The organism is Rhizobium sp. ARZ01 (assembly GCF_014851675.1).
In the GTDB taxonomy this organism is placed as follows: domain Bacteria; phylum Pseudomonadota; class Alphaproteobacteria; order Rhizobiales; family Rhizobiaceae; genus Mycoplana.
The window spans coordinates 745,395-802,888 of record NZ_JACVAE010000001.1 but is presented as its reverse complement, the minus strand read 5'-3'; the positions used below and the strand labels follow the sequence as shown (position 1 = coordinate 802,888).

At 62.4% G+C, this 57,494-nt stretch carries 51 protein-coding genes (1 of these 51 only partly in view); 27 read left to right on the top strand and 24 right to left on the bottom strand.

Features of this window, described 5'->3' with window-relative positions; all coding sequences use genetic code 11:
- The 4 genes from IB238_RS03760 to IB238_RS24880 form a co-directional block, all read right to left on the bottom strand.
- On the bottom strand, positions 1-463 hold the 5' portion of the coding sequence (locus tag IB238_RS03760) for a calcium-binding protein (protein WP_192243694.1). The gene continues 1,250 nt to the left of window position 1, outside the view; the window shows 463 of its 1,713 coding nt (coding positions 1-463); it begins with the start codon at positions 461-463; its stop codon lies beyond the left edge, outside the window.
- Positions 464-1,046: 583 nt separating this feature from the next.
- Positions 1,047-3,053 carry a cadherin-like domain-containing protein gene (locus IB238_RS24885; RefSeq protein WP_192243692.1) on the bottom strand — a complete coding sequence of 669 codons (2,007 nt, stop codon included), beginning with the start codon at positions 3,051-3,053 and terminating at the stop codon, positions 1,047-1,049.
- Positions 3,054-3,205: 152 nt separating this feature from the next.
- Entirely contained in the window at positions 3,206-3,982 is a 777-nt protein-coding gene (locus tag IB238_RS03745; protein ID WP_192243690.1) for an outer membrane beta-barrel protein, read from the bottom strand.
- Between the two features lie 353 nt (positions 3,983-4,335).
- Positions 4,336-5,601 (bottom strand): cadherin-like domain-containing protein, encoded by a 1,266-nt coding sequence (locus IB238_RS24880; protein ID WP_192243688.1) that lies wholly within the window; start codon positions 5,599-5,601, stop codon positions 4,336-4,338.
- Between the two features lie 664 nt (positions 5,602-6,265).
- Between IB238_RS24880 and IB238_RS03735 the strand changes: the two genes are divergently transcribed.
- Entirely contained in the window at positions 6,266-7,504 is a 1,239-nt protein-coding gene (locus IB238_RS03735; RefSeq protein WP_192243686.1) for an MFS transporter, read from the top strand.
- A gap of 48 nt (positions 7,505-7,552) precedes the next feature.
- Here the strand turns inward: IB238_RS03735 and IB238_RS03730 are convergent, their stop codons facing one another.
- Positions 7,553-7,975: a DUF1801 domain-containing protein gene (locus tag IB238_RS03730; RefSeq protein ID WP_192243684.1), complete on the bottom strand. Its 423-nt coding sequence runs from the start codon at positions 7,973-7,975 to the stop codon at positions 7,553-7,555.
- Positions 7,976-8,228: 253 nt separating this feature from the next.
- On the opposite strand from IB238_RS03730, the gene IB238_RS03725 reads away from it, so the two are divergent.
- The 4 genes from IB238_RS03725 to IB238_RS03710 all read left to right on the top strand — a co-directional run bounded on the left by IB238_RS03725 (position 8,229) and on the right by IB238_RS03710 (position 12,451).
- Positions 8,229-9,626, top strand: coding sequence for a multicopper oxidase family protein (locus IB238_RS03725; RefSeq protein ID WP_192243682.1), 1,398 nt, complete (start codon positions 8,229-8,231; stop codon positions 9,624-9,626).
- Between the two features lie 89 nt (positions 9,627-9,715).
- Positions 9,716-10,861: a ribonuclease D gene (rnd, locus tag IB238_RS03720; protein ID WP_192247328.1), complete on the top strand. Its 1,146-nt coding sequence runs from the start codon at positions 9,716-9,718 to the stop codon at positions 10,859-10,861.
- Between the two features lie 320 nt (positions 10,862-11,181).
- Entirely contained in the window at positions 11,182-11,685 is a 504-nt protein-coding gene (locus IB238_RS03715; RefSeq protein WP_192243680.1) for a protein-tyrosine phosphatase family protein, read from the top strand.
- Positions 11,686-11,761: 76 nt separating this feature from the next.
- Positions 11,762-12,451 carry a DUF1326 domain-containing protein gene (locus IB238_RS03710; RefSeq protein WP_192243678.1) on the top strand — a complete coding sequence of 230 codons (690 nt, stop codon included), beginning with the start codon at positions 11,762-11,764 and terminating at the stop codon, positions 12,449-12,451.
- A gap of 17 nt (positions 12,452-12,468) precedes the next feature.
- Here the strand turns inward: IB238_RS03710 and IB238_RS03705 are convergent, their stop codons facing one another.
- The gene (locus tag IB238_RS03705) at positions 12,469-13,272 is read right to left on the bottom strand and encodes a class I SAM-dependent methyltransferase (protein WP_192243676.1); all 804 of its coding nucleotides are present in this window, start codon (positions 13,270-13,272) and stop codon (positions 12,469-12,471) included.
- 204 nt (positions 13,273-13,476) lie between these two features.
- The gene (locus IB238_RS03700; RefSeq protein WP_192247326.1) at positions 13,477-13,845 is read right to left on the bottom strand and encodes a VOC family protein; all 369 of its coding nucleotides are present in this window, start codon (positions 13,843-13,845) and stop codon (positions 13,477-13,479) included.
- 237 nt (positions 13,846-14,082) lie between these two features.
- Between IB238_RS03700 and IB238_RS03695 the strand changes: the two genes are divergently transcribed.
- Positions 14,083-15,441 carry an esterase-like activity of phytase family protein gene (locus IB238_RS03695; protein WP_192243674.1) on the top strand — a complete coding sequence of 453 codons (1,359 nt, stop codon included), beginning with the start codon at positions 14,083-14,085 and terminating at the stop codon, positions 15,439-15,441.
- Positions 15,442-15,567: 126 nt separating this feature from the next.
- The gene (locus IB238_RS03690) at positions 15,568-16,140 is read left to right on the top strand and encodes an NADPH-dependent FMN reductase (RefSeq protein WP_192243672.1); all 573 of its coding nucleotides are present in this window, start codon (positions 15,568-15,570) and stop codon (positions 16,138-16,140) included.
- Positions 16,141-16,170: 30 nt separating this feature from the next.
- Here the strand turns inward: IB238_RS03690 and ppx are convergent, their stop codons facing one another.
- The 5 genes from ppx to IB238_RS03665 form a co-directional block, all read right to left on the bottom strand.
- Positions 16,171-17,691, bottom strand: coding sequence for an exopolyphosphatase (gene ppx / locus IB238_RS03685; RefSeq protein WP_192243670.1), 1,521 nt, complete (start codon positions 17,689-17,691; stop codon positions 16,171-16,173).
- Between the two features lie 12 nt (positions 17,692-17,703).
- Positions 17,704-19,905, bottom strand: coding sequence for an RNA degradosome polyphosphate kinase (locus tag IB238_RS03680; protein ID WP_192243668.1), 2,202 nt, complete (start codon positions 19,903-19,905; stop codon positions 17,704-17,706).
- A 66-nt stretch (positions 19,906-19,971) separates the two neighbouring features.
- Complete coding sequence (gene hdaA, locus IB238_RS03675) at positions 19,972-20,673, bottom strand: DnaA regulatory inactivator HdaA (protein ID WP_192247324.1); 702 nt, start codon at positions 20,671-20,673, stop codon at positions 19,972-19,974.
- Between the two features lie 11 nt (positions 20,674-20,684).
- The gene (locus tag IB238_RS03670) at positions 20,685-21,848 is read right to left on the bottom strand and encodes an AI-2E family transporter (protein ID WP_348648193.1); all 1,164 of its coding nucleotides are present in this window, start codon (positions 21,846-21,848) and stop codon (positions 20,685-20,687) included.
- Positions 21,845-22,387, bottom strand: coding sequence for a CDP-alcohol phosphatidyltransferase family protein (locus IB238_RS03665; protein WP_192243665.1), 543 nt, complete (start codon positions 22,385-22,387; stop codon positions 21,845-21,847). Before IB238_RS03665 ends, IB238_RS03670 begins: the two co-directional genes overlap by 4 nt.
- A 200-nt stretch (positions 22,388-22,587) precedes the next feature.
- On the opposite strand from IB238_RS03665, the gene purM reads away from it, so the two are divergent.
- Together purM and purN are read left to right on the top strand one after the other, a co-directional pair.
- A complete protein-coding gene (purM, locus tag IB238_RS03660) occupies positions 22,588-23,661 on the top strand; it encodes a phosphoribosylformylglycinamidine cyclo-ligase (protein ID WP_192243663.1) in 1,074 nt (357 codons plus the stop codon).
- Positions 23,658-24,329, top strand: a complete 672-nt coding sequence (gene purN, locus IB238_RS03655) for a phosphoribosylglycinamide formyltransferase (protein ID WP_192243661.1) — start codon at positions 23,658-23,660, stop codon at positions 24,327-24,329. The genes purM and purN overlap by 4 nt, the downstream gene beginning before the upstream one ends.
- Positions 24,330-25,267: 938 nt before the next feature.
- Here the strand turns inward: purN and IB238_RS03650 are convergent.
- Both IB238_RS03650 and IB238_RS03645 read right to left on the bottom strand, forming a co-directional pair.
- Positions 25,268-25,852: an NUDIX domain-containing protein gene (locus IB238_RS03650; protein WP_192243659.1), complete on the bottom strand. Its 585-nt coding sequence runs from the start codon at positions 25,850-25,852 to the stop codon at positions 25,268-25,270.
- On the bottom strand, positions 25,849-27,987 hold the full coding sequence (locus tag IB238_RS03645; RefSeq protein ID WP_192247322.1) for a molybdopterin oxidoreductase family protein: 2,139 nt from the start codon (positions 27,985-27,987) through the stop codon (positions 25,849-25,851). The genes IB238_RS03650 and IB238_RS03645 overlap by 4 nt, the downstream gene beginning before the upstream one ends.
- Before the next feature lie 69 nt (positions 27,988-28,056).
- Here IB238_RS03645 and IB238_RS03640 point away from each other — a divergent pair, with 69 nt between their 5' ends.
- The 4 genes from IB238_RS03640 (at position 28,057) to IB238_RS03625 (ending at position 30,995) form a co-directional block, all read left to right on the top strand.
- Positions 28,057-28,920, top strand: coding sequence for a 23S rRNA (adenine(2030)-N(6))-methyltransferase RlmJ (locus IB238_RS03640; RefSeq protein WP_192243657.1), 864 nt, complete (start codon positions 28,057-28,059; stop codon positions 28,918-28,920).
- A gap of 119 nt (positions 28,921-29,039) precedes the next feature.
- On the top strand, positions 29,040-29,507 hold the full coding sequence (locus IB238_RS03635) for a hypothetical protein (protein WP_192243655.1): 468 nt from the start codon (positions 29,040-29,042) through the stop codon (positions 29,505-29,507).
- A 51-nt stretch (positions 29,508-29,558) separates the two neighbouring features.
- Positions 29,559-30,275, top strand: a complete 717-nt coding sequence (locus tag IB238_RS03630) for a ribonuclease (protein ID WP_192247320.1) — start codon at positions 29,559-29,561, stop codon at positions 30,273-30,275.
- 129 nt (positions 30,276-30,404) lie between these two features.
- Positions 30,405-30,995 (top strand): glutathione S-transferase, encoded by a 591-nt coding sequence (locus tag IB238_RS03625; RefSeq protein WP_281414428.1) that lies wholly within the window; start codon positions 30,405-30,407, stop codon positions 30,993-30,995.
- Positions 30,996-31,231: 236 nt separating this feature from the next.
- Here the strand turns inward: IB238_RS03625 and IB238_RS03620 are convergent, their stop codons facing one another.
- Positions 31,232-31,870: an outer membrane protein gene (locus tag IB238_RS03620; RefSeq protein ID WP_192243651.1), complete on the bottom strand. Its 639-nt coding sequence runs from the start codon at positions 31,868-31,870 to the stop codon at positions 31,232-31,234.
- A 362-nt stretch (positions 31,871-32,232) separates the two neighbouring features.
- On the opposite strand from IB238_RS03620, the gene IB238_RS03615 reads away from it, so the two are divergent.
- Together IB238_RS03615 and uvrC are read left to right on the top strand one after the other, a co-directional pair.
- Positions 32,233-32,997: an SDR family oxidoreductase gene (locus IB238_RS03615; protein WP_192243650.1), complete on the top strand. Its 765-nt coding sequence runs from the start codon at positions 32,233-32,235 to the stop codon at positions 32,995-32,997.
- Positions 32,994-35,042 (top strand): excinuclease ABC subunit UvrC, encoded by a 2,049-nt coding sequence (uvrC, locus tag IB238_RS03610; protein WP_192243648.1) that lies wholly within the window; start codon positions 32,994-32,996, stop codon positions 35,040-35,042. The genes IB238_RS03615 and uvrC overlap by 4 nt, the downstream gene beginning before the upstream one ends.
- Before the next feature lie 42 nt (positions 35,043-35,084).
- Here uvrC and IB238_RS03605 read toward each other — a convergent pair whose 3' ends face one another.
- On the bottom strand, positions 35,085-38,198 hold the full coding sequence (locus tag IB238_RS03605) for a cadherin-like domain-containing protein (protein WP_192243646.1): 3,114 nt from the start codon (positions 38,196-38,198) through the stop codon (positions 35,085-35,087).
- Between the two features lie 346 nt (positions 38,199-38,544).
- Here IB238_RS03605 and pgsA point away from each other — a divergent pair, with 346 nt between their 5' ends.
- The 3 genes from pgsA to IB238_RS03590 are packed head-to-tail and all read left to right on the top strand — an operon-like array spanning position 38,545 to position 39,865.
- Complete coding sequence (gene pgsA / locus IB238_RS03600) at positions 38,545-39,129, top strand: CDP-diacylglycerol--glycerol-3-phosphate 3-phosphatidyltransferase (protein WP_192243644.1); 585 nt, start codon at positions 38,545-38,547, stop codon at positions 39,127-39,129.
- A complete protein-coding gene (gene moaD, locus IB238_RS03595) occupies positions 39,129-39,383 on the top strand; it encodes a molybdopterin converting factor subunit 1 (protein WP_192243643.1) in 255 nt (84 codons plus the stop codon). Before pgsA ends, moaD begins: the two co-directional genes overlap by 1 nt.
- Before the next feature lie 5 nt (positions 39,384-39,388).
- A complete protein-coding gene (locus IB238_RS03590; RefSeq protein ID WP_192243641.1) occupies positions 39,389-39,865 on the top strand; it encodes a molybdenum cofactor biosynthesis protein MoaE in 477 nt (158 codons plus the stop codon).
- A 234-nt stretch (positions 39,866-40,099) separates the two neighbouring features.
- Here the strand turns inward: IB238_RS03590 and IB238_RS03585 are convergent, their stop codons facing one another.
- Entirely contained in the window at positions 40,100-40,996 is an 897-nt protein-coding gene (locus tag IB238_RS03585) for a branched-chain amino acid ABC transporter permease (RefSeq protein ID WP_192243639.1), read from the bottom strand.
- A gap of 67 nt (positions 40,997-41,063) precedes the next feature.
- Here IB238_RS03585 and IB238_RS03580 point away from each other — a divergent pair, with 67 nt between their 5' ends.
- Both IB238_RS03580 and IB238_RS03575 read left to right on the top strand, forming a co-directional pair.
- The gene (locus tag IB238_RS03580) at positions 41,064-41,618 is read left to right on the top strand and encodes a CGNR zinc finger domain-containing protein (RefSeq protein ID WP_192243637.1); all 555 of its coding nucleotides are present in this window, start codon (positions 41,064-41,066) and stop codon (positions 41,616-41,618) included.
- Positions 41,615-42,124: a hypothetical protein gene (locus tag IB238_RS03575; RefSeq protein ID WP_192243635.1), complete on the top strand. Its 510-nt coding sequence runs from the start codon at positions 41,615-41,617 to the stop codon at positions 42,122-42,124. Before IB238_RS03580 ends, IB238_RS03575 begins: the two co-directional genes overlap by 4 nt.
- Before the next feature lie 3 nt (positions 42,125-42,127).
- On the opposite strand, the gene IB238_RS03570 is transcribed toward IB238_RS03575, so the two are convergent.
- Positions 42,128-43,546, bottom strand: a complete 1,419-nt coding sequence (locus tag IB238_RS03570; protein WP_348648192.1) for a PLP-dependent aminotransferase family protein — start codon at positions 43,544-43,546, stop codon at positions 42,128-42,130.
- Between the two features lie 69 nt (positions 43,547-43,615).
- Between IB238_RS03570 and IB238_RS03565 the strand changes: the two genes are divergently transcribed.
- Complete coding sequence (locus IB238_RS03565) at positions 43,616-44,353, top strand: pyridoxamine 5'-phosphate oxidase family protein (RefSeq protein ID WP_192243632.1); 738 nt, start codon at positions 43,616-43,618, stop codon at positions 44,351-44,353.
- Positions 44,354-44,792: 439 nt separating this feature from the next.
- Here the strand turns inward: IB238_RS03565 and ndk are convergent, their stop codons facing one another.
- Positions 44,793-45,215 carry a nucleoside-diphosphate kinase gene (ndk, locus tag IB238_RS03560; protein ID WP_192243630.1) on the bottom strand — a complete coding sequence of 141 codons (423 nt, stop codon included), beginning with the start codon at positions 45,213-45,215 and terminating at the stop codon, positions 44,793-44,795.
- A 103-nt stretch (positions 45,216-45,318) separates the two neighbouring features.
- Entirely contained in the window at positions 45,319-46,008 is a 690-nt protein-coding gene (locus IB238_RS03555; RefSeq protein ID WP_192243629.1) for a glutathione S-transferase family protein, read from the bottom strand.
- Between the two features lie 142 nt (positions 46,009-46,150).
- On the opposite strand from IB238_RS03555, the gene IB238_RS03550 reads away from it, so the two are divergent.
- The 5 genes from IB238_RS03550 to IB238_RS03530 all read left to right on the top strand — a co-directional run bounded on the left by IB238_RS03550 (position 46,151) and on the right by IB238_RS03530 (position 51,877).
- Positions 46,151-46,666, top strand: coding sequence for a DinB family protein (locus IB238_RS03550; RefSeq protein WP_192243627.1), 516 nt, complete (start codon positions 46,151-46,153; stop codon positions 46,664-46,666).
- A 138-nt stretch (positions 46,667-46,804) separates the two neighbouring features.
- Complete coding sequence (locus tag IB238_RS03545) at positions 46,805-47,086, top strand: hypothetical protein (protein WP_192243625.1); 282 nt, start codon at positions 46,805-46,807, stop codon at positions 47,084-47,086.
- Between the two features lie 193 nt (positions 47,087-47,279).
- Positions 47,280-48,347: a GGDEF domain-containing protein gene (locus tag IB238_RS03540; protein WP_192243623.1), complete on the top strand. Its 1,068-nt coding sequence runs from the start codon at positions 47,280-47,282 to the stop codon at positions 48,345-48,347.
- A gap of 229 nt (positions 48,348-48,576) precedes the next feature.
- Positions 48,577-50,466 (top strand): ABC-F family ATP-binding cassette domain-containing protein, encoded by a 1,890-nt coding sequence (locus IB238_RS03535; RefSeq protein WP_192243621.1) that lies wholly within the window; start codon positions 48,577-48,579, stop codon positions 50,464-50,466.
- Positions 50,467-50,770: 304 nt separating this feature from the next.
- Entirely contained in the window at positions 50,771-51,877 is a 1,107-nt protein-coding gene (locus tag IB238_RS03530) for a TRAP transporter substrate-binding protein (protein ID WP_192243619.1), read from the top strand.
- 91 nt (positions 51,878-51,968) lie between these two features.
- Here the strand turns inward: IB238_RS03530 and IB238_RS03525 are convergent, their stop codons facing one another.
- The 3 genes from IB238_RS03525 to IB238_RS03515 all read right to left on the bottom strand — a co-directional run bounded on the left by IB238_RS03525 (position 51,969) and on the right by IB238_RS03515 (position 55,364).
- On the bottom strand, positions 51,969-52,748 hold the full coding sequence (locus IB238_RS03525) for an adenylate/guanylate cyclase domain-containing protein (RefSeq protein WP_192243617.1): 780 nt from the start codon (positions 52,746-52,748) through the stop codon (positions 51,969-51,971).
- Between the two features lie 190 nt (positions 52,749-52,938).
- Positions 52,939-54,792: a TRAP transporter large permease subunit gene (locus IB238_RS03520; RefSeq protein WP_192243615.1), complete on the bottom strand. Its 1,854-nt coding sequence runs from the start codon at positions 54,790-54,792 to the stop codon at positions 52,939-52,941.
- Positions 54,789-55,364: a TRAP transporter small permease subunit gene (locus IB238_RS03515; RefSeq protein WP_192243614.1), complete on the bottom strand. Its 576-nt coding sequence runs from the start codon at positions 55,362-55,364 to the stop codon at positions 54,789-54,791. The genes IB238_RS03520 and IB238_RS03515 overlap by 4 nt, the downstream gene beginning before the upstream one ends.
- Positions 55,365-55,612: 248 nt before the next feature.
- Here IB238_RS03515 and IB238_RS03510 point away from each other — a divergent pair, with 248 nt between their 5' ends.
- Positions 55,613-56,539: a Gfo/Idh/MocA family oxidoreductase gene (locus IB238_RS03510; RefSeq protein ID WP_192243612.1), complete on the top strand. Its 927-nt coding sequence runs from the start codon at positions 55,613-55,615 to the stop codon at positions 56,537-56,539.
- A 39-nt stretch (positions 56,540-56,578) separates the two neighbouring features.
- Here the strand turns inward: IB238_RS03510 and IB238_RS03505 are convergent, their stop codons facing one another.
- Entirely contained in the window at positions 56,579-57,274 is a 696-nt protein-coding gene (locus IB238_RS03505; protein WP_192243610.1) for a hypothetical protein, read from the bottom strand.
- Between the last annotated feature and the right edge of the window lie 220 nt (positions 57,275-57,494).

Below are 57,494 nucleotides of genomic sequence, written 5' to 3'. Positions count from 1 at the left end.
TGGAGTCGTTGCCGCCGTAAGGATTAAAGCGATCATGTCCATCGCCCCCCCGCAGGATATTGTCCTGATTGTTCCCATCCAACGTGTTGTTAAGTGAATTGCCGCTGAGATTGGCATTGGCGCCGTCGTACAGTCTACCGATCTCGACATTGGCCGCGAGAACGAAGGTAACGCCGGCTGTCGGACGGTATCTGATCGTATCCGTTCCGGCGTTCGGATCCTCGATGACGGTGTCCACGACGCCATCGGTGCTGTCGACTTCGTATTCGTCATCGCCGGTTCCGCCGACCAGCGTGTCAATCCCGGCCCCGCCATAGAGGAAATCGTTGCCCGCCCGCCCCTCGAGGCGGTCGTTGCCGGCTCCGCCATACACGACGTCCTGGCCGATCGCCCCATAGTAAGTGTCGTCGCCGCCTGCGAGGTCGATGCCATTGGTGATCGTAATTACCCAAACTCCGGACACATCGAAGAAATCGCTTCCGCCCGTACCGGATAACGAATACGTCGAATCGACAGTCCAGACGCCTCCGTCCAGATACTCGACGCTCGTCGACGTCGACAGATCGAGGTAGTCAAGGATGGTGTCGCCGAGGAGCCAGATCGTATCCTCGCCTGCTCCACCACGAAAAGTGTCCCTGCCTGGCTGCCCCTCTATATAGAAATAGTCGCTGCCCTCGCCGCCATCGTAAACGTCATCACCGTCACCACCATAGAGGTCGTCCGACCCGCCATCGCCTATGAGGATGTCGTCGCCGTCCTAGCCATATAGCTCATCGTGGTACGCCCCACCTTTGAGCGTATCGTTACCTGGAGTGCCTTCAATATTCATTGGACCTATCTCTCTATGAAATAATCGGTTTCGTTTAGCGACGCAGGCAGAAAACCCACGACGAGGTTGTTGCTGAAATCAGATACAATTTTAACTTGGCAGAAGTGCCTTGATCTGTGGCGACATGCGGAAACGCGTCCTCACCGGATGCAGTTGCAGCGCCGCGCAGCCTGGATGGGCCAGTTGGCGTGAGGCATCACTCGATGCCAGCCCCCCCCTACAGGATGAAATCGCCCTTGGTCAGGTTGATGATGCCTGCAAGTTCGATCTGGAAGTCGGCGCGGCCGTCGCGGTTGATATCGCCGTAGACGATCGTCCGGTCGTTGGCCGTGCCCTTGACGTCGAAGGTGCGGAAGACCAGTTCGCCGGCCTTGCCGGAAAACTCGCCCTTGCCGCGCCAGACAAAGGCCTGGTCGCTGGCTATCTTCAAGTCGGCGTCGATCTTCGAGACGTCGAGCCGGTCCTCGCCGCGGACGAAGTCGGTGACGATGTCGCGTTTTCCCCCGCCCGACAGTGCACTGAAGCCGCCGTTGTTGACGAAACCGGAATAGCCGGGCGCCGAATCCTTCACCGAGGCGAAAACGAAGGTGTCGCGGCCAGCGCCACCGGTCAGCTGATCGACGCCGGTGCCGCCGATCAGCGTGTCGTTGCCCGCTCCCCCTTTGAGGACGTCGTTGCCGGCCTTGCCGTCGAGCACGTCGTTGCCGCTCGTGCCGGTCAGCCTGTCGTTGCCATAGGTGTCGGAAACAGGCTCCTTGACGTCCTTGACTGTGATCTTGAGCGCCTTCGACGCCTCGTAGCTCGTGCCGATCGAGGGATCATCGAGGCGCACGGTGACGTCGAGCGACGGGTTGGTCTCGAAATCGAGCTTGGCGCCCTTCTTCAGCCACAGCGCGCCGTTCCTGATCTCGAACAGCTTCGCATCCGCGCCGACGAGCGACAGGCGGTTGTCGCCGCCATCGGGATCGACGATCGAGAGGTCAGCCACCTTCCGCGCGCTCGCCGTCGAGGCGTCCTCGGCAATCGACGTCAGCACCTGCTTGGCGCCGAGCTTCGGCGCGTCGTTGACCGGGGTGACGGTGAAATTGAAGGTCTTTGCGACCGGGGCCGAATTGTCCTCGTTGCCGTCCTCGACTGAGACCCTGAACGAGGCCTTGGTTGTTTCCGAGGCGTCGTGAACGAACGTGACCTTGCCGGCGTAAAGCTCGGCGCCGGTAAAGCTCGTCGCCGCCTTGCCGTTGACCAGAACTTGGCCGGCCACCTGGCTGGAGACGGTGAAGCGCACGCCGGCGGGACTGTCGTCGAGGTCGTCAAAATCGAGGTCCGTGGTGGTGAGCACGTAGCTCGACCCTTCTTTCACCGTCGCCTTCAGGTCGCCGGTCAGGACGGGGGCGGTGTTCGTGTCGTGAACGTCAGTCACATGGATGTCGAAACCCTTGTTGAACGTCAGTCCGCCTCGATCTGTCACTGTGACGTTTACACGGACAACCGGTTCCGTCTCGAAATCCAGGGATATGCCACTTTTCAACCGAAGCTGATTTCCGACGATCTCGAAACGAGGGTTATCGACGGTGTAGGTGAAGGTGTCGCCGAAATTCGGGTCGGTTGCCGTCAGTGTGCCGATCGCCGCGCCCGCATTGTTTTCGGCAACGGATGACGCGGAGAGGGAGATGTCGGTCGGAGCCTTCTCCGCCAGGCTCTCGACCCACAGCGCATCTACCTGGACTGCGGCACCGTGCGCTCCGCTTCCGTCCGGTGCCATTGGTCGGGAGATGCGAATTTCGTCGACGTCGGCAAAGTTTGGATGCGACGTAAGGTCGATCTCCAATGAGCTGTTGTTACTCATGTTCCCTTCGAGCGTCACGCTCCCCAGTAGAACGCCACCCTTGTAGGCGTAGACAATCGTCCTCAAATCACCAAAGTTGCCGGTTTCGTATATGCGCAACTTTTGGGCAGAGAAACCTAAGCCGTCCGCCTGGCGGATCGACAGGTAATCAAGCTTCGTCGTTGGCAATGATGTCACCGCCGAGATATAGCCAAGGTCGATTGGGCCGGTTGAGGAGAGGCCGGCAAAGGGGTCGGCATCGCCTTCGTACACTGGTACGGCGAAGCCATCGATATGTCGCGCGGTGACGATGAGGTTGCCCATCGTTGTCGTTGCGAATTGAACGGTGTCGGTGCCGTCGCCGGTACCATTCTCGAACGTAATATGCTCAATGGTCATTCAATTAACCCGAAATATCCAAAATTATTTATGCTTGGCGTCTTCGTCGAGAAGCAGAGGACAAAAGCTTAAGCGGACCTGTCGCCCATTTTTCGGCGGCGCGCTCATGCCCAACCTTGCTTGCCGAACCCTGCGTCATCCCGCGAGTTCGCTTACATCCGCCACTTGAGCCCGACGCGGATCGTGTCGAGCGTCACGTCGTTTTCGAAGCGTGGGAAGCTATCTGGCGGAAAGGCTGCCGCACCTGTGGCCGTGACCGCGCCGAAGTCGTAGTGCAGGTATTCCAGCCCGACCGACCAGTTCGGCTTGAAGCGCCATTCGACGCCGCCGCCGGCCACCCAGCCGCCTTCGGTGCCGCCACCGGAGACGTCCATCTCTACGTTGACCGGCGGGGTCGGGGTGGAGAAGGCGCGCACGTCCACTTTCGCCAGCGCATAGCCGCCGGTGACGTAGAAGAGCACGTCGGAGGCGGCGACGCCGGCGCGCAGGCGCGCGCTCGCCGCCCAGTCGATGTCGAACGTCGCATGCGTGTTGCTGCTGATCGCCGACGTGCCGGTCGCCCCGAAGTTCATCAGCGAGAAGTCGATCACGCCGCCGAGCACCAAGGCGGTGCCGCCGAGATCGAACTGGCGGTCGCAGCCGGCCTCGACGCCGCCCGTCAGCCCGCCGTCATCGGTGGAGATCCTGTCGTAGAAGCCGTCGTTCCAGAACACGTCCATGCCGGCATAGGGGCCCTCGCGATAGGGCGTGTCGGTCGCATCGACATCGGCGCGGCCATAGCCGGCATTGGCACCCAGATAGCAACCGGACCAGGACGCAGCACCGGCAGTCGACGTCTGATCGGCTGCGAATGCGCTAGTGGTTGCGGAGGCTGCAGACAATATCAGCGAGGCGGCCGAAACGACCATGAACGTGTAACGACAGGGCACCGACTTCCCCCCGGAAGCGAAAATTATAAAATAATCAACAACTAATGCGCTCGAATCGCGCTTTTGCCACCAGAGCGCGATATATCGTGTTCGTGCGCAAAAGATCAAGAAACCGGTTAACTTATGAAATAAGTAATCGAAAGCCATTTCTGGTATAGCATTCATGGTTACACGCGCGCACTGGGTGCGAAAACAAAGCTGCAAATCTGCGGCGGTCTGCTGCACAATGTAAACAAACCAGAGCTAAAGTGCTCCGTGCGCGTTAGCTCATTTGTTTTTTGCGCATGCGTCCCCCGGCATCCCCTATCGGGAGACACGATCCATCAGTGACGTTGGCGGGGAACATTATACGCCTACAGGATAAAATCGCCCTTGGTCAGGTTGATGATGCCTGCAAGCTCGATCTGGAAGTCGGCGCGGCCGTCGCGGTTGACGTCGCCGTAGACGATCGTCTTGTCGTTGGCCGTGCCCTTGACGTCGGAGGTGCGGAACAGCAGTTCGCCGGCCTTGCCGGAAAACTCGCCCTTGCCGCGCCAGACAAATGCCTGGTCGCCGGCAAGCTTCAAGTCGGCGTCGATCTTCGATACGTCGAACCGGTCCTCGCCGCGGACGAAATCGGTGACGATGTCGCGTTTTCCTGCACCCGACAGCGGGCTGAAGCCGCCATTGTTGACGAAGCCGGAATAGCCGGGTGCCGTATCCTTCACCGAGGCGAAGACGAAGGTGTCACGACCGGCGCCGCCGGTCAGCACATCGACGCCGGTGCCGCCGATCAACGTGTCGTTGCCGGCGCCGCCCTTGATCACGTCGTTGCCGGCCTTGCCGTCCAGCACGTCATGGCCTGACGTTCCGGTCAGCCTGTTGTTGCCGGTGGTGCCGGAGATTTTGGTGCCGGGCGTGACGGAGAAATTGAAGGTCTTTGCGACCGGGGTTGACTTGTCCTCGTTGCCGTCCTCGACGAAGACCTTGAACGAGGCTTTCGTCGTCTTCGAGCCGTTATGCAGGAAGGTCACCTTGCCGGCGTCAAGCTCGGCGCCGGTAAAGCTCGTCGCCGCCTTGCCGTTGACATAGACCTTGCCGGCTGTCTGGCTGGAGACGGTGAAGCGCACGCCGGCAGCGGTGTCGTCCGGGTCGGTAAAATAGAGGTCCGTAGTGGTCAGCTTGTAGCTCGACCCTTCTTTCACCGTGGCCTTCAGATCGCCGGTCAGGACGGGGGCGGTGTTGCCTTTCTCCCACGTGAAGCTAAGGCGGAAGTACTCTTCCTTCTCGCCGTGGGTGAGGCTACCTTCCTGCGTATCAGGGCCCAAGTTGTAGCTGATAACGATCTTGCCGTCGGCGATAATGGCTGCCCAGTCCGCCTTGCTGATGGTGAAGATTCTCGAATCGGCAACATATTCCTTGGCCGAAGTTATCAGCCCCGTGTCGTATAAGCCTTCGATTTCGATTGAGAAGCCGTCGCTAGAGCTTTCAAAGTCCCCCAGAAATTCCAGCAGAAATGTGACGTCTCCTGATGCACTCGTAGGAACATTCTTAATGGAAGACGTAAAATCTGGAATGACAACACCATTAGAGATTCCCCTTCCGAAACCGATATGCTTATCGATAAAAGTAATACTCATATCTATATTTCCACACTTTGAAATTCAGGGGATGCATTACATCATCCCCACCCCCAGCTATTGGGATCGATTATTTGGACTGAAGGATTCAGCGTCCGAATTCATGGCGCAATTAAAATCATTAATGGCTAATATGCTTAAGCTGAGCCATCGCCGCCAACGGGGCGCTATATCGCGTCGGTGCGGCCTGCAAAAGATCAAATGTCCGTTAAGCTTATGAAATAGCTAACAAGAATGCCACTTTTGGCGCACATTCCGGCGACTTTTGACGCGCCTGGATTGCAAAAAACAAAACTGTCGAGCGGCGCGATTTCGCAGGTGCGCAGCCCGATCCGGTGATCCTTTGCCCGTGCAGAAGGTCAGCTTGGAGGTCTCTCATCAATTTGAAAAACCGTCCAGCCCCACCGTGGATGGAGGTTTCTTGCCACTTGATCGGCCAGCGCTGGAAGCGGCGCTGGCCGCGGAAACACTGCGCCCCGCTACAATATGAAATCGCCCCAATGCGAGGAGATCGTCGACCAGCCGCGGAAACGGACACAGACCGCATTGCGCCAAGAGAATTGCGTCCCATGCTTGCAATAACCCTGTCGCCGGCGTGGTTCTCACGATAGAAGTCGTACCCGAGTGACAGCGCCCCCCGATTCCCTTCCCGCAAAGCGCCAGCATGAGCCATATCCGTCCCCTCGTTCCCCTCCTCATCACTGCCGGCATCCTGATCGGCGGCAACGGCTTGCAGGGGACCTTCATCTCGCTGCGGGCCTCGCAGGAGGGCTTTTCCACCTCGCTGATCGGCCTTGTCGGCGCCGGCTACAACATCGGCTTTGCGATCGGCTGCATCTACGTCTCCCGCGTACTGCGGGCGATCGGGCATATCCGCACCTTCTCGGCCATGGCGGCGATCGCCTCGGCCTCGTCGCTTGCGATGCTGCTCGTTATCGATCCAACCTTCTGGTTCTTCATGAGGCTGCTGGCGGGTCTCTGTTTCGCCTGCCTGTTCGCCACCGTCGAAAGCTGGCTGAACGCCAGCGTCAACAATGCCAACCGGGCGCGCACGCTCTCGATCTACCGCCTCGTCGACCTCGGTTCGGTGACGGCAGCGCAGTATCTGATCCCAGGCGTCGGCATCGGCGGCTTCCAACTGTTCGCCATCATCTCGATGGCGCTGACGCTGTCGCTGGTGCCGATCTCGCTTGCCGACCGCTCCAGCCCGGTGGCACCCGAAGCGATCCGCTTCAACGTCAAGAAGCTCTGGAACATCTCGCCGCTCGCCACGGTCGGCTGCATCGTCGTCGGGTTGACGAACGCCGCCTTTCGTTCGCTCGGACCGATCTACGGCCAGGAGATTGGGCTATCGGTAACGGAGATCGCCAGCTTCATGAGTGCGGGCATCATCGGCGGGGTCGTGCTGCAATATCCGCTCGGGCTCTACTCCGACAAGCTCGACCGGCGCGTGATCATCCTCGTCGCCACGCTGGGTGCGACGCTCGCGGCCCTGTTCCTCGCGATCTTCGCCGGTGGCGACGAATGGCTGAACATGGCCGGCATCTTCGTCTTCGGCGCCTTCGCCATGCCGCTCTACTCGCTCTGCTCGGCCCACGCCAACGACCACGCCGGCGACGGCGAGCACGCGCTGGTTTCGGCCGGGATGTTGTTCTTCTGGTCGATCGGAGCCGTCGTCGGCCCGCTGTTCGCCTCGGTGCTGCTCGACATCTTCGGGCCGGACGCGCTGTTCACCTATACGGCCGTCGTGATGGTGATCTTCATGGGCTACACGGTTGTGCGCATGAGTGCGCGGCCGGGCGTGCCAGCCGAGCAGCGGCATGGCCGCTTCCGTAACCTGCTGCGCACATCCGCGTTCTTCAATAAGCTTGCGGGCGAAGGACGGAACGGCGGGGAGAAGTAGCGCCGCCCTCCGGCTTTGCGTCGGGATGCCGCCGAGCGGCCTATGGGTTTACGTCTCGGCGCTACTCTTTTTCGATTTCGCCCGAGCAGCCGCGTTTGCGTTCTTTTTCAGCTTCGTCCGGTTGTAATCGATCGCGGCGCGGACAAGGGTTTTCAGGGCATCCTCGTCGATCTCGTCGCCCTCGAAGAAATCGATCGCCCGCCGCGCGTTGCCTTCGAGGCCGGCGTTGAAGAGCTTGTCCGGATCCGGCAGGCCCGCCCCGTGGGCAAAGGTGAGCTTCACCTTTCCCTTGTGGGCATCGGCGACGGCAATCATTCCATCACGCGACCAGACCGGACTGCCCATCCACTTCCATTCCTCGATGATCTCCGGATCGGCCTCGAGGATGGCTTTGCGGATGCCGGCGAACGTCTTGCTGCGCCAGTCCGTGAGGCCTGCGATCAACTGGTCGATGCGCTCGGATGGGTTCATGGGGTCTCCAAACCTCAGAAATGGTGGAACACTCGGAAAACATTGGTGAATTGGCGATCTTCACAACAACCGCCCGGCATCATGCACCATCATAGCGCAGCTATCCACCAGATTGCACCCACGGTATCCTCGCGATCCACTTCGTAACCGGCAGCCGGTTTTCCCCAGCGACCACACGTTTGATTTGCCGCATTGATGAGTTTTGCAATCAGGTTTAATCAGTGAGCAAAACTAACTCCTACCGGGACGCCCCATGCCGATCAGCCGCCGCACGCTTCTTAAAGGCTCCACGCTTGCCGCAGCCGCTTACGGAACGGGGCTTGCCCTGCCGCTGGTGCGCCGGGCGCTGGCTGGAGCCCCGGCAGAACTTATTGCCTATGAGGGGAGCGCGCGGCTTTCCGGAGATGCGGCGACGATGCGGACCATGTCCTACAGGCAAGGTGAGGCCGGCGACGGCGTTCCGCCGGTGCTGCGCATGCGCAAGGGTGAGGAATTTGCGGCGCGGTTCATCAACGAGCTCAAGGAACCGACGACGGTGCATTGGCACGGCATGCGGATCGCCAACGCGATGGACGGCGTGCCGGAGCTGACGCAGGGCTACGTCTATCCCGGCGACAGCTTCGACTATCGCTTCACTCCGCCCGACGCCGGCACCTTCTGGTATCACCCCCATTGCAACACGCTGGAGCAGATCGGCCGCGGGCTGACCGGCATGATCGTCGTCGAAAACCCTGAAGATCCCGTGTTCGATGCGGAAATCGTCCTCAACCTGCGCGACTGGCGGCTTGGCGGCGACGGGCAGTTCATCGACCAGTTCAAGCCGCGCGACGCTGCCCGTGGCGGGACCTACGGCACGGTGCGGACGACCAACTGGCTGCAAGCTCCGGTTTACGACGCGCCGGCCGGCGGACTGGTGCGGGTGCGCATCGCGGCAACGGACGTCACCCGCATCTACCGGTTGGCACTGCAAGGCGGGGCGGCGAAGGTGGTCGCGCTCGACGGCAATCCGCTGGAGGCGCCCTTCCCGCTCGACCTTTACGACGTCGGTCCCGGCCAGCGCATTGACCTCGTGCTGCGCATGCCGGATGGCGAAGGCGAGATCGTCACGCTCGGCAATGTGAAGGGCAGCACGCCATGGACGGTTGCTTCGTTCCGGGCGGTCGGATCCAGCTTGAAGCGGGAACTGGGCGACGTGGCGGCGTTGCCGGCCAACCCCGTCGCCGTGGCAGATCTCAAGTCAGCGGAAATCATTCCGATGGAATTCACCGCGACCGCCGAGCACGGGGCAAAGCCCAGCATCTGCGGATCGCTCGGCTACACGTTCTGGGCGATCAACCGCGTCGCCTGGCCCGGCGACGCCTCCGATCCGGTCGCCCCGCTCGCCGAACTGAAGCTGGGCAAGAGCTATATCTTCCGCATGGCCAACCGCACGCCGCACGCCCACCCGATCCACCTGCACGGCATGAGCTTCCGCGCCGTCGCCTCGAACCAGCCGCGGCTGCTCGGGCACCCGACCGATACGATCCTGCTGGAGCCGGACGAAACGGCGGACCTTGCGCTCGTCGCCGACAATCCGGGTGCGTGGGTGTTCCATTGCCATATCATCGAGCACCAGAAGACTGGCATGACCAGCTATGTTCGGGTGACCTGACGGGTTTGCACAGTTTTCGATTGTGGCGGAATGGTGGAGCAGGTAAACCATCCGGTCAAACGAAGCCTCCACCGAGCGAATTGATGCAAATCATCGAAACCACCGCAGCCCTCGCCGATGCCTGCGCGCTGCTTGCCAAATCCGATTATCTGACGATCGACACCGAATTCCTGCGCGAGACGACCTTCTGGCCGGAACTGTGCCTGATCCAACTGGCGGGACCAGAGACGGCAGTCATCGTCGACCCAATGGCGCCTGGCATCGACCTTGCGCCGTTCTTCGCGCTGATGGCGGACTCGAACGTCATCAAGGTCTTCCACGCCGCGCGCCAGGACCTCGAGATCGTCTACAATCTCGGCAAGCTGATCCCGCACCCGATTTTCGACACCCAGGTCGCCGCCATGGTCTGCGGTTTCGGCGACAGCGTCTCCTACGACCAGTTGGTGCAGAAGACGAAGGGCGTGCAGATCGACAAGTCCTCGCGCTTCACCGACTGGAGCCGCCGGCCGCTGACGGACAAGCAGCTCGAATATGCGCTGGCCGACGTCACGCATCTGCGCGACGTCTACCAGTTCCTGAAGGGCAAGCTGGAACAGGAGGGACGCACGCTCTGGCTGGCCGAGGAGATGGCCGTTCTGGAGGCGCCCGGCACCTACGACATTCACCCTGATGACGCCTGGAAGCGGCTGAAGCTGCGCGTGAAGAAACCGATCGAACTGGCTGTTCTGCAAAAGGTTGCCGCATGGCGCGAGCGCGAAGCACGCGGCCGTAACGTGCCGCGCTCGCGGATTCTCAAGGACGACACGATCTACGAGATCGCCCAGCAGCAGCCGGCCGATGCCGAGGCGCTGGGGCGGCTTCGCACGATCCCGAAGGGCTGGGAGCGCTCACAGTCGGGAACGGCACTGGTCGCGGTGATCCAAGAGGCGCTTGCCATCCCGAAAACCGACCTTCCCCGCCTGCCCCGCCAGAACCAGGTTCCCGAGGGCGTGGCTGCCGCCAGCGAAATGCTGAAGGTGCTGCTGAAACTCGTCTCGGAAAAACAGGGCGTCGCCGCCAAGATCATCGCCAACAGCGACGATCTGGAAAAGATCGCCGCCGAGGGCGAAGCCGCCGACGTACCGGCCATGCACGGCTGGCGCCGCGACCTGTTCGGCAACGTCGCGCTCGACCTGATCAGCGGCAAGGTGGGTCTGCGCTTCGTCAACAAGCGGATCGAGGCGGTGGCGCTCTGACCGCCTCTGGTTGAGGGCAATTCTTCAAATCTCCCTGAGAAAGCCGAAGGACCATCGGCTTTCAGACTGCCCGTCAATCGTCGCAGCGGCCCTGCTTCCGTCTCCCCGGACCTGATCCGGGGTCCAGCAGCGACGCGTCTGCGGCGCAATAGAGTCTTTTGCGCTCAAGGACTTGAGCGCGCTGGATGCCGGATCGGGTCCGGCATGACGGCGCAAGGGGGGACAGCATCAGGGCTTGCCCCTCGAATAGGGAATTCACTGGCCATCCGGATAGCGCAAACGCGTCTTGTCATTTTGCCGTCCGTACGAACTTCGCTAGAATGGCGGATATGGACACGCCGGAGAAGTTCACGATTGCCACGGTAGTTCTGCCGAACGGCGGCCGCATCGGCCTGAGCCGCATTCCCGGACGCACCGGCGAATATGCCGCCGACCTGCAGGCGATTGCCGACTGGGGTGCGGACGCCGTCATATCGATGACCGACAGGGTCGAGATGGAGGCAAGGGGGTGTAGCGATCTCGGCGCCCGGCTTGCCGAACGGGAGATCGCCTGGTTTCACCTGCCGATCCGCGACTTTGGCGGTCCGAGCGGTTCGACTGAAGCAAAGTGGCCCCAGTATTCCGCAAAACTCCATGAGATTCTCGATCACGGAGGCGCGGTGCTGGCCCATTGCCACGGTGGCCACGGACGGGCTGGGATGGTGGCGCTGCGGCTTCTCGTCGAGCGCGGCGAGGAACCGGACGTCGCGCTCCGCAAGATCAGGGCGGTACGGCCCGGCGCAGTCCAGACCGAGGGGCAGTACCGCTGGGCTGCGGCTGGCTAGGGTCCGAACCTGTTGAATTCATCCAAACTGTTCGCCAGCACGGGATTGGCGGAACAACTCAGGGAGGATCGGAGGGATGGCGGATCAATGGCTATTCAAGAGTGAGACCTACGACAACTGCAATTGCGCGATGAATTGCGGCTGCCAGTTCAACTTGCCGAGCACCCACGGCTATTGCCAGTCGGCGTTCGTCGGCAACATCGTTGATGGCCACTTCGGCGATACGCCGATCGCCGGGCTGAACTGGGCGGCGCTGTTCAAGTGGCCCGGTGAAATCAAGGATGGGCACGGCCGACGCCAGATCGTTATCGACGAGCGTGCGGACAAGGCTCAACGGATCGCGCTCGAGAAGATCATCTCAGGCGAAGCAGGCGAACCACTCAGCAATCTTTTCTCCGTTTTCGCGACGACGTGCTCTGAGTTTTGCGAGACGCTGTTCCTGCCGATTTATCTAGAAGCGGATCTGGAACTCAGAACCGCCAGAGTGGAGATACCCGGCGTCATGCGCAGCAGCGGCCGGCCATCGATCAACGAGTTTACCGGTCAACCGTTCCACATCGCGATGGCGCGTCCTAGCGGCAGTTTCGAGTTTACCTACGCAGAGATCGGGCTCGGCACGACCACGATCACAGGGGATATGGAGATGGCGTTCGAAGACAGCTGGGCGCATTTTTGTGTTCACCACTTCGATCAGCATGGCCTGGTCCGCCAACGATCAAGGCTCACCGCATGGCTTGATCGCATGAGCCAACTTTCTGGTGATTAGCGGCCCTGCCGGCAGCTTCAGGCAGGCCCGGCTTTCTGCGCCATAACGATCAGGGCAGGCATGTCGAACTCGATCGCCCCTCCGTCGATCACGAATGGCTGCAGGACCGTCTGCGACTCCTTCAGAATCCGGGCAAACTGATCGTCTGTGAGCACGCCGCCGAGCGTCCACACGCAGGCACGCTCCGTCGAGACGAGCGCATCGATCGAGTGAAAGCGAACCCTTCCGTTTCGCCGGGCGACTTTTGCATTTCCAATGCCCGCCTCCCGGCAAATGTCCTGCAACTGCTTGGCATCCCCAAGAACGAACGGCGCCCGGAAGGCGTCGCCGACCTCCCTGCCGAATAAACGATCCAGCAGCTGTGCAAAGGCGCTGTAGCCCGGCGAATTGTCGACGCTGTCGCAGACGGCGACCGCCAACCGGCCGCCCGGTTTCAGTACCCGCATCATCTCACGCAGGGCCTGCGGCCTGTCCTGGAAGAACATGAGGCCGAACTGGCTGACGACGGCGTCGAAGCTGTCGTCAGCCAGCGGCAACGCTTCGGCCGCGCCCTCCAGCCACTCGATGCGCGTATCCTTTTTGCGCGCCACGTCCAGCATCTCGGGGTTCGCGTCCAGTCCGACCACCGACCCGGCCGGGCCAACGATGGAGGCAACCGCGAGCGTCAGCGCGCCCGTGCCACAGGCGACGTCGAGCACATGATTGCCCGCTCGTACCGACGCGTCCGCCGCGACCACAGGCCCCCACTGCGCGAAAAGTGCGGGGACGAAGTGGGCGTCGTATACTTCTGCGGGACCAAGTGGGGATTCAGGCGCGGTCATGATGCTGCCTCCAAGCCAAACGCCGCCGCTGCGACGGCGCGTCCGGCGCTGAAATCGAAGGCGTCTGCCTGCCGTCGTGATGGTATTCGCGGGGGCGGCAAACCGGGACCCCGAGTTTATCAAAGCTGAACGTTCGTCGCAGCGATTTCCCGATCTCATAAAGCAGATGTCACGGACGGCAACTTTCGCTCCGTAGGGGAAAATCTAGTCCGCAAGAACCTGCATCAATTCGATACGATTGCCGAAAGGGTCGTTCACATACTTTCGCACATACCCGTCAAGCGGTTGATCGGAGACGGCGCGAAACCCTGCCGCTTCCAGTGTGGCACAGACGTCTGAAAGGTCGTCGACAACAAATCCGGGATGGGCTTTCTTTGCCGGCCTGAAATCGGGATCAACGCCAAGGTGTACCTTGACGCCATCGGCTTCGAACCAACAGCCTCCTCGTGCCGCCAGATGCGATGGCTTTTCCACTTCATTCAACCCGAGCAAGCCTTGATAGAAGGCACGCGCTGCCTCCTCCTGCCCCGCGGGCATCGCCAGTTGAACATGATCAATCCGCCTGACAGTCATTCTCTCTCCCTCCCTTTTTCGGCACCCCACACTTTTGGAAGATAGCGCTTCCTGCCATCGCAACAATGGACACTTTTGGCGCAGCCTGCCGGCGGCGTTGCGGCACCCTGTGTCCAAACGCTGGATAACGCCCCGCAAGCAGCTTCCGTCACGAAAGCTTCAGCCAACTGTCAAGCAGCGGTCATGCGCAACACCTATCGGGACGATGTTCGATCCTTCCACAACAAGGTGAATTCCATGACGAAATCGCTCCTGGCCGGCGCAGCGCTCGCCTTTCTCCTCTCCGGTACCGCACTTGCCGGCGACACCGAGTTTCCCGCGACGCTGAAGGCGCATGCGATCCTTCCCGCAAACACGATCATCGCTGCACCCGCCGATGCTGCCGACTACCTGAAGACTTCGGGCAAGTTCACGACGGCCGACCGCAAGCGGGCCGTACAACTCGGCACCGTTGCCGGTAAGGACGGCGTGCGCCCGACCGGCCTGTCACTGCCGTTCGACGGTCAGCCGATGCAGGGCTTTTCCGGCATCAAGGCGATGGACGATGGCACGTTCTGGACGCTGTCGGACAACGGCTTCGGCAACAAGCTGAACTCGACCGACGCGATGCTTATGCTCCACAACGTCAAGTTCGACTGGGACAAGGGCACGATGGAACCGGTCAAGACGGTGTTCCTCTCCGATCCGGACCGGAAGGCGCCCTTCCCGATCGTGATGGAAGGTTCCGCAACCCGCTACCTGACCGGCGGCGACTTCGACGTGGAATCGATCCAGCCGGTCGAGGACGGCTTCTGGATCGGCGAGGAATTCGGCCCCTACATCCTGAAGTTCGACCGGGACGGCAAGCTCACAGACGTCGTTGCGACCGTCATCGACGGCAAGCCAGTTCTGTCGCCGGACAACCCGACACTGACCGTGCCGGCAGATCCGTCGAAGAAGATGCCGGTCTTCAACCTGAAGCGTTCGGGCGGCTACGAGGGCATGGCGCTGTCGAAGGACGGATCCAAGCTCTACGGCCTGCTGGAAGGGCCGCTGTGGGTCGACAATGAATCGGTCGAGCAGGCGGACGGTCGTCCGGCGCTCCGCATTGTCGAATTCGACGTCGCCACCAAGGCCTGGACGGGCCGCAGCTGGCTCTACCCGCTGGCCGAGGGCGGCGAGGCGATTGGCGACTTCAACATGCTGGACGAGACGACGGCGCTCGTAATCGAACGCGACAACGGCGTCGGCACGGCGGACAAGGCCTGCGCCGACCCGAAGGATCCGAAGCCGGATTGCTTCGCGGTCGCCTCGAAGGTGAAGCGCATCTACAAGATCGAGATGAGCGACGCAAACGTCGGCAAGGCCGTGCGCAAGATCGGCTACATCGACCTGCTGAAGGTTGCCGATCCCGACAACAGGAAGCGCCAGGGAGGCGGCGACGGCTTCTACGACATGCCGTTCCTGACGATCGAGAACGTCGACCGGGTGGACGACACGCACATCATCGTCGGCAACGACAACAACCTGCCCTTCTCCGCCGGCCGCTTCGTCGACAAGGCCGACGACAACGAGTTCGTTCTGCTTGAGGCGGGTGAATTGCTGAAGGCCAAGTAATCGGGCCGAAATTGAAAGGGGCGGCTGATGCCGCCCCCCCCCCCCGGGCGCAGTGACAAATGATGCCGGCAAGAGCATAGTCGGCTGGGGCTGATCGTGTCGCTGTCGGTGCCGAAAGGATTCCCAATGGCTCGCTATGAGGTCGGCTATCTGGTCGGTAGCCTTTCTTCCCAGTCGATAAATCGCAAACTGGCGCTGGCGCTCACCCGCCTGGCGCCCCCTCAACTGGATATGCGGGAAATCCCCATACGGGATTTGCCGCTCTACTGTTACGACTACGATGCCGACTTCCCGGAATCCGCCAAAAAATTCAAGGAAGCGATTGCCTCGATCGACGCCGTTCTGTTCGTCACGCCGGAATATAACCGCTCCATTCCGGGCGCGTTGAAGAACGCCATCGACTGGGGGAGCAGGCCTTACGGCCAGAACTCCTTCAGCCGCAAGCCATCGGCTGTCATCGGCACGTCGCCCGGTTCGATCGGCACCGCCGTCGGACAGCAACACCTGCGCAGCATTCTGAGCTTCTGCAACTCGCCGCAGATGAACGCCCCGGAAGCCTACATTCAGTTCACGCCCGACCTGATCAAGGACGACGGCGAGGTGACGCGAGCTTCAACGGCCCAGTTCCTGAAAGACTACATGGCCGAGTTTCAGGGCTTCATCCAACGGGTGCTGACCGTATTGCCGAGGCAGCGTTGAAAGCTGAACAGTTGGGGCGGCAACTCCCGGCTATTCGAAGCAGAATGCCAGTTTCAGGCCGGTGAGCTTTGCCAATTGCTGCAGGCGGCCCTCGATGCGTTCGCCGGCAAACTCCGAATACTCGGCAGGGACGACAAATTCGAGATCCAGCTCCGGCTCGCAAGACTTGCGGATCGAAAGTCGCGGGACGATGCCGGGCATGGAGGCTGAGAACAGGTAGACGATGCGCAACAGACCGCCCAAGAGCTTTGCCAGCGACAGCATTCTCGGGGTCGCGATTGCCGCGAGCGGGCCCGATGCACCGTCGTCGTTGAGGCCCTCGAAGCGGTAGTAGTTGGCGAGCGCAATGTAGGCGCGGCCGGGATGGCTGATGCCGGTGAAAGTACCGTGCGAGATGATGTTCATCGCCTGCAGGCCGCGATAGTCGGGATGCGCCCGCCAGCTGATGTCGGCAAGCAGGCAGGCCGCCTGCCGGTAACGCCCCTCTTCCCGTGTCTCCTCGATGCCGAAGAGCGGCATCATGCGACCGGTCCAGTCGGCAAGTTCTCGCGCATGTTCGGGAGAACGAGCACGCAGGATGGCGAGTTCGTCGGCGGCAGCAAGCAGCGGATCGCGGGCTTTCTCGCTCTCCGGCAGCAAGGAATAGAGATAGCCTTCACGCACGCCCTGGGCGGAAAATCGAACTTTCGCCGGCCGCATCAACGCAATCGCCTCCTGCATCGCGACGGCGCCGAAGGGCAGGAGCGTGCGGCGGCTCTTGGAAATCGCGGCATAGGCGGGGTCTTTGGTGTCCTTCGTCGTGACGACGTAGGTGAGGAAATCCATCGCCTCGTCAAAGGAGATCTCGTAGCCCTGCATCATGTGCAGGGGATAGTTGTTTACTTCCATATGCAGTTTGGCGAGCGCTCGCCATGTCCCGCCGACCGCATAGAAGGTTCGCCCCTCGCCCCGCTTCAGAAGCCCGGCGGTCTTGAGATTCCTGCGTGCGACGATCCGCGCCTGCGCGACCGATCCGACGGCTGCCTCCGACAGCCGGATGCCGCCAAGCGGCAGCGTCATGCCCTTGCCGATCGCCTCTCCGGCGACATCGACCAGTTCCAGCGAACCGCCGCCAAGGTCGCCGACGATGCCATCGGGATCGTGGAAGCCGCTGATGATGCCAAGCGCCGAGAAATAGGCTTCCTCATCGCCGGACAGAACACGCACCTTGTGTTCGAGGATCGCCTCGGCCCGCTCGATGAATTCCGGTCCGTTCTCGGCTTCACGTGCGGCCGCAGTCGCCAGCGCATACATGCGCGTCGCGCGGGCTTGGTGAGAGAGAGCCCTGAAGCGGTGAAGGGCGGCCAGAGCCCGTTCGACGCTCGCCTCGTCCATGCGGCCGGTCTTGGCGAGCCCCTTGCCGAGGCCGCACATGACCTTTTCGTTGAAGAGGATCGAGGGCGCGCGGCTCATCCCCTCGTAGATGACGAGCCGAATGGAGTTCGACCCGATATCCACGACCGATACCGGGGCAATTCCCGGCAGGCGCCCCTGCGCTTCCGACTCAACCATGCGGGTCCAATATCACCGTTTGCGCTGGCTCTTCCAGCCGGCGATCGCTTTCGGAGCGCTCGACTTCAAGGCGCCACCCCGGCCGGAAAGGCTCGGGTTCGTCATGAAATAGTGCTGCGCATTGAACGGCTCGGTTCCCTGCGGCACCTGCATGCGCCGCGAAGTCCCGTCCGGCAGGATCTCATAGCTTTGCTGGTTGTCGATCAGATTGCCCAGCATGATCTGCGAAAGTACCTGTTCGTGCACAGTGCGGTTGGTCAGGGGAACCAGCGTCTCGACCCGCCGGTCCAGGTTGCGCGGCATCATGTCCGCCGAGCCTATATAGACAAGCGCATTCTCGGAGGGAAGCCCGTGGCCGTTGCCGAAACAGAAGATGCGGGAATGCTCGAGGAAGCGGCCGACGATCGACTTGACGCGGATGTTGTCCGACAGGCCCGGTACCTGCGGCCGCAGGCAGCAGATGCCGCGCACCACCAGATCGATTTCCACACCTGCCTGGCTGGCGCGATAGAGGGCGTCGATGATCTCAGGATCCACGAGCGAGTTCATCTTCATCCAGATCGCCGCGGGACGGCCACCCTTGGCGTGCTCGATCTCCTGCTCGATGTGATGGAGTATGCGCGGGCGCAGCGTGTGCGGTGAAACGGCAATCTCCATATCGGCTTCGGGCTGGCCGTAACCGGTGATGAAGTTGAAGATGTTCGCCATGTCGTGGGCGATCGAGGTGTTGCAGGTGAAGAAGGAAAGGTCTGTATAGATCTTCGCTGTCACCGGATGGTAATTGCCCGTGCCGAGGTGGCAGTAGCTGCGCAGCTTGCCCTCCTCGCGGCGGACCACCAGAGACATTTTGGAATGCGTCTTCAGCTCGATGAAGCCGAACACGACCTGCACGCCGGCGCGCTCCAGGTCACGCGCCCAGCGGATATTTGCCTCTTCGTCGAAGCGGGCCTTGAGCTCGACCAATGCCGTCACCGACTTTCCGGCTTCGGCGGCGTCGATCAACGCGCGCACGATTGGGCTGTCGTTGGACGTGCGATAGAGCGTCTGCTTTATCGCTACGACTTCAGGATCCCGCGCAGCCTGGAGTAGGAACTGGACCACCACATCAAAAGACTCGTAGGGATGGTGAACCACCATGTCCTTTTCGCGGATCGCAGCGAAGCAGTCGCCGGCATGCTCGCGAACGCGTTCGGGGAAGCGGGCGTTGTAGGGCTCGAAACGCAGGTCGTCGCGCGGTGCCTTGGTGATCTCCGAGAGTGCGTTGAGCGCAAGCAGGCCAGGCAGAACGGCGACGCGATTTTCCGGCACGCCGAGTTCATTCACGACGAACTGGCGGAGAGAGGCCGGCATTTCCGAGTCGGTCTCGATGCGGATCACCGACCCGCGCCGGCGGCGTTTGAGCGCCGTCTCGAAGAACCGGACCAGGTCCTCGGCTTCTTCCTCGACTTCGATATCGCTGTCGCGGATGATGCGGAACGTGCCCGAGCCCTGGACCTCATAGCCGGGAAACAGCCTGTCGATGAACAGGCTGACCGCATCCTCAAGCGTGATGTAGCGGATCACCGCACCGTCATCCGGCAGCCTTATGAAGCGATCGAGCGCCGGCGGCAGACGCAGCAGCCCGGTCATCGGCTCGCGATCGGTCTTGCTGACGAGCTGCAGCCCCATCGAGAAGCCGAGGTTGGGGATGAAGGGGAACGGATGGGCCGGATCGATCGACAGCGGCGTCAGAACCGGAAAGATCGACTGCTCGAATTCCTGGGCGAGCCAGGTGCGGTCCTGGGCCTTGAGCGCCGCCGGCCGAACGATGACGATGTCTTCCTTGGCGAGGTACTGCTGCAATACGGCGAGCGAGGCCTGCTGCTCCATCTGCAGGTTGTCGATTTCCTTGAGGATATCGTCGAGCTGCTCGGCCGACGTCTTGCCGTCGGGGCTGCGCATGGCGATCCCTTGGCGCACCTGCCCCTCGAGGCCGGCGACACGCACCATGAAGAACTCATCGAGATTTGCGGCCGAGATCGACAGGAAGCGGACGCGTTCGAGCAGCGGATGGGCCGTATTGAGGGTTTCCTCGAGCACTCGGCGATTGAACTGCAGCCAGGAGAACTCCCGGTTCACGAAGCGCTCGGGGCTGGTCATCAGCTCCTGAACGGGCGCCAGGCTCTCGCTCGCCGGCTGCTCCGCACTTTCCACAGTCGTCGATACTCCGTCCATATCCATACCGCCCCATTGCTTTTTGTTTCAGGCTCGTAGAGCAGTTTGACGACGGTTCTGTGACAGTCAATCCCCGAAGCCGGCGCCGTCTCCCTCCGCCATGTTTCCAAGCACTTCCTGGGCAAGGGCACGGGTGATGCGGCTGCCGCGCCCAAGCGCAAGGCGATCGAGGCGCTCGACGAGCGTCTGGGCCGCGTCCAGCGAGCGCTCCATCCGGGCGACCATGTAGGCGACGAGGCGGTCGTCGACGAAAAGCTGGCGATCGGCAAAAAGCTTGACGATGACCTGCGACAGCAACTCGTCGTCCGGCTCGCCGATCTCGACCACCGTCGCCGCCTTCAGCCGCGAGCGCAGGTCGGGCAGCTCGACCGGCCAGGACATCGGCCACAGCCGCGTCGTGATCAGCAGCGTGTGGCCGTGCTGGCGGACATTGTTGATGACGTGGAACAGGCTGCGATCGTCGAAGCCGCGGCGATCGGCATCCTCGAACAGCACGGGGCCGGCCGCCGCCGCTTCTTCCGCGCCGCCACCTTCGATCGGACGAATCTCTGACGCGCCGGACTTCTCCTGCCAGATCGCGGCGAGGTGGGACTTCCCCGAACCGACAGGCCCGGCGAGGATAACCACCGGTGACGGCCAGTTCGGCCAGGCGTCCACCACCGTTACCGCAGCGCTGAGCGGGTCGGAGATCAACAGATCCTCCCGCCCCGACGCGGGAACGTGCTGGAACGCAAGCGGCAATTGCTCGATGGCCTTCGGCGACTTCATACGATACCCGGTCACGGCTTCGTCTTCGAAGCCGTCTCTTTCTTCTTGGTGGCAGGCGGATTGCCCTGACCGTGATAGAGGTCGCTGTCAAGGTAGCGCTGCAGGCCGAAGCGGACAAGCACGCCGACGGCGGCGGCGGCCGGGACGGCGACGAGCAGCCCGACGAAACCGAACAGCGCGCCGAAGGCAAACAGCGCGAACATCAGCCAGACCGGGTGCAGGCCCACCTGCTTGCCGACCAGCTTCGGCTGCAGGATGTTGCCCTCGATGAATTGCCCCGCGAAAAAGATGGAGATGACGGCGCCGATCCACAGATACTCCGGCCAGAACTGCACGATGGCGACGCCAACCGACAGCACCAGTCCGACCATGGAGCCGACGTAGGGGACGAAGCTGATCATGCCCGCGAAGAGGCCGATCAGCAGACCGAAATTGAGCCCGACTGCGGTCAGGCCGATGCCATAGAACAGCCCGAGAATGATGCAGATCGAGCCCTGGCCGCGGACGAAGCCGGCGATCGCAGTGTTCATCTCGGTTGCGATCTGGCGCACGGTTTCCACATGCTGGCGCGGAACCCAGCTATCCACCTTGGCGATCATCCGGTCCCAGTCGAGCAGCAGATAGAAGGCGACGACCGGTGTGACGATCAGGAGCGAGACAATGTCGACGAGCGCGAGACCGGAGTTCCAGATCTGCTTCAAGATCGTGCCAAGGAATCCGGCACCCTCGGCGAGAACGCCGGCAAAGCCTTCCTTGATCGTGCCCATCTGGCTCGAGATCCAGGGCGGCAGGATGTCGGGATTGAAGCTCGTCACCAGCGACTGCAATTGCGCGATGTAGCCCGGCAGCTTGGAAAGCAGATCGGAGGCCTGCGTCGCCAGCAGCGGTATGACGATCATCAGCGACAGGGCAAAGAGGATGATGAAGGCGATCAGGATGACGACCGTGGCCATGATGCGGCTGAGACCGAAGCGCTCCAGCTTGTCTGCAACGGGATCAAGGAAATAGGCGAGCGCCATGCCCGCCACGAAGGGCAGCAGGATCGAGCTGAACACCAAAAGGAACAGAACGAGCCCCGCAAGCGCAAGCAGCCAGAAGACGACCTGCCGCTTCAGCCCGGCCCCACTGACATGGGCCGAGACAGGTCTTTGTTGTTCGCTCTCGTGGCCTTTCACGGTGCTGGTACTCTTCGCATGAGGTGCATCCATATGTTGAAATAGGCCGCGCCGGAGAGAATGGTCAAGGTGGCGGTCACAAGGATTGCCGCCCAGACGACCTGATCGGCGGCAAAGGCAAAGGCGAGATTGGCGAGCACGAGAACAACGAGGAACACCTGCGCGGCGGTATTCGCCTTCGAGACGAGGATCGGTCGCACCTCCAGTGCCTTGCCCAAGAGGCGGGCCACCGCGACCGCTGCGACGATAAGCACGTCGCGGCCGATCACCAGCAGAACCAGCCAAGCCGGCAGGACGCCGAGATAGCCGAGCAGTCCGTAGGCGCTCGCCATCAGCAGCTTGTCGGCGATCGGATCGAGCCATGCGCCGAAAGCGGAATGCTGGTTCCATCGTCGCGCCAGAAATCCGTCGACAGCGTCCGACAGGCCGGCCGCGAGGAAGAGGAAAAAGGCCGTTTGCAGCCTTCCATCCAGAAGCGACCAGGCAAAGACCGGAACGGCCAGAAGCCGCGCAACCGTGATCATGTTCGGTATCGTCATCACCTGTCAGCTTCTCTCCCCTCACCCGATTTGCACCGCAATGTGGAGTGCATGGCGGACGAATTAAAGCCCCTGGATGACGGTGGGGATCGGCCGCGGGCAAAAACGGAAAAAAGGGTCGGAGTTACGGGCATTGCGCTTGCACTTCCGCCCCCTTCGTGCCAATCGGGCGCAAACACCTGCACCAGCGGAGATCCGACATGAGCCAGTCTGGGAAAAACGGCCTGACCTACAGCGACGCGGGCGTCGACATCGACGCGGGCAACCTGCTGGTCGAGAAAATCAAGCCGGCCGTCCGGTCCACGCGGCGTCCGGGCGCCGACGGCGAAATCGGCGGCTTCGGCGGCCTGTTCGACCTGAAGGCCGCGGGCTTCACCGATCCGGTGCTCGTTGCCGCCAATGACGGCGTCGGCACCAAGCTGAAGATCGCGATCGACGCCGACAAGCACGACACTGTCGGTATCGACCTCGTCGCCATGTGCGTCAACGATCTCGTGGTGCAGGGCGCCGAGCCGCTGTTCTTCCTCGACTACTTCGCCACCGGCAAGCTCGACCCCGACCAGGGGGCGGCGATCGTCGGCGGCATCGCCGAGGGCTGCCGCCAGGCCGGCTGCGCGCTGATCGGCGGCGAGACGGCGGAGATGCCCGGCATGTATGCCGGCGGCGATTACGACCTCGCAGGCTTTGCGGTGGGCGCTGCCGAGCGCGGCAAGCTGCTGCCGGCCGGCGACATCGCCGAGGGCGACGTGATCCTCGGGCTTGCCTCTTCCGGCGTCCACTCCAACGGCTACTCGCTGGTGCGCAAGATTGTGGCGCTGTCCGGTCTTGCCTGGGATGCCCCTGCCCCATTCGCAGCCGGCCAGACGCTCGCCGAAGCGCTGATGACGCCGACGAAGATCTATGTGAAGCCGCTTCTGAAGGCGATCCGCGAGACCGGCGCGATCAAGGCGCTCGCCCACATCACCGGCGGCGGCTTCCCGGAAAACATTCCGCGCGTGCTGCCGAAGCACCTGGCCGCCGAGATCGATCTCGGCGCGGTGAAGGCGCCGGCCGTGTTCTCCTGGCTGTCGAAGACCGGCGGCGTGGCGGCAAACGAGATGCTGCGCACCTTCAACTGCGGCGTCGGCATGATCGCGGTCGTTTCGGCCGGTGAGGTCGAGAAGGTCAGCGCCGTTCTTGCGGCGGAAGGCGAGAGCGTGTTCACGCTCGGTCGCATGATCGCCCGCGACGACGGCGCGCCCGGCACGAACTACAAGGGCACGCTCGCCCTATGAGTTCGGGCGCCCCCCGCAAGCGCGTCGTCGCCTTCATCTCCGGCAGCGGCTCCAACATGCTGACGCTGGCAAAGGCCTGCGCAGCGGAGGGTTTTCCGGCCGAAATCGTCGCGGTCTTTTCCGACAAGCCGGAAGCGGGCGGGATCGAGAAGGCGCAGGCGCTCGGCATCCCGACCTTCGTCTTCCCGCGCAAGGATTTCGATTCCAAGGAAGCGCACGAAGAGGCGGTCCTCGCCGAGCTGGATCGCCAGCGCCCGGACATCGTCTGCCTTGCCGGCTACATGCGGCTGCTGTCGGGACGGTTCATCTCGCGCTACGAGGGGCGGATCCTCAACATCCACCCTTCCCTGCTGCCGCTGTTTCCCGGCCTCGACACCCATCGCCGCGCCATCGAAGCCGGCATGAAGATCGCCGGCTGCACCGTGCATTTCGTCACCGAAGGCATGGACGAGGGTCCGGCGATCGTCCAGGCGGCCGTGCCGATTCTCGCAGGCGACACCCCGGCAGACCTTGCCGCGCGCGTGCTCACGGTCGAGCACCAGGCCTATCCGCTGGCGCTGAAGATGCTGGCGGAAGGCAAGGTGCGCATGGAAGGCGGCAAGGCGGTCGCGGTCGCGACCCTGCCGCAGATAGATGGCGCATACCTGATTTCGCCAGCAGTAACTTGACCGCCTTTCGCAACCAGCCGGGCATCTAGAGCGACGTGCATCCGCCGTCCGGCGATCAACACCGGGTGAAAGTCACCAAAGTAAGGCTCGGCCCCCTCTCAAGAAAGGCAGGTTCCCTTCTTCCGGCGCGGTCACGCGGGCGGATAGGGCCGGGAGGGCGGCGTTGCCAGTGTGAGCAGGTTGCCGTCGGGATCACGCACCTGCGCCAGCGTCGAGTAGTCGCCCTGAATGTCGTCCCCAAGCACAATCCCCAGGCCCTGCAGCCTGCGGCGCTCGGTCGCGACATCATCGACGACAAGGACATCACGCCGTTACCGGCGATCTCGACGTCCGTTGAAAGCGCTATCCCGCCCCGGCCGTAGAGTTCCCACTGCACCATCGTATCCATCGGCCGATAATCCGGGCCACGGCCGAGCAACTTCGTATACCACCCTTCGGCCGCCGCAAGTTCTGCGGTGAGAAATACGGTGTAGGCCTTCTGCAGGTTCATTTGTTCTTCTCCTGGCCGGACGCTGTGTGAACCCTGCTCGACCAGAATAGTTCCCCTGACATCGGGGGAAGGAGGCAATACGCCGGCCGATCTCGCGGCGCGTGCCGCCCGTCGAGCGCCGCATCCAGCAGATCGCGTGGTTTCCGCCCCTCATCCGCCCTGACGGGCACTTTCTCCCCGCAAGAACGGGGCGAAGGACGGGCGTGGCACTGCCTCACCGCTTTCGCATACACGTCGGTATGGCGCGTTCCGTCTCCCCGCTTGCGGGGAGAGGGTTAGGGTGAGGAGCGAAGGCCTACCGTCATCCCGGCCTTGAGCCGGGATCCAGCAGCGTCGCGTCCGCGGCGCCAAAGAGTCTTTTGCGCTCAAGGACTTGAGCGCGCTGAATGCCGGATCAGGTCCGGCATGACGGCTCATATGAAGCCATTGGGACCACCGGAACCTGCCGCTACTTCCGCTGCAAGAGCGCCCACTGGATCAGCATGATCGTCTTGGCGTCGCAGATCTCGCCGGTCTCGATCATGCGCGCGGCATCGTCCAGCTTCACTTCGACCACTTCGATGTCCTCGTGCTCGTGGTCGAGACCGCCGCCCTCGCCTTCGCGGATTGACGCGTCGATCGTGGCGGCAAAGAAATGGATCGTTTCGGTCACGGCACCCGGACTCATAAACACCTTGAAGAGCAGCTTCACCTCGTCGATGCGGTAGCCGGTTTCCTCCATCACCTCGCGGCGGATGACGTCGGCCGGATGCTCACCATCGAGCAGGCCGGCAGGCGTCTCCAGCAGCCAGCCGGAATGGCCGTTCTGATGGGCGGGCATGCGGAACTGGCGGACGAGAATGATCGTGTCGCGCTTCGGGTCATGCAGCAGGATCGTCGCACCATTGCCGCGGTCGTAGACCTCCCGCTTCATCCGGACGGTCTCGCCGTCCGCGCCGGTGTAGTCGAAGGTGACGTTGCGCAGGTGATACCAGTTGTCCGAGAGCGTCTTGTCCGAGACGATCTCGATCTTCGTGTCGCGGAACTTCGTCATGCGGTTTCTTTCGCAAGCCAGACGCGGTTGTCGTGCAGGGCGGCACCGCCATAGGGCGCGACCGGATCGGCGCCGGTGAGCACGTTGATGCCCTCTCCGTCGAGATGGGCGCCGTTCGGCCAGATGCCTTCGGCAATCAGCACGCCCGGCTTGGCGTCGCCTGCGACCTTCGCATGCAGACGGATCTCTCCGCGCGTGTTGCCGAGCCGGACGATGTCGCCGTCGGCAATACCCATCGATTCCGCGTCGACCGGATGGATCATCACTTCGGGACGGCCCTCGCGCTCGCGCGACCACTTCATCTCGGTGAAGCTGGAATTGAGGTAGGTGCGCGCCGGCGGGGTGGCGAGACGGAAAGGATGCGCCTCATCCACCGTCTCGATCACTTCGACGTAATCCGGGAATTCGGGCAACGCCTGATGCGGGCCGAGCACACCGATCGAGGCCGGAGGCTGGTTGGGTGCGGGCGTAGCAAGCCAATCCGGCCGGAAGCGGAACTTGCCGTCCGGGTGGCCGAACCCCTTGGCGAAATGCGCCGTCTCGAAATCCGGCTGGCAGTCGATCCACTTTTCTTCCGCCAGCCCGTCATAGTCCATCTCGTAGTGCGGCAGCATGCGGGTAATGTGCTCGCGCTCAGAAAGGCCAAAGCCCGGCAGATGCGCAACACCGAGGCGCTTGGCCAGTTCATCGATGACGAAAAGGTTGGTGCGCACGGTCGGCGGCGGCTCGACGAGCTTGGGGCCGAGCAGGATGTGCTGGTGGCCGCCGCCGCGATAGAGGTCGTCGTGCTCGACGAACATGGTGGCCGGCAGGACGATGTCGGCGAGCTTGGCCGTGTCCGTCATGAACTGTTCGTGCACGGCGAGGAACAGGTCGTCGCGCAGGAAGCCGCGCTTCACCAGCCGCTGTTCCGGGGCGATGTTGGCGGGGTTGGTGTTCTGGATCAGCATGGCCGTGACCGGGCCGCGCTGGCGCAGCGCCACCGGGTCGCCGGTCAAGACGCGGCCGATCTGCGACTGGTCGAGTTCGCGGATGTCAGGGTCGACCATATCGAGGCCCATCAACTCGCGCTTGTCGAGGCGGAAGATGCCGCCATTGTTGTGAAACGCGCCGCCGCCGTCGTATTGCCACGACCCGAGCACGGTCGCGACGGAGAGCGCGGCATGCATCGAGACGGACCCGTTGCGGCTGCGGGTAAAACCGTAGCCGAGGCGGAAGAAGGCGCGCTTCGTCTCGCCGACGAGGCGGGCGAAGGCTTCGATCTCCTCCACCGAAAGCCCGGTGATCGCGGCGGCCCATTCCGGCCCGCGGGTGGCGAGATGCGCCTCGAGCCCGGCTGGATCGTCGGCGAACTTTTCCATGTAGGCGCGGTCGGCGTGACCGTCGCGGAAGGCGACGTGCATGACGGCGCAGGCAAGTGCCGCATCCGTGCCCGGGCGCAGCTTCAGCGCCATGTCGGCCTGCTTCATCGTCGGGTTATCGTAGATGTCGATGACAACGATCTTCGCGCCGCGCTCTTTGCGCGCCTTCACCGCATGGGTCATCACGTTGACCTGGGTGGAGACGGCGTTGGTGCCCCAGATGACGACGCAGTCGGCCCTGGCCATCTCGCGTGGATCCGGACCGCGCAGGCTGCCGGTGCCCATCACGTAGCCGGTCCAGGCGGTGTTGGTGCAGATCGAATCGAAGAAGCCGGAATAGCGCTTGGCGTGGCGCAGGCGGTCGATGGAATCGCGCTGCACCTGCCCCATCGTGCCGGCATAGTAGTAGGGCCAGACGGCCTCGGACCCGTGCGCTTGCTCGGCCTTGACGAAGGCGTCCGCGATCTCGTCGAGTGCGGCTTCCCAGGAGATGTCCTGCCAGTCGCCGCCGCCCTTCTCGCCCTTGCGGCGCAGCGGCTTCAGCAGCCGGTCGGGATGGTAGAGCCGATCGGCATAGCGGGCGACCTTGGCGCAGATGACGCCTGCGGTGTAGCTGTTGTCGGCGCTGCCGCGCACCTTGCCGATCTTTCCGTCGGCGCCGATCTCGATATCGAGCGCGCAGGCAGACGGACAGTCGTGCGGACAGACCGAGTGGCCGATCGTGGGTTTGCCGAGATTGGGGGTCGCAAGGTTCATGGCTTTTCTATATTCCAGAGGCAAAGCGCCAAGAAGGCATAAAATTCTCCGATCGAAACAAATGATCGGCACATCACGGTACCCGATATGAATTATCGCCACATCTATCATGCGGGCAATTTTGCCGACGTGCTCAAGCATGCGGTGCTGGCACGGCTCGTCACCTACATGCAGGGCAAGGACAAGGCGTTCCGCGTGCTCGACACCCATGCCGGAATCGGCCTCTACGACCTTTCCAGCGAGGAGGCGCAGAAGACGGGCGAATGGCATGAGGGGATCGGCCGGCTGCTCGGCGACGACCTTCCGGCGGATATCGTCCCCCTGCTTGCGCCCTATCTCGATGCCGTGAAGGCGCTCAATCCCGATGGCGGCGTGCGGCTCTATCCCGGCTCGCCCAAACTGGCGCGCATGCTCTTCCGCTCGCAGGACCGGCTTTCCGCGATGGAGCTGCACCCGGACGACTACGAAACCCTGCACCGATTGTTCGACGGCGACTTCCAGAGCCGTGTCACCCACCTCGACGGCTGGCTTTCGCTCGGTGCGCATGTGCCGCCGAAGGAAAAGCGCGGCATTATCCTGGTCGACCCGCCGTTCGAGAAGGAAGGTGAGTACGAGCGGCTGGTGGACGGACTGGCCAGGGCGTATCGGAAATTTCCGGGCGGCGTCTACTGCCTGTGGTATCCATTGAAAAAGGGCGCACCGATCGCCGAATTCCATAAGGCGCTGAAGGATCTCGGCATTCCGAAAATGCTCTGTGCCGAATTATCGGTTAGAAGCGATCGCGAGACGACGGGCCTAACAGGTTCCGGCCTGATCGTCGTCAACCCGCCCTTCACGCTGAAGGACGAGCTCGGACTTCTTCTGCCGTTCCTGAAAGAAAGGCTGCGACAGGACCGCTTTGCCTCGGCGCGCAGCTTCTGGATCGCGGGCGAGCAGCAACTCGCCTCTTGACCTCATGCGGGTGTGAGACGCAATCTCTTGGCAGATGAGCGTGTCGCCGAGGGCGGCATCACTGGAATTCAGCGCGGTGCCGGAACGTTCATTGGACCGGTGCGCTGCCGGAGGGGACCATGACAGTCAAACGCGCCGTTACGCTGGCAGCATGCCTTTTCACTGCCGGCCTTTTTGCCGCCCCGGCCAAAGCGGCCGACTACGGAAACTATGCCGAGGTCCGGCCGGCCTATGCCTCGCCAGCCCAGGCAAGCGTTTGCGCGGACCCGGGCGTCCTCGGCTTCATTACCCGCCGCTTCGAATACAAGGCCGCGAACTACATCCGGCAGAACCTGTCGATCTACGAGATCCGCCGGGCGCAACTGACCCAGTTCGAACCGTTCAACGGATACATCTCGTCAGTGCAGCGCCAATATTGCGTCGCCGACGCGACGCTTACGGATGGCAGCCATCGTCCGCTGTTCTACCTGATCGAGCGGCCGTGGGGCTTTGCCGGGATGGGACGCAGTATCGAGTTCTGCATTCCCGGCCTCGATCCCTGGTATGTCTACGGCGACGATTGCGCATCGCTTCGCACCCCCTATTGAACCGTGCCCGATCCTGATACCCCTGATCGGCGCCTCGCCGCCCGCCTTGCCGTGCCGCTTGCCGCCGCCCTGTCGTTGACGCTTGCCGCTTGCGGCGAAGACCAAACGCAATCCGACCAAGGCAAAGCCCAGCCCACACAACGAACTGCACAGACAACCGGCAATGCCAAACCGCCAGCCGCTGCGACCGTGCCGCAAGGGCACGGCTTTGACTTTTACGTGCTGTCGCTGTCCTGGTCGCCGACCTGGTGCATGGACAACGATGCGGCCGGCCGCAGCGAGCAGTGCCGGAGCGGCCGGAACGCCAGTTTCATCGTTCATGGCCTGTGGCCGCAATTCGAGCGCGGTTTCCCGGAATTTTGCCGCACGCGCGAATCCGACCGCGTGCCGACAGCGCTCGGCCAGCAATATCTGGACATCATCCCGTCCATGGGCCTGATCGGACATCAATGGCGCAAGCACGGCAGTTGTTCGGGGCTCAGCCAGCGCGACTATCTGGCCGTCACCCGCGCGGCCTTCGCGCGGATCGCCATCCCCGACAGCCTGGAACAGGCATCCGGCAAACGACTGGATACGGCGGACGTGGAATCGGCACTGATCAAGGATAATCCGGGGCTGACCGAACGCGGCATCGCCGTGACCTGCGACGGCGGCCGGCTCGAGGAGATACGCATCTGCCTGACGCCGGGGCTCGATTTTCGCGATTGCCCCGAGGTCGACCGGGCTGCCTGCAAGGCAAAAACCATAACCCAGCCACCGGTCCGCTAGCGCAATTGCGCGCTTAGCCGAATCGAGGAAATGCTCTAACGTCTTGTTTTCATGCAATCCCCGGACGCAAGGCCGCCACCCACTCTTGCTGGAATTACTCCAGTCGGCCATCCAACCAGGAGAATACCCTTGAAGATCTACTATTCCTCGGCCTCGCCCTATTCCACCAAGGTGCGCATGGCTGCCCACTACAGCGGGCTGGATGCCGAGCACCTTGTGGCCGACACCACTGCCGATCCGGCCGACCTGATCGCCGCCAATCCGCTCGGCAAGATCCCCACGCTCGTCACCGACAGCGGCCAGGCCATTTTCGACAGCCGGGTCATCATGCAGTTCATCGACCGGGAGACCGGCCGCAAGCTCTATCCCCGCGCCAGCACCAAGCGGACGGAGGCCGAAGTGCTTGAAGCGACCGCGGACGGCATTTGCGACTGTCTTCTTGCAATCGTCTACGAACGACGGATGCGCCCGGAAGACAAGCTCCACCAGCCCTGGATCGACCGCCAGTGGTCGAAGGTGGAGCGCGGACTCGATCATCTTGAAAAGAGCATGCCGCGGCTCGGCAAGAAACCACATGGCGGCCATTTCGCCCTCGCCGCCATGCTGCACTACATCGAACTGCGCTTTGCCGGACAATGGCAGAAGGGCCGCCCGAAGCTGAAGCGCTATTTGACTAAGTTCGAGGCGGTGTTTCCGGACTACGTGAAGTTCAAGGACTGAGGCAGCAGCATCCCCTACCCGTCATGCCGGGCTTGACCCGGCATCCAGCGCGCGATGTCCATCGCGCATGAGAATCCTCTTAGATACGAAGTTGTTCCCAAGCTATTCACCGCACAGACGCGCGGTGGCTGGATGCCGGATCAAGTCCGGCATGACGGAGGTGGAGTGGTGCCCTCCTGAAAAAAAGGCCGGGCGATTGCGCGCCCGGCCTTTCAATATCTGCCTGATCGGCAGGATCAGAACTTGTAGCCCATGCCGACGCGGACGCTCTGCTCGTCCTGGCCAGCGCGGACGCTGCCCGAATCGAGATTGAACTTCTTGTCGGCGTAGTCGGTGTAGCGGTATTCGACGCGAGCCGTAACGTTGTCGGTGACGAAGCCTTCGGCGCCGACGCCGGCGGTCCAGCCGTACATGGTGCGCTTGTCGGACGAGGTGTCGTCTTCCATCTTCGAACGTGCGACGGCAACACCGCCCGTGCCGTACAGCAGGACCGGGTTCAGATCGACGCCGACGCGGGCGCGCAGCGAGCCGTTGATGCCCTGCTCGGCCTCGCGGGTGGCGTTCTTCGAGTCGATGCCAGAGTAGTTCACGTCGGCTTCACCGCCGTAAACCAGCTGGCCGCTCTGCATGTTGTAGCCGCCGTAGACACCGCCGCCGAAGCCGTTGGCACCGTTGCCGCTCTGCTTCTGGAAGTTGCCGTGCTGCCAGGTGACCGTACCACCCGCATAACCGCCAGCCCAGTTGCCAGCGACAGGCTCGGAGAAATCGGCAGCGGGAGCCTGCGGGATTTCTTCGACGGCGTCAGCCGCGTGTGCTGCCTGGAAAGCTGCGATCGACATGGCGGAAGCCATCAGGGTGATGATCAGGGTACGCATGCTATTCTCCTTTGCATTCCCATACCGATGGCAAGTTACGCGCCAATTCGGCATTACTAATATACGGTGCGAACCGCCCGGTTGAGGGCAAATTGAATAAAGATTGAGGATTTGAAAGAGCCAAAATGTGAATTCTTTGTGGCACAAGCATGATCAGATTATGATGTTGCTTTCGCACAACATGGAATTTGTTAACCATAAACTGAGAAACACGAATTATACTGCTTTTCCGGAGAGAAATATTAAATCCGGTACACTTCTGTTAATTTTTCTGAAAACTTTCGCTGGGCCCAGTTTAAGCCCGCGCGTTATTCTCTATATCTGGGACAGGTTAAGCAAAATCGACGCGATAGGGCAGATCCTTGAGGATTCTTCATCGGACAGCATTGGTGACGGGCGCAGCCCAAAGGATCGGGCGCGCGATCGTCGAGGAACTGGCGGCACACGGTTTCGTCGTCGCGATTCACGCCAACACTTCGATTGAGGCTGCCCGCGAACTTGCAAAGACCATCAATCAGGCGGGCGGGCGCGCCGTTGCCCTCGACTGCGACCTCGCCGATTCGGCCGCCACCGGGGAGCTTGTCGGCCGCGCAACCGAGGCGCTTGGCCCGCTGGGCGTGCTCATCAATAATGCCTCGCTGTTCAAGCCGGACAGCCTGCGCCGGTTCGACAGCACTCTCTGGGATCGGCATTTCGATGTGCATGTCCGGGCACCTTCGATCCTGGCGCGCGATTTCGACGCACAACTGCCGAAGGGCTCCGGCGGATTGATCGTCAACATCATCGACCAGCGTGTCTGGAACCCGACGCCGCGCTACTACTCCTATACGCTTTCCAAGTCGGCACTCTGGATGGCGACGCGCACAATGGCGCAGGCGCTGGCACCGCGCATCCGCGTCAATGCGATCGGGCCGGGACCGACGCTGCCAAACGAACGGCAGAGCGAAGAGGATTTCCAGACGCAGACCGACGCGCTTCTGCTTCGCTCCGGTCCTGAACTCGGGGAATTCGGCCGCACCGTCCGCTTTCTGTTCGACACGCCGTCGATTACCGGGCAAATGATCGCGCTGGACGGCGGGCAACACCTCGCCTGGGAAACGCCAGACGTCGCGGAGATCGCGGAATGACCACCGGCAGACCGGTAGAGGATGGCGGCATCCTCTACGACGAAAACGAGCGGGACGACGAAGAAGAGCTGGCGGAGGCCCAGCCCGCCCCCTCCCCCCTGCCTGCGATCGAGTGGTCAGAGACGGTCGATGTGCAGCAAGGGCTGCGCGGCGCCGAACTGATCCAGGAATTCGTCAAGCGCCTGCCGAACGGTCCCGGCGTCTATCGCATGTTCAACGAAGCCGGCGACGTGCTCTATGTCGGCAAGGCGCGCAGCCTGAAGAAGCGCGTCAATAATTATGCGCTCGGGCGCGGACACTCGAACCGCATCGGCCGGATGATCCGCGAGACGGCGAACATGGAGTTCGTCACGACGCGCACGGAGACCGAGGCGCTCCTGCTCGAGGCGAACCTGATCAAGCGGCTGCGGCCGCGCTTCAACGTCCAGCTTCGAGACGACAAGTCGTTTCCCTATATCCTCGTCACCGCGGACACCCGTGCGCCGGCGATCTTCAAGCATCGTGGTGCCCGCAGCCGCAAGGGCGACTATTTCGGCCCGTTTGCCTCGGCCGGTGCGGTGGGCCGGACCATCAACTCACTGCAGCGCGCCTTCCTTTTGCGGACCTGCACCGACAGCGTGTTCGAGACGCGCACGCGGCCGTGCCTGCTCTATCAGATCAAGCGCTGCTCGGCGCCGTGCACCCATGAAATCAGCGATGCCGGCTATGCAGACCTGGTGCAAGAGGCGAAGGACTTCCTTTCCGGCAAGAGCCAGAACGTGAAAGGCCAGATCGCAGCTGCGATGAACGAGGCGGCCGAAGAGCTCGATTTCGAGCGCGCCGCCGTCTATCGCGACCGGCTGGCGGCGCTGAGCCACGTGCAGAGCCATCAGGGCATCAATCCCGCCGGCGTCGAGGAGGCGGACGTCTTCGCCATCCATCACGAGGGCGGCATCTCCTGCATCCAGGTGTTCTTCTTCCGCACCGGGCAGAACTGGGGCAACCGTGCCTATTTCCCGAAGGCGGATCCGCAGCTTACCGGCGCCGAAGTGCTGAACGCGTTTCTGGCGCAGTTCTACGACGACAAACCGTGTCCACGGCAGATCCTGCTGTCAGAGAAGATCGAGGAACTCGACCTTCTGTCCGAAGCACTGAGCGAGAAGTCGGGCTACAAGGTATCGATCCTGGTGCCGCAGAGGGGCGAGAAGAAGGATCTGGCCGACCAGGTGCTGGCCAACGCGCGCGAGGCGCATGGCCGCAAGCTGGCCGAGACCGCCTCGCAATCTCGGCTGCTGGAGGGCTTCGCCCAGACCTTCAAATTGCCTTACGCGCCGCGCCGGATCGAGATCTACGACAACTCGCATATCATGGGCACCAACGCGGTCGGCGGCATGGTGGTCGCCGGACCCGAGGGCTTCGTGAAGGGCCAGTACCGAAAGTTCAACATCAAGTCGACCGACATCACCCCCGGCGACGACTTCGGCATGATGCGCGAGGTAATGACGCGCCGCTTCTCCCGCCTGATCAAGGAGGAAGGCCTGCCCGACCGCAGCGCGGATGCGAACGTTGACAAGGCGGCGGACGCCGCCGACCTGCCCTTCCCCGCCTGGCCGGACGTCATCCTGATCGACGGCGGACAGGGGCAAATGACGGCGGTGCGCGCGATCCTGGAAGAACTCGGCATCACCGACCAGGTGATCGCCATCGGCGTCGCCAAGGGTGCCGACCGCGAGGCCGGCCGCGAGCGTTTCTTCGCCGCGGCAACGCCGGACTTCTCGCTGCCGCCGCGCGATCCCGTGCTCTACTTCATCCAACGTCTGCGTGACGAGGCGCACCGCTTCGCCATCGGGTCGCACCGGGCGCGGCGCAAAAAGGAAATGGTGAAGAACCCGCTGGACGAGATCGCCGGCATTGGTCCGAGCCGCAAACGGGCGCTGCTGCAGCACTTCGGCACGGCAAAAGCGGTGTCGCGCGCCGGCATTTCCGATCTCATGGCCGTCGAGGGCATTTCCGAAAGCGTCGCCCGGCTGGTCTACAACCATTTCCACGAGGATGGGGCACGGTAGATACCTGTCGCATCACGTGGATAGAAACCGAATTCATTCACGTTACAACAGGAAATCACCCTTCGAGAAGGCGATGCTCCCCCTGACCAGAATGCTGAAATCAGCATGGCCGTCGCCATCCGTATCGCCAAGAACCAGCGTGTCGCTGCCGCTCTTCTGATAGCGCAGTTCACCCGCATGTTTGGTGAAGCTGGATTTGCCGATGAAAGCGAAGGCATTGTCCGCGCTGCTCGCCGCGCGAGCATTGATCACGCTGAGGTCGATCCGGTCGCCGGAGGCCTTGGAAAAATCGACGATCGTATCCCGCCCCGTGCTGGAGACCGTGCTGTCCGACACGGCCCGGAAGAGAAAAGTGTCGCTACCCGAGCCACCGGACAGCCTGTCCGCTCCGGCGTCACCGTCGATCTTGTCGCAGCCGCTACCGCCGTAAATCCGGTCGTTTCCTCTTCCGCCATAGAGCTTGTCGTTGCCACCGAGCCCTTTGAGGGTGTTGGCCGCCGCATTGCCGAGAATGCTGTTGGATAACGCATTGCCTGTCCCGGCAAAACCGCCCGTCCCCGTCAGAACCAGCCGTTCGACATTATCGGCAAGGGTGTAGCTGCAGCCTGCTTCAACGGCGTCGGTGCCGCCGCCGGCTGCCTCGACCACGACGTCGCCGGTGTTGTCCACCACGTAGGTATCGTCACCGGCACCACCGGCGAGCTTGTCCGCACCGGCGCCGCCGTTGAGAGAATCTTTTCCGGCACCACCTTCGAGGCGATCGTTACCGGCTCCGCCATAGAGCTTGTCGTTGCCATCGAGCCCCTTCAGGACATTCGAACCGCCATTGCCCACAATCGTGTTGGCGCGCGCGTTACCGGTGCCGCTATAGTTACTCGCTCCGATGAGGGTTAGCTTCTCGACATTCTCGCTCAGGGTGTGGCTGCGTGTCGCCTGGACCGTATCCGTTCCGCCATTGGCGGCCTCGATCACTTGGTCTCCCGCATTGTCGACCACATAGCTGTCATTGCCGCCTTCACCCTTCAACGCGTCCGCACCGCTACCTCCATCGAGCAGATCGTTGCCGGTGCTTCCGCGAAGCGTATCGTTTCCGCCCTTGCCGTACATCAGGTCGCCGTAGCTGCTCCCGGTCAGCTTGTCGGCACTGTTCGTCCCGGAGAATATGTCGGCCGAAACGCCCATCACTGTCAGCGTGATCGTTGCCGTCGCGGTGCCGCCCCTGCCGTCGGACACGGTATAGCTGATGACGACCGTGCGGGTATCGCCATCGCCGATGTTCTGGTTCGGTCCGGCCATCGGATTGTAGACCAGCATCTTCTTCGCATCGATCATGACCGAGCCGAAGCCGGAAACAATCTTGGCGCTGAGCATCGTCAGGTTGTCGTCGTCCGCGTCCATCACGGCATCGGCAACCTCGATCGCGAATAGCGCGTTCTCATAGGTCGAGCCACTCCGCACCCTGGCGACGGGGTCGTCGTTGACCTCCGCGACATCGAAGGTGATCTTGCGTACGATCGGATCTGTATCTTGCCCATCGAAATCGGTTCCGCCCGTATCGACGACATTGAACATCAACGCTCCGAGCGCTGTTCCGCTCAGATTGGCGCTTGCCTTCCAGACGAGCTTGCCGGCCTCAATATCGGCCGCCTTGATCTCCTGCCCGGCAATGACCGGCCATCCGTTCAGCGTTAGCATTCCGTTCGCGGGCACATCCGCGATCTTGACCGCCTTCAGGGTGTCACCATTGATGTCCCGCAAGCCGAAATCGTCGACGTTGAAGACGTAACGACCGTCTTCCTTGATGGTGCGCGTCGTGTCCTCTCCAGTCGGTGCGTCATTCACCGCCCGGTAGACCTTCTCGTAGATCTGGACGCCGTTGTCGCCCTTGACCTGCCAGGTCAGGGCAAGGCTGCCGTCCCGAAGCGCGGCAATCTTCGGCATCCCCTCAAGCGAAGAGGTGGCGTCGCCGACCGGCTCCTCGATCAACATGCGGGCTGTGCCCGCCGCGTTGAAGACCCGCAGTGCGATACCGTAGCCATCCCTGTTCTGCGTGGTCCAGGCCACGGCAAAACCGCCGCCCGCGAGCGCGACGACAAAGGGGTTGCCCTGCATCCCCTCTGTTTGGACGTTAACCGGAATATCGCCGGGAATGCGGGTCTTGCCGTCGGCGTTGTAGACCTGCATGGCGAGCCCGTTATCATCATGCGCCGTAGCACCGCTCCAAAGCACGACGAAGCCGCCGTCCTTGAGCGCGGTGATGATCGGGTTGACCTGATCGCCTTTCGTGTAGGCGTTGACACTGAAGTCGGCGGCAGCGCGCGCGCTGCCATCGGCATTGAATATCTGCAGGGAGATGCCCGCGTTGTCATCGATCCTGTCCCCTTCCCAGGCGACGACGAACCCGCCATCGGCGAGCGCGGTGACTGCCGGATGGCCCTGCATGTCGGCCTTGCCAAAAGAGACCGGAACGGCTGCTTCCGTCTTCAGGGCGCCGCTTCCGTCGTAAATTGCCATTCGTAATCCCGACGTCCGCCCATCTTCCAGCGCCAATTCCGCATACACGACGACGAAACCGCCGCCGGCGAGCGCGGCAATGGCGAAATCATCCGGATCGCCGAAGGGCTCGATCCGGATGTCGGTGGCACGCGGATCAGCCGTCCCATCGCTTTGGAGGACGCGCAGCACCAGGCTTGTTGCCCCCGCAGCGCTTGCGTCGGACCAGGCAACGACGAAGCTCTCATCGGACAGCGTCGTGATATGTGGGGCAAACTGACGACCGTCGATCTGGCTGTTCACCACAATATCGGCGTTTGCACACGCCGTGCCGTTGGCTTCGAACAGACGGAGCGCGATTCCTTCGGGGTCGGTCGGCGTTTCGCCGCTCCAGACCACGGCGAACCCGCCGTCGGCGAGCGCCGTCACCCGCGGCGCCAACTGATCACCGGAGACATGGGCACTGACCGGAAGTTCGACCTTGGAAAGGAGGCTGCCTACAGCGCTGAACACGGTCATGGACACGTTGGTCGTGCCGTCCTCGGCGACGCCGCTCCAAACGACGACGAATCCGCCATCGCGCAGCGTGACGATGTCGGTCTGGTACATATCCTGCGCCAGATGGCCGTTCACCGGCAACAAATTCCCCCCGATGATCCCCATGGAGGATCCGTCCTTCCCGTTCGTGATGCTGATTGCTTGCGAGGCGCGAAAATAGCCAGATGCAACCACAGGTCAACCGGGGCAGCGGCCAAAACGCGCATTTTTGTCGAAAAACGAACAGGAAACGCAATTTATTCGAAGAAAAGTGAAAATTTTTCTTCACGGCCACGCTCAAACCGCCCGGCTCGTGGCCCCGTTCTCCTACACTTAGCGAATCCGGGTGACGATCTTTTCACCACCGGCATCGGAATATTGCCTTGTTCGCGGTGAATAGCTCTCGCAAATGGTTGACGGACCTGCCACAAAGTCCACAACTAACCGGAAACCCATCCGAGACTGCGAATCCATGGCCTCTCCCGCTTACAGCATCCCCAATCTCCTCACATACGGCCGCATCCTTGCCGTGCCGCTGATCGTCCTCTGTTTCTTCATGGAGGGGAGGCTGCAATCTTCGGACTTTGCGCGATGGTCCGCCCTCGGCCTGTTCGCCGCAGCCTCGATCACCGACTTCTTCGACGGTTATCTGGCGCGCATCTGGAAGCAGACCTCCAACATCGGCCGGATGCTGGATCCGATCGCCGATAAGTTGCTGGTCGCCTCCGTTCTGCTTCTGATGGCGGCCGACGGCACGATCGCCGGCTGGACGATCTGGGCGGCGATCATCATCCTCTGCCGCGAGATCCTCGTTTCCGGCCTGCGCGAATACCTCGCCGAACTGAAGGTCAGCGTGCCGGTGACCCGAATCGCCAAGTGGAAGACGACGATCCAGATGTTTGCCATCGGTTTTCTGCTGGCTGGACCGGCCGGTGCGAAATATCTGCCGTTCACGACCGAGATCGGCATCGTGCTTCTCTGGATTGCAGCGGCAATCACCATGTATACCGGCTATGACTACTTCCGCGCCGGTTTGAAGCATATCGTGGGTGAATGATGACGAAGCTGGTGTATTTTGCCTGGGTGCGCGAGCGGATCGGACGGGACGAGGAGGAGATCGACCTTCCCGGCCATGTCAGAACCGCCGGCGACCTGCTGAAGCACCTGAAGACGCTCGGCGAGGAATACGAGATCGCGCTCGAGCACGAGAACGTCATCCGCGTCGCCGTCAATCATGAGCACGTGGAGCACCGGGAATCGATCGAGGGCGCGCTCGAGATCGCCCTCTTCCCACCGATGACCGGAGGCTGAGCGCCATGGCCGGCCGAGCCGACATTCCCGTCGTCGTCAGGGTCCAACGCGAGGATTTCGACATCGCCGCGGAGACGGCGGCCCTGATCGCGGGACGGAAGCAGATCGGCGCGATTGTGACGTTCACCGGACTGTGCCGCGACGAAGGCGGCGCGCTTTCGGCACTGGAACTAGAACACTATCCCGGCATGGCGGAAGCCGAGATCCGCCGTATCTGCGACGAGGCCATCGAACGCTTCTCGCTGGAAGGCATCGCCGCCATCCATCGCGTCGGCCAGATCGCCCCCGGCGAGAACATCGTCATCGTCGTCGCCACCGCGCCGCATCGCCACGCCGCCTTCGACGGCGCCTCCTTCGTCATGGACTACCTGAAGACCTCCGCCCCCTTCTGGAAGAAGGAGCACCGTACTGACGGCAGCGCGGGCGGATGGGTGGAAGCCAAGGACAGGGATGACCGGGCGCGGGAGAAGTGGAAGAAGTAACCGTGCAGTTTGTGGTTGGCCGCGGTTTGTACTAGCCTAGCTCCGTCTCTTTCCGTCACCCCGGCCTTGAGCCAGGGTCCAGCCGCGCCGCGTCTGCGCGCAAAAAAGAGTCTGTTGCGCTCAAGGACTTGAGCGACTGGATGCCGGATCAAGTCCGGCATGACGGGAATGAGTGGGCAACGCTGAATTCCATTAGCAGCGTTGTGGTCGGTAAAGCACTCGACCTACCATCCGCTACGGAATCGCCTTCTCCCGCCGGAAGACGACCAGCAGAAGCACCAGCGCGGAGTAGATGACGAAGTCACGCCAGAGGAATTCGCCGTAAGCGTTCCAGATCGTCTCGGCGAGACCGACCGCGGCACCGCCGAGTGCGGAAAAGACCGGCGTCGAATAGCCGCCAATGGCGGCGATGAACAGCACCTTGACACCGAAATTGAGCCCCGCGCCAAAATCCATGTTGCCGTAGTAGCTGGCGGCCAGAATGCCGGCTAGGCAGGCGATCAATGCGGCAAGGGCGAAGGCGGCGAGGAAGACGCGGCCGGAATCGACGCCGCAGAGTTCCGCCGCCTTGCGGTCGTCGCAGACCGCGCGCCAGCGCCTCCCCCACTCCGAGCGGGCAAGAAAGACATGACCGGCCAGCACGATCCCCGCCATGAGGGCGGCATTCGCGATTTGCAGGACGGTCAACGTCACCGGAAATGACGGATCCCCCCACAGTTCCAGTGGCCGGCTGAGGAGGGGCGGAAGCCAGACACTGCGCGTATTGGCGGCGAGCCGCGCCGTCTCCATCAGCACGAGAACGACACCGAGTGCAGCCACGATGACGGAATTTTCAGAGGAGAATGCGAGCGGACGCATGACATACCGGCCCGTCACCATGGCGGCCCCCATGCCGAAGACGACAGCCATCGCGGCACCGAAGATGAGTGCTGCCGGAAGCACTAGCCATAGCCGGTTCCAGCCGTAGTCGGCAAAGAGAATGAACATCTGCGCCGCAAAGGCGAAGATGGCGCCGAAGCTGACGTCCACCCGACGTGTCACCGAAAAGGCAATCGCATAGCCGAAGGCGAGCACGGCGTAGAGTGCTGAGACTGGCACGGCATTGGCAAGCTGCTGCAGAAAATACGCCATCGGGAGCCCCGCGGGTGACAAACGCAGTATAACTGGTAAAATCGATTTTACCAGTTAGGACGACGTCATGACCTTTTCCTGGACTCCGCATCGATTTTCCGGCGGCGCGCTTGCGCTTGATGTGGCCAATTCGGTCGTGTTGCGGTTCGATCCGATGCAGCGGATCGATCGCTATGCCGATGCGAAGACGATGGATAGCTTTGCCGAAGCCGCCAATGTCCATTGCGCCGAGCGCGACCGGACCGGGCGCCTCGCCCCCGTGGCAGCGGCGCGACGCCGGGCCTTCATCGACCTGCGCGAGGCGATCGACGGTCATTTTCGCGCGGAGGCAAGCAGAGAAGGTACGCCGGAACTGCTGGCGGCGCTGCTGGAGGCGATCGCCGACACGCTGCGCCATTCCGGCGCGAGCTCCGGCGCACTCGATGCTGCCACCGCCCATTCAGCCTTGCGACTTGCAGTCAACGCAGAACCGGACCGGCTGAAGATCTGCCCCAACTGCGGCTGGCTCTTTCTCGACAAGAGCCGCAACCGCTCTCGAACCTGGTGCGACATGGCAATCTGCGGCAACCGGGCAAAGGCCAGCCGTCACTATTATCGCCACCGGGAGGAGACCGGCCCATGAAGACCATCCCGCGTCTTGCGACCCTTCTGTTCCTCGCCCTACCGCTTGCCGCCTGCCAACGCGAAACCGGTCACGATCCGCTGCAACTGACCGGCAAGATATTCGTCTTCAACTACCGGCTCGCCTACGCGACCTACATGGTCACGTTCGACAAGACCGCACCCGTGCCGGATGGTTCGACCGTCACGGCAGAGTTCGAGAACCCGGCGGGTGGTGAGCCCCTGGTAACGACCCGAAAGCTCTTTCCGCAGTGGGAAAAAGTGGTGCTGGAAAGCCCCGATATCACCTGCGTGCAGAAGGAAAGACCCTACCGCGTGGCGATCCGCGTCAATGGTCCCGACGGGACGGTGTTGCAGTCGCTGGAGACGACGGTCACCTCCGATGTCGACCAGAGCATCCTTCCCGCCGAACCCCTCGTCGTCGGCCCGGCCTACGAAAAGAACCCGCGCGTCTTCAGAAACGGGAAGGCGCCGGAGCACTTCGAGACGGCGAAGTGTCCTGTTTGAATCTCAACTGCCAGAACGCTGGTCCAATGCCACCCGAAACGCGCTCGCGGCCCTGAACAGCGCTTCGGGCGAAAACCCCGCGAAGCCGATCACAAGTCCCTGCCGCGGCGGTTGCGACACGGCCATCGACGACAGCGCCCTCACCCCAAGCCCCGCCGCGAGCGCAACCTCGACAAGCTCGGTGTCTTTGCAAGACGAACCCAGCTCGGCCAGCAGATGCAATCCCTGTTCCGGAATGGTGACGGTAAGTCCGCTCGCACCCTTCAGTCCGGCAACAAGCGCATCCCGCGCGGCAGCCATGTGGCAGCGCGCGCGACGGAGGTGGGCGGCGAGATGCCCCTCGCGGATGAAATCGGTGAGCGCGGCCTCCGCCAGCGTGGAGGGAAAGCGGTCTGTCCGTACACGCAATGCAACGACCTTCGCCATGACTTCGTCCGGGAGGACGGCATAACCGATGCGGAGACCAGGCAGAAGGACCTTGGAGAAGGTACCGAGATAGACCACGCGACTGGAGGCATCGAGGCCTTGCATGGCGGTCAAGGGCGGGCCGGCGTAGCGGAATTCGCTGTCGTAGTCGTCTTCCACGATCCACGCATCGTTGCGCCGCGCCCATTCGATCAGCGCCAGCCGGCGGCGCATGGTCATCGCCACGCCGAGCGGAAACTGGTGCGAGGGTGTGACGTAGACTGCGCGGGCGTCCGGCATCAGCGTTATGCCGAGGTCGGGATCCAACCCTTCCGCATCCACCGGCACGCCCTGCAGCCTGATGCCGTTGCCCTCGAAGGCGGCACGCGCACTCGGATAGCAGGGGTCCTCGATCCAGGCGCCCTCGCCCGGTTTCAACATCGAGCGAACGAACAGGTCGAGCCCCTGCTGCGTACCGGTGGTGACGAGGACCTGCCCGGATTGACAGCGCACACCTCTCGCCGTTCGGAGATAGGAAGCGATCGCCTCGCGCAGAGCCGCCCCACCCTTGGGGTCGCCGTAGTGAAAATGCTCGGGTGACGGTCGCGCCAGATGACGCGACAGCAGCGTGCGAAAAATCTTCAGCGTTCGCTCGTCCGCCGTCGCAACGCCAAGCGTCCCGGGCAGCGGCATCGCGGCTCTGGCAACGGGCTCATCCGCCGGCAGGCGCACCGAAATCAGCGGCACCTCGTCGCTGACGAAAGTGCCGGCGCCGACGCGGGCCGTCACGAAACCGTCGGCGATCAACCGCTCGAAGGCCGCGACCGCGGCAAGGCGGGACATGTGCAGCCGTGCTGCAAGGTCACGGGTCGGCGGCAGCTTGGCGCCGGGGGGCACCGCCCCGGTTTCGATCAGCTGGCGGATCGCGTCGTAAAGCGCCTGCGTGCGCGGCCCCTCGCCCGGTAGCACCGGAACCAGCGCCGACCAGTCCGACAGAATGGTCTTGGTAATTGGCACAGAATTGGAGCTATTTCGAACCAATGACATGCGGCAAGTAGACAGCAGCTCAGAGGAAAGGCAAGGCCCATGTCAGCCGTACAGCATACAGACCCATCGACCAGCTACCCGGTAACCGACCGGAACAAAGTAAAGCGCCTGCACGAGCGGGGAAGCTACGACCGCGCCGCGGTGCATGCGATCCTCGATGCGGCGATGCTCTGTCACGTTGCCTACGCCATCGACGGCCAGCCCTATTGCACGCCGACGCTGTTCTGGCGCGAGGACGACCGGCTCTACTGGCACGGTTCGGCGGCAAGCCGCATGCTTCGCCACCTGAAGGCGGGAACGCCGGCTTGCCTGACCGTTTCGCACCTCGACGGGCTGGTTCTCGCCCGCTCCGGCTTCAACCACTCGGCCAACTACCGTGCCGCCATGTGTTTCGGGACGGCCCGGATCATTGACGACGCGGAAGAAAAGGCCGCCGCCATGCGCAGTGTCGTCGACCGCTATTATCCCGGTCGATCCGCCGGACTGCGGCCGATCACGGCGCAGGAGGCGAAAGCGACGGCCATTATCGGCATGGAGATTGAACAGGCCTCGGCCAAGGTTCGGGCGAAGGGCGTAGGCGATGACGAGGAAGACTTCGCACTGCCGATCTGGGCCGGCATCGTGCCGGTTCGGACCGTGCTCGGCGATGTGGAACCCTGTTCGCGGCTTGTGGCGGGCGTGGAGCAGCCGCCGGAACTCGCACTTTATCCGTCGGGCAACACGCTGGGCCAGAGCCTGCTGGACGCGCAGCGGGCGTATGAAGTGGACATGGCGTAGTGCCTGACCGCCCGTCGTCCCGGCCTTGAGCCGGGACCAGCATCGCGTCCGCGGCGCGAAAGAGTCTTTTTGCGCTCAAAGACTTGAGCGCACTGGATGCCGGATCAGGTCCGGCATGACGGATGGAGAGTTTCGCGAACTCTTTCCTTTGCAAAGGTACCGTCGCCAAAACGAAGATCGCCCGAAGCCTGTGCTCTGGGCGATTTTTCATATGGCGTAGTGCCTACCGTCCGTCATCCCGGCCCTGATCCGGCATGACGGATGGAGAAATTGGCGACGGGAGGTTCAGCAATCGAACGCGCCTCACCAATCGCGAACCGCCGCTATCAAAAGAAAATCGCCCGAAGCGCGTGCTCCGGGCGATTTTTCATTTCAGGTCAACTTCATCGCCGGCTCGCAAGCCCAATCAGGGACTTGCAACGAACCTTGCGAAGCTGGATCAGCCGACGATTTCGGTGTCGGAGAACCAGTACTTGATTTCCTGGACAGCGGTTTCCGGGGCGTCGGAACCGTGAACGGAGTTTTCGCCGATCGACAGGGCATGAACCTTGCGGATCGTGCCTTCGTCGGCGTTTGCCGGGTTCGTTGCGCCCATGATTTCGCGGTTCTTGAGGATAGCGTTCTCGCCTTCGAGAACCTGGACGATCGTCGGGCCGGAGGTCATGCCTTCAACGAGCTCGCCGAAGAACGGACGCTCCTTGTGGACGGCGTAGAAGCCTTCGGCTTCGCGACGGCTCATCCAGACGCGCTTGGATGCAACGACGCGCAGGCCTGCGTCTTCGAGCATCTTGGTGATGGCGCCGGTCAGGTTGCGCTTCGTTGCGTCCGGCTTGATCATCGAAAAGGTGCGTTCAATCGCCATTATCTCGTTTCCTTGGTCTTCGGTGAAAAGTGGCGGTTCAATAGCCGCCAATGTCCCGCAAAACAAGAGGGTGCAGGCGAATGCGCTGCTCTGCGTCGAAGTTTCACGCAGCCGTCACACGATGGCCGACGCCACCATGCAGGTCGAGACATCGGCTGAACCAGTCGGCGACCGGGTCGTCGTTTTCGAGCACCTTCGTTCCGGCGGTCGTGCGCAGCCATTGCAATGCCCCGAAGACGATGTAGTCGGCAAAAAGCGGACCCTTGCCGCCGATGAAAGGCTGCTTCTTCAGCATGCTGCGCAATGGCTGGAGCTTCTTGGCGAAGCCTTCGATCTCCGCCATGCCGGCGGCGGCAATCTCCTCGAGGGAAGCGCCGAGGCGCGCCTCGCGGCTGCGACGGAAATATTCCCGGTCGGCCGGCCCGAGCAGATTGTGGATGTCGAGGATCGCGATGCGCGTGATGGCCATATGCAGCGTCGACTGCGACCAGGCCTCGATGAACCGCGCCATCGCCTTGCCGCCCTCACCGCCGAACAGCGACGGCCGATCGGGATAGGCCTCCTCGAGATAGAGCGCGATGTCGAAGCTGTCTTGTACCACCCGTTCGCCATCGCGGAGCAGCGGCACCGTGGCCGCATTGCCGCCCTCGATGGTCGGGATCTCGGTGAAGCAGACCGGCACCGTTTCGTATTCGAGGCCTTTATGGGCCAGCGACATCACGCTCTTCCAGACGTGCGGCGAAAACTGGCGGGTCATGTCGGCGCCGCTGAGCGCATAGAGCTTGCGTATCATTGCTGTTCCCCGATGAGTCGGGCCATTTGGTACAATTCAAGGATGACGATCAAATCAGAAAATTTCATGCGTCCCATCACCGCCGCAGACGCGAGGGGATGATAGGGTGTCGCCATCTCCAACGCATCCGCCGGAACCAGCCATGCTGAATCACTACAAGATGTTCGCCGCCTACAATGCCTGGGCAAACCGGATCCTCTATGCCGAGGCCGCGGCATTGTCGCCTTCCGCCTTGCGCGAAAACAAGGGCGCCTTCTTCGGCTCCCTGCACGGGACGCTCAACCATATTCTCGTCGCCGACCGGATCTGGATGCGCCGCTTCACCGGCTCCGGCGACGTGCCGGCCCGCCTCGACGCAGTTCTCTACGACGACATCGATGGCCTGCGGCACGCGCGCATTGCCGAGGATCAGGGGATCATCGACTGGATCGGTTCGCTCGACGAAAAGCAGCTTGCGGACACGATAAGCTACGTTCCGCTGACGAACCCGGTACAGATCACCCAGCCGCTTGGTCCGGCCCTTGCCCACTTCTTCAACCACCAGACCCACCATCGCGGGCAATGTCACGCGATCCTGACCTCGCTCGGCCGGCCCAGTCTTGTGCTCGATCTGGTCTATTTCCTTCGCGCCGAAGGGGCGGAGTGGATGCGGATCTGACCTATTTCCCGTCCTCGCCGGGAATTCCCTCGACCTGTTACCGAAGTGACAGGGAGACGCATTGCCGGGTGCGATAGTCCGGCCGTCGGGGAAGCCGCAAGGCCCTTCATTCTCCACCCCGGCGAAACGAGGGAACACATGGCAAGAACAACCGATGAATGGAGCGCCCTTTTGGGCAGCGCACTGTCGAAAATGGCACTGGTCTACGGGTCCGACAGTCCCGATGCCTACCTGCCGGAGGATTGCTATCCGGTCATCGAAAAGATGTTCGAGGCGGCAATGCAACAGGCGCGCGCCGAGGGCTATGCGGCTGCCACCCGCGACATGCAGTTTGTCACGGCCCGCTCGAAGGACCCATCCGGTGGTGGCATGATCCGGCAGATGATCCGCGCCGTTCCGATGGCCCGACGCTTTGCCTGATCCTTTGCCACCAGACGCTGACACATACCCCGGCGACCGTACAGGACAAGAAGCGCGTGTGCCAACACGGCACGGTGCACAAGGCTGAACATGGTGGGATTCAACGGTTCTTAATGCTCATCATCTAAGGGTTGAACGGCGGCTCGATCGCGGGCCGGCGATCCGGGCAACAAGCCCCAACCGTTGGTGAACCATGAGCGCAAAGGCGAATGCATCGGAGACCCTTGCCCGTTCGGCGGCCGTTATGGCGAAAGTCGCGCAACTGATGACGCGGCTGGAGATCCCGGCGATCCCGCGCAACTACTCGCTCCTGCACGAGGCGATCACCGGCGGCAACACCGCGCTTGGGCGTGAGATCACCGCACTCGGTAAGGCACCGGCGCAGGAAGCGCTCGATGCGATCGGTGTGCGCAACGGGCTGCCGGACCACAATTCGCTCGTCCTCGGCCACAGTGCCACCGACCTGATGCGCACCATCGAGGCGATGGCGGCCGAAGCCGAAGCCGAGCGCCACAAGAAAACCAATGCGCTGACCCACATCAATCACATGCTCGGCAGGCTGAAGGCCGATCCTGTCATGGCCATGTCCGACTTTGCCGGCCAGGCAGATCTTCTAGTCTCGTCCGTCGAGGCGATGATCGGCAGCGAAAGCGCTCATTGCCAACGTCTCGACACCCTGGTGGCGCGACTGGAGAATATCGCCTCCGGCGCGGCTGCCAGCGAAACGGCTCTCTTGCACGATCCGGTTACCGGACTGGCGAACCGGACCGCGTTGATGAACCGGCTGGCGGCCACCTACGACGCCGAGGACAAAGCCTGCAGCGCGCTTCTGCTGATGCGTGTCGACCGCCTGAAGGGCCTTTCCGACAGCCATGCGAGCGGCGCCTCCGAGGAGGCGCTCAAGCAGATCGCCACGCTCTTCCGCAAGTCTATCAAGAAACTCGACTATGTGGCGCGCGTCGGCGGCGACGGCTTCGCATTCCTGTTCGACAAGGTGGACCGCGAAAGCGTCTTCTCGATCGCCGAGCGAATCCGCAACCGGATCGAGGCGGAAATCTTCCGGATTTCCGGTCGGGAATACCTGCCCGGCACGCTGTCGCTGACGGTTGGCGCAGCCTTTACCGAGGACGCCCCCTCCGCCAACGAACTCTACCGGCAGGCGATGCTGGCGCTGGATGCCGCCAACGAGAGCGGCACCTGCGTCTATTCGCTGGATCTCTCCGAGCGCGCCGGACGCAACTACCGGCGCAGCGTCGCCTGACGCCACCTCTTGCGCAGGTGTGGTCTGGCACCATGGGTTCCCTTCTAGAGCAGTTGGCGTGAAATCAGATTCACGCGAACTCCTTCAATATTATGTTCTTATGCGTGTCTTTGCCCCGAAAGCGGTTCCCACTTTGCGGTGAGATGCATTCAAATTTTTTGTCCTTATGCATGTCTTTGTCCCGAAACCGGTTCCCACCTTCGGGAGACATGCATTATAGACGCCGGTCATGATCACCATTTCCGGCCTCTCCGCCCGCATCGCCGGGCGCCTGCTCATCGACAACGCCTCCGTTTCGCTGCCATCCGGCACGAAGGCGGGGCTCGTCGGTCGCAACGGCGCTGGCAAGTCCACCCTCTTCCGCGTCATCACCGGCGATCTCGCCTCCGAGGCCGGAACCGTCTCGCTGCCAAAGAATGCGCGGATCGGTCAGGTTGCCCAGGAAGCGCCCGGTACCGACGAGCCGCTAATCGAGATCGTGCTTGCGGCCGACAAGGAACGCGCTGCCCTTCTGAAGGAGGCCGTGACCGCCACCGACCCGCACCGGATCGCCGAGATCCAGACGCGGCTTGCCGATATCGGCGCGCATGCGGCAGAAGCCCGGGCGGCAAGCATCCTCGCCGGCCTCGGCTTCGACCACGAGGCGCAGAAGCGGCCGGCCAAGAGTTTTTCGGGCGGCTGGCGCATGCGCGTGGCGCTGGCGGCGGTCCTGTTCGCAGAACCCGACCTCCTGCTCCTCGACGAGCCGACCAACTATCTCGATCTCGAAGGCACACTGTGGCTGGAAGAGTACGTGCGGCGCTATCCGCACACCGTCCTCATCATCAGCCATGACCGCGACCTTTTGAACACCGCGGTCAATTCGATCGTCCACCTCGACCAGAAGAAGCTGACCTTCTATCGCGGCGGCTACGACCAGTTCGAGCGGCAAAAGGCCGAGGCCGACGAGCTGCAAATGAAGGCCAAGGCCAAGAACGAGGCGGCGCGAAAGCACCTGCAGAGCTTCATCGACCGCTTCAAGGCAAAGGCGACGAAGGCGCGCCAGGCGCAGAGCCGCGTGAAAGCACTGGAGCGCATGGGCACGGTCGCTGCCGTGATCGAGGATCACGTGCAGGGCTTCACCTTCCCCGAACCGGAAAAGCAACCGGCCTCCCCAATCGTCGCCATCAGCGGCGGCGCAGTCGGCTATGAGACTGGCAAGCCGATCCTGAAGCGGATGAACCTGCGCATCGACAACGATGATCGCATCGCGTTGCTAGGCTCGAACGGCAACGGCAAGTCGACCTTCGCAAAATTCATCTCGGGCAAGCTTGCCGCCGAGAGCGGCGAAGTGAAGACGGCACCGGGCCTGAAGATCGGCTTCTTCGCCCAGCACCAGCTGGACGACCTCGTTCCGACGCAGAGCGCGGTGGAGCACGTGCGCCGGCGGATGTTGGACGCGCCGGAAGCGAAGGTGCGCTCCCGCGTGGCCCAGATGGGGCTTGCGACCGAAAAGATGGACACGCCCGCCAAGGACCTTTCCGGCGGCGAGAAGGCGCGGCTGCTGATGGGCCTTGCAGCCTTTGACGCACCGAACCTTCTCATCCTCGACGAACCGACCAACCACCTCGACATCGACAGCCGGCGCGCGCTGATCGAGGCTCTCAACGACTATCCCGGCGCCGTCATCCTGATCTCACACGACCGCCACCTGATCGAGGCGACGGTCGACCGGCTGTGGCTGGTGAAGGACGGGACGGTGACAAGTTTCGACGGTGACCTTGAGGAGTACCGCACGCAGATCGTCGGTGGTCCGAAGCCGAAAGAAGACAAGGCGCGGCCGGTCCTGACCGATGAGGGTCTCTCCAAGGCCGACCAGCGTAAGGCCAATGCCGACAGGCGCGCCTCGCTCGCGCCCTTGCGGAAAAAGATCAATGAAATCGAGTCCCTGACGGCAAAGCTGGAGAAACAGATTCAGGTACTCGATGCGGATCTTGCGGATCCCGCGCTCTACGAGAAGGCGCCGGCGAAGGCCGCTCAGAAGGCCAAGGACCGCGCCGACGCGACCGCAAAGCTTTCGGCCGCCGAAGAACAGTGGCTGGAACTGTCGTCGGAGTATGAAGAGGCGATGGCAAACTGACTGCTGCTACCGATGGCTTCTTGACCGCCATGCAACCGCGGATCGACCGTATCGGTCGACACTGTCGTCGAGTGCGAGGAGCGTGGCCAGCCGCCGGACGCAACCGATCCGGCGTACAATCGGCGGCCGCCGAGAGCGCGTGAAAACATGCGGATAGGTTGCCCTTGCCGATTAGACCAAAGTCGAATTCACTTGCGCTTGGCTAATTGGCCTCGTGCGCTTGAATCACCATTCCTGACATGTTTAGGTTCGCCGTGATTGTGAAAAGCGGACTCCCCTGTCCGCGTCCCATGGGAGGATGAGAATGGATCGTCGTTCATTTATGAAGAAGGCCGGGGTCGCCGGTGCAGGTGCTGCGGCATCCGCCGTGCTTGCCGCACCGGCGCTCGCCCAGAGCAGCCCGAAGATCAACTGGCGCCTCGCCTCGTCGTTCCCGAAGTCGCTCGACACGATCTACGGCGGTGGCGAAACGCTGGCGAAGTACCTCTCCGAAGCGACCGACGGCAATTTCCAGATCCAGGTGTTCGCCGCTGGCGAAATCGTCCCGGGCCTGCAGGCAGCCGACGCTGCCGCAGCCGGCACGGTCGAAGCCTGCCACACGGTCGGCTACTACTACTGGGGCAAGGACCCGGTCTGGGCGCTGGGCTCTGCCGTTCCCTTCGCGCTGAACGCGCGTGGCATGAACGCGTGGCAGTATCACGGCGGCGGCATTGAGCTTTACAACGAGTTCCTCGCCACGCAGGGCCTGGTCGGCCTGCCTTGCGGCAACACCGGCGTGCAGATGGGCGGCTGGTTCCGTAAGGAAATCAAGACCGTCGCCGACCTGCAGGGCCTGAAGATGCGCATCGGGGGCTTTGCCGGCAAGGTCGTCGAACGCCTCGGCGTCGTGCCGCAGCAGATCGCCGGGGGCGACATCTACCCGGCGCTGGAAAAGGGCACGATCGACGCGGCCGAATGGACCACGCCCTATGACGACGAGAAGCTCGGCTTCTACAAGGTCGCCCCCTACTACTACTATCCGGGCTTCTGGGAAGGCGGCCCGACCGTACACGCCATGTTCAATAAGGCGGCCTTCGAAGCCCTGCCCGCGAACTACCAGTCGCTGCTGCGCACCGCCTGCCAGGCGACCGACGCGAACATGCTGCAGAAGTACGACTGGCTGAACCCTCCGGCGATCAAGCGCCTCGTCGCAGCCGGTGCGAAGCTCGCTCCGTTCAGCCAGGAAATCCTCTCGGCCTGCTTCGACAAGTCGAACGAGGTCTATGCCGAAATGGAAGCCGCAAACCCGACTTTCAAGAAGATCTGGGAATCGATCAAGGCCTTCCGTGGCGAGTACTACCTCAACGCGCAGATCGCCGAATACAACTACGACACCTTCATGATGATCCAGCAGCGGAGCGAAAAGCTCTAAGCGGATCGGACATCGATCGAAAAGAACCCCGGGGCGATGCTCCGGGGTTTTTTGTTGTGATGCGAGTGACTGCCTGCCCGCGCCCTCAACGTTACGCGTCAATGCTTATGAGCACTGTTGCCTGTACCGGTTGCTCGATACCCTTGAGCTGCAGCAGGCGCGTTTCGGCCCCTTTCGCCAGTTCCCCGGCTAGTGTCGCCGTCTCGAGTGACATCAGGACCTCGCCCGCCTGGGCCTGCGATTCCAGCCTTGCTGCCAGGTTGACCGCACCGCCAATGGCGGTGAAATCAGAGCGAAAGCTTGAAAACTCGCCGATCTCGACATCGCCGGTGTGGATGCCGACGCCGACGCCAAACGCATTGCCGGGCAATGCTCCAAGATCCGAACTCAAGCTGCGGAGTGCTGCCGTACAGTATTGCTGTATGTCCAGCGCCGCCATGATCGCTGCACTGGCGTGGTCCTTTATCTCGATCGGAAAATTGAAGATCGCCATCAGGCCGTCGCCCATCTGCTTGTTGACGATGCCGTCATGCGCCCAGATTGCCTGCGCGCAGCGATCCTGGAACAGGCTGACGCATTCACTCAGCCTCACCGTCTCGACCCGCTCCGACAATGCGGTGAACCCTCTGATATCCGCAAACAGGATGGTCGCTCTCGCGGTGATGTGGCGCTTCTTCTTGACGTACCGAAAGGAGCGCTCGCAGATCGTGCAGATGTTCGGGTTCATCTTGCTGCGGCCGATGCCGAAAGCCCGGAACGGAAGCGCAAGCGGGCCACGGATCGGGATCGGCACGCGCATCTGATCCCAGCAGCCCCGGCAGATGCTGGCGCGGCTGTGCCCCGTGTTCTTCATGGCAGAGGCTGTACTCATGTCCCCCGTCCCGGCCGAAAGGCCGGATCAACCCGCTCATGAAATCAACTTCTGATATTTATTAGCGTATTGCAACTCGCGACTTACCGAAGGGAGCGGCCGGCTGATCGCGAGGAGCGTTCGGTCCACATCGGACTGCTCAACGCCAGAAAGAGATCGGGCGGCCTGTGCAGGCCGCCCGATACTGGCATCAATTGAACGAAGGTGGCTGGCTGAGATCGTTCGCCGGCGGTTTCGCAGGCTGGGTGCCGCCGCCCTGATTGAACGATGGCGGCTGGCTCAGGTCGTTCGCAGGCGGCTGTTGCGGTTGGCCCGTTCCGCCACCAGCGGCAGGCGGCTGGTCGAGCGGGCTGCCGCCCGGAAGCTGCAAACCGCCGGGAAGTCCGAGACCGCCACCGCTGTCTGGCAAGCCGAGGCCTCCACCCTGCCCGCCGAACCCGGGCACCTCGATCTTTATCGTCGACGGATCGACGACGGCGCCCGAGCCCTTGTAGTGCATGACCATCTGGGGGAACAGGATGGTCAGTGCCACCATCACGATCTGGATGCACACGAAGGGTACTGCGCCCCAATAGATCTGGCCCGTCGTCACCGGCGCGATCGTCTTGCCGGTGATCTTGTCGATGTAGGGAACCTTGGCCGCCACCGAGCGCAGGAAGAACAGCGCGAAGCCGAACGGCGGATGCATGAAGCTCGTCTGCATGTTGATGCCAAGCAGGACGCCAAACCAGATCAGGTCGATGCCCAGCTTGTCGGCTGCAGGGGCAAGCAGCGGCACGATGATGAAGGCGAGCTCGAAGAAATCGAGGAAGAACGCCAGGAAGAACACCAGGATGTTCACCGCGATCAGGAAGCCCGTTTCACCGCCCGGCATGGAGACCAGCAGGTGCTCGACCCACAGGTGGCCGTTGACGCCGTAGAAGGTCAGCGAGAAGACGCGCGCGCCGATCAGGATGAACATTACGAACGACGAAAGCCGCGTCGTCGAGGCGAGCGCCAGGCGGATCACGTCGAGATTCAGCCGGCCCTTCGCGGCCGCCATGATGAGCGCTCCGACCGCTCCCATCGCACCACCTTCCGTCGGCGTTGCAATGCCGAGGAAGATCGTGCCGAGCACGAGGAAGATCAGCGCCAGCGGCGGGATCAGCACGATGATGACCTGCTGGGCGAGCCGCGACATCGCATTAATCTTCAGGTTCTTGTCGAGCAGAGCGACGACATAGATGAAGATGATCCCGACGGTTCCGCCGAGGATGTCGGCGTTCTCGCCATGCGTCGGGTACAGATAGACATGCGCGCCATAGGCGATACCCGCCGCCACCGCGAGCGCGATCGCAAGCGAAGTCACACCGGAGCCGAGGGTACGGGCTTCGAGCGGCAGCGCCGGCATCGACTTCGGCCTGACGATCGACATGATCAGGATGTATCCGGCATAGAGCGCCGTTAGCACCAGGCCCGGGATCAGGGCGCCGGCATACATGTCGCCGACCGAACGGCCGAGCTGGTCGGCAAGTACGATCAGGACGAGCGACGGCGGAATGATCTGGGCCAAGGTGCCGGAGGCCGCGATAACGCCGGATGCGAGGCTGCGGTCATAGCCGTAGCGCAGCATGATCGGCAGCGAGATCAGGCCCATGGCGATGACCGAGGCGGCAACGACGCCGGTGGTGGCCGCTAGCAGCGCACCGACGAAGATGACCGCATAGGCGAGACCGCCACGGATCGGACCGAAAAGCTGGCCGATCGTGTCGAGCAGGTCTTCGGCCATGCCGGATTTCTCCAGCACGATCCCCATGAATGTGAAGAAAGGAATGGCGAGCAGCGTCTCGTTCGACATCACCCCCCAGAACCGGTCCGGCAGCGCGTTGAGCAACGGCCAGGAGAGGTTGATCGAATCCGACAACGGCGCGAGTTCGACGCCGATGATGAAGAACATTAGACCGTTTGCGGCCAGCGAGAAGGCGACCGGGTATCCCAGAAGCAGGAACACGATCAGCGACACGAACATGATCGGCGCAAGGTTTTCGGCGATGAACTCGATCATGCGCGCGTCTCCTCGGTAAGTTCCTCGTCCAGGGCCTGGTGGGTTGGCACATAGGGCGCCGGATCATCCATGTCGCCGCGGATGATGGCGATCTTCTTGATGATCTCGGATATGCCTTGGGCGCCCAAGAGCAGGAAGCCCGCGAGCAGGATCGCCTTGGCCGGCCACAGAATCAGGCCGCCGGCGCTGGAGGACACTTCGCCCGACCGGAGGGACATTCCGACGTAAGGGATGAAGTAGTAGATCATCAGGAGAACGAACGGCATCAGGAAGACGCAGTGGCCGAACAGGTCGATCCAGTGCTGCGTGCGCCGTGAAAACTTGCTGTAGATGACATCGATTCGGATGTGCTCGTTCTGCGCCAGCGTGTAGGCGGCCGCGAGCATGAACGCGCCGCCGAACAGGTACCACTGCGCCTCCAGCCAGGCGTTGGACGAGACGTTGAAGACCTTTCTGACGACCGCGTTTCCGGCGCTGACAAGCACGGCGAGAAGGATCAGCCAGGAAACGGCCTTGCCGATCTTCTCGGTAATTAAGTCGATCAATCGGCTTAGTCCAAGCAATGCTCGCATCGTTCCTCCCCGCATTGGTGAAATTTTTGGTATTTTGCCATGCACAGCCAGAGTGCCGTTTTCAAGTCCAGATTCAAGCGCAAGGCTCCGTTTTCCCGGATCGTAGGGCGACATTAGACGAAAGGCGAATGCCCGGCGGCTTCCCGTTGCACAAAGGTTAGGCAGCGATCGGGGAAAGACAGTCTTGCCGCCGTTTCGCGTTCTGCTACAACACCGTTCCATTCATCATACAAATCGAGCGAAGCCCCATGTCCCCGATCCATATCGCACTCGTCGGCGTCGGCAAGATCGCCCGCGACCAGCATCTCCCCTCCATCGAGAAGACCCCGGATTTCAAGCTGATCGCGGCCGCGAGCCGTCACGGGACCGTGGACGATATCCCCAATTACAAGTCGATCGAGGACATGCTGGAGGCGGTGCCTGAGATCGAGGCCGTTTCGCTCTGCATGCCGCCGCAACACCGCTATGAAGCCGCGCACAAGGCTCTTTCGGCCGGCAAGCACGTGTTCCTGGAAAAGCCGCCGGGCGCGACCCTGAGCGAGGTCGAGGACTTGCAGGCGCTCGCCGCCGAGAAGGGCCTGTCGCTGTTTGCCAGCTGGCACTCACGCTATGCGCCGGCCGTCGAAGCGGCGAAGACCTTCCTCGCCTCCACTACCATGCGCTCGATGAAGGTGATCTGGAAGGAGGATGTGCGCCACTGGCATCCGAACCAGGAGTGGATCTGGCAGGCCGGCGGCCTCGGCGTGTTCGATCCGGGCATCAATGCGCTGTCGATCGTCACCCACATCCTGCCGCGGCCGGTTTTCATCACGAAGGCGACGCTGGAGTTCCCGGAGAACCGCGACGCACCGATCGCGGCCGACATCAAGTTCACCGATGCCGCCGGCCTCGACCTGTCGGCCGAATTCGACTGGCGCCAGACCGGCAAGCAAAGCTGGGACATCATCGCCGAGACCGATGCGGGCCGAATGGTGCTTTCGGAGGGCGGCGCCAAGCTGTCGGTCGACGGCACACTGAAGCACGACGAACCCGAGCAGGAGTACCCGATGCTCTACAGGCGCTTCGCCGAGATCATCAAGGCGGGCCGCTCGGACGTCGATATCGCACCGCTGCGCCACGTCGCCGACGCCTTCATGCTGGGACGACGCAAGTTCGTGGATGCATTCTACGATTGACGATGAGGCGGAGCCGGCGGCGAGCGCGGCCGGTTCAACTCAGCCGGCTCGGTGGAGCTCTTGCTTCGTGGCGCTGTCGCTGGCGAAATAGATGTAGTGGGTCGCATCGGACCGTCCCGCAATCAGAGGCACCTCGGCCCGCCACCAATTCAGGGAAACGCTGTCGAGCTCCTGCTCGAACGCCGGCGAACGTGTAGCCGACCAGAAGCTCGCAATGCCATTCGATCGAAGGGCGCGCCTTAGGGATTGCAGGCCGGCATTTCCATAGATCGCCCCATTCGGCGCGCGGACGGTGAAGTCGGGACCATTGTCGGTGTCCATAAGGATGACATCATAAGCATCCGCCTCCCGTGCCAGGACCTCCAATACGTCCCCGACGCGAACCGTCACCCGCGCATCGCGCAGCGGATGACCAGCGAGATGGCCGTAACAGGTCCGGTTCCACTCGACGATTTCCGGGACGAGTTCGCAGACGACCACCTCCGCGTCCTTGCCCAGGTGCTTGAGGGTGGTGCGCAGGGTAAATCCCATTCCGAGGCCACCGATAAGTACCTTTTTCGCCGCCCCCTGAAGCCTGAGAGAGCGCTTGGCGAGAATGTCCTCGGAGGTGTGGTTGAGGTTCGACATCAACTCAAGTCCGTTGTAGCGGATCTCGTAGATGTCACTGCGCTTGCGCAGGATGATTTCGTCGCCAGCAGCATTGCTGGCTCTCGCCAATTCGGCCCAGAGAGTCACGGCTATTCCTAAATGTACACAGGGGCGCGCTGCTTCGCAGCCGCCGGGAGCAGGAAATTTTCGGCTATGTGTTCGGGGTTGCCCGGCCCTCAGCGCCGCGGCAACCCGAAAGCAATGCGTGCTCTGGTGCCCATCAGGAGCGGAAAGATTGCCGACTTGTTCGAAATCACGATGTTCATAATCTTCGAGCGTCAGATGTCCTGTCCGTTTACCTGGACAG

Excerpts from the sequence above, each read along its gene's own strand:
- IB238_RS24885 (WP_192243692.1), bottom strand. The coding sequence starts at position 3,053 with ATGACCATTGAGCATATTACGTTCGAGAATGGTACCGGCGACGGCACC.
- IB238_RS24880 (WP_192243688.1), bottom strand. The coding sequence starts at position 5,601 with ATGAGTATTACTTTTATCGATAAGCATATCGGTTTCGGAAGGGGAATC.
- IB238_RS03735 (WP_192243686.1), top strand. The coding sequence starts at position 6,266 with ATGAGCCATATCCGTCCCCTCGTTCCCCTCCTCATCACTGCCGGCATC.
- IB238_RS03730 (WP_192243684.1), bottom strand. The coding sequence starts at position 7,975 with ATGAACCCATCCGAGCGCATCGACCAGTTGATCGCAGGCCTCACGGAC.
- IB238_RS03725 (WP_192243682.1), top strand. The coding sequence starts at position 8,229 with ATGCCGATCAGCCGCCGCACGCTTCTTAAAGGCTCCACGCTTGCCGCA.
- IB238_RS03715 (WP_192243680.1), top strand. The coding sequence starts at position 11,182 with ATGGCGGATATGGACACGCCGGAGAAGTTCACGATTGCCACGGTAGTT.
- IB238_RS03710 (WP_192243678.1), top strand. The coding sequence starts at position 11,762 with ATGGCGGATCAATGGCTATTCAAGAGTGAGACCTACGACAACTGCAAT.
- IB238_RS03705 (WP_192243676.1), bottom strand. The coding sequence starts at position 13,272 with ATGACCGCGCCTGAATCCCCACTTGGTCCCGCAGAAGTATACGACGCC.
- IB238_RS03700 (WP_192247326.1), bottom strand. The coding sequence starts at position 13,845 with ATGACTGTCAGGCGGATTGATCATGTTCAACTGGCGATGCCCGCGGGG.
- IB238_RS03695 (WP_192243674.1), top strand. The coding sequence starts at position 14,083 with ATGACGAAATCGCTCCTGGCCGGCGCAGCGCTCGCCTTTCTCCTCTCC.
- IB238_RS03690 (WP_192243672.1), top strand. The coding sequence starts at position 15,568 with ATGGCTCGCTATGAGGTCGGCTATCTGGTCGGTAGCCTTTCTTCCCAG.
- ppx (WP_192243670.1), bottom strand. The coding sequence starts at position 17,691 with ATGGTTGAGTCGGAAGCGCAGGGGCGCCTGCCGGGAATTGCCCCGGTA.
- IB238_RS03680 (WP_192243668.1), bottom strand. The coding sequence starts at position 19,905 with ATGGACGGAGTATCGACGACTGTGGAAAGTGCGGAGCAGCCGGCGAGC.
- hdaA (WP_192247324.1), bottom strand. The coding sequence starts at position 20,673 with ATGAAGTCGCCGAAGGCCATCGAGCAATTGCCGCTTGCGTTCCAGCAC.
- IB238_RS03665 (WP_192243665.1), bottom strand. The coding sequence starts at position 22,387 with ATGACGATACCGAACATGATCACGGTTGCGCGGCTTCTGGCCGTTCCG.
- purM (WP_192243663.1), top strand. The coding sequence starts at position 22,588 with ATGAGCCAGTCTGGGAAAAACGGCCTGACCTACAGCGACGCGGGCGTC.
- purN (WP_192243661.1), top strand. The coding sequence starts at position 23,658 with ATGAGTTCGGGCGCCCCCCGCAAGCGCGTCGTCGCCTTCATCTCCGGC.
- IB238_RS03650 (WP_192243659.1), bottom strand. The coding sequence starts at position 25,852 with ATGACGAAGTTCCGCGACACGAAGATCGAGATCGTCTCGGACAAGACG.
- IB238_RS03640 (WP_192243657.1), top strand. The coding sequence starts at position 28,057 with ATGAATTATCGCCACATCTATCATGCGGGCAATTTTGCCGACGTGCTC.
- IB238_RS03635 (WP_192243655.1), top strand. The coding sequence starts at position 29,040 with ATGACAGTCAAACGCGCCGTTACGCTGGCAGCATGCCTTTTCACTGCC.
- IB238_RS03620 (WP_192243651.1), bottom strand. The coding sequence starts at position 31,870 with ATGCGTACCCTGATCATCACCCTGATGGCTTCCGCCATGTCGATCGCA.
- uvrC (WP_192243648.1), top strand. The coding sequence starts at position 32,994 with ATGACCACCGGCAGACCGGTAGAGGATGGCGGCATCCTCTACGACGAA.
- IB238_RS03605 (WP_192243646.1), bottom strand. The coding sequence starts at position 38,198 with ATGGGGATCATCGGGGGGAATTTGTTGCCGGTGAACGGCCATCTGGCG.
- pgsA (WP_192243644.1), top strand. The coding sequence starts at position 38,545 with ATGGCCTCTCCCGCTTACAGCATCCCCAATCTCCTCACATACGGCCGC.
- moaD (WP_192243643.1), top strand. The coding sequence starts at position 39,129 with ATGACGAAGCTGGTGTATTTTGCCTGGGTGCGCGAGCGGATCGGACGG.
- IB238_RS03590 (WP_192243641.1), top strand. The coding sequence starts at position 39,389 with ATGGCCGGCCGAGCCGACATTCCCGTCGTCGTCAGGGTCCAACGCGAG.
- IB238_RS03585 (WP_192243639.1), bottom strand. The coding sequence starts at position 40,996 with ATGGCGTATTTTCTGCAGCAGCTTGCCAATGCCGTGCCAGTCTCAGCA.
- IB238_RS03580 (WP_192243637.1), top strand. The coding sequence starts at position 41,064 with ATGACCTTTTCCTGGACTCCGCATCGATTTTCCGGCGGCGCGCTTGCG.
- IB238_RS03575 (WP_192243635.1), top strand. The coding sequence starts at position 41,615 with ATGAAGACCATCCCGCGTCTTGCGACCCTTCTGTTCCTCGCCCTACCG.
- IB238_RS03565 (WP_192243632.1), top strand. The coding sequence starts at position 43,616 with ATGTCAGCCGTACAGCATACAGACCCATCGACCAGCTACCCGGTAACC.
- ndk (WP_192243630.1), bottom strand. The coding sequence starts at position 45,215 with ATGGCGATTGAACGCACCTTTTCGATGATCAAGCCGGACGCAACGAAG.
- IB238_RS03555 (WP_192243629.1), bottom strand. The coding sequence starts at position 46,008 with ATGATACGCAAGCTCTATGCGCTCAGCGGCGCCGACATGACCCGCCAG.
- IB238_RS03550 (WP_192243627.1), top strand. The coding sequence starts at position 46,151 with ATGCTGAATCACTACAAGATGTTCGCCGCCTACAATGCCTGGGCAAAC.
- IB238_RS03545 (WP_192243625.1), top strand. The coding sequence starts at position 46,805 with ATGGCAAGAACAACCGATGAATGGAGCGCCCTTTTGGGCAGCGCACTG.
- IB238_RS03540 (WP_192243623.1), top strand. The coding sequence starts at position 47,280 with ATGAGCGCAAAGGCGAATGCATCGGAGACCCTTGCCCGTTCGGCGGCC.
- IB238_RS03535 (WP_192243621.1), top strand. The coding sequence starts at position 48,577 with ATGATCACCATTTCCGGCCTCTCCGCCCGCATCGCCGGGCGCCTGCTC.
- IB238_RS03530 (WP_192243619.1), top strand. The coding sequence starts at position 50,771 with ATGGATCGTCGTTCATTTATGAAGAAGGCCGGGGTCGCCGGTGCAGGT.
- IB238_RS03525 (WP_192243617.1), bottom strand. The coding sequence starts at position 52,748 with ATGAGTACAGCCTCTGCCATGAAGAACACGGGGCACAGCCGCGCCAGC.
- IB238_RS03520 (WP_192243615.1), bottom strand. The coding sequence starts at position 54,792 with ATGATCGAGTTCATCGCCGAAAACCTTGCGCCGATCATGTTCGTGTCG.
- IB238_RS03515 (WP_192243614.1), bottom strand. The coding sequence starts at position 55,364 with ATGCGAGCATTGCTTGGACTAAGCCGATTGATCGACTTAATTACCGAG.
- IB238_RS03510 (WP_192243612.1), top strand. The coding sequence starts at position 55,613 with ATGTCCCCGATCCATATCGCACTCGTCGGCGTCGGCAAGATCGCCCGC.